General features: G+C 41.2%; 50 protein-coding genes, 4 tRNA genes and 1 rRNA gene (1 of these 55 running past the window's edge). 41 read left to right on the forward strand and 14 right to left on the reverse strand.

Going from position 1 to position 57,671, the window contains the following annotated elements:
• The 9 genes from N0M92_RS11135 to dnaA form a co-directional block, all read right to left on the reverse strand.
• Positions 1–99, reverse strand: a 16S ribosomal RNA gene (locus N0M92_RS11135); the annotation flags it as partial.
• Between the two features lie 326 nt (positions 100–425).
• On the reverse strand, positions 426–1,493 hold the full coding sequence (locus tag N0M92_RS11140) for an HD-GYP domain-containing protein (protein ID WP_260285889.1): 1,068 nt from the start codon (positions 1,491–1,493) through the stop codon (positions 426–428).
• A gap of 230 nt (positions 1,494–1,723) precedes the next feature.
• Complete coding sequence (gyrA, locus tag N0M92_RS11145) at positions 1,724–4,270, reverse strand: DNA gyrase subunit A (RefSeq protein ID WP_260285765.1); 2,547 nt, start codon at positions 4,268–4,270, stop codon at positions 1,724–1,726.
• Between the two features lie 97 nt (positions 4,271–4,367).
• Complete coding sequence (gene gyrB / locus N0M92_RS11150; RefSeq protein ID WP_260285890.1) at positions 4,368–6,293, reverse strand: DNA topoisomerase (ATP-hydrolyzing) subunit B; 1,926 nt, start codon at positions 6,291–6,293, stop codon at positions 4,368–4,370.
• A 75-nt stretch (positions 6,294–6,368) separates the two neighbouring features.
• Positions 6,369–6,632: an extracellular matrix regulator RemB gene (remB, locus tag N0M92_RS11155; protein ID WP_260285766.1), complete on the reverse strand. Its 264-nt coding sequence runs from the start codon at positions 6,630–6,632 to the stop codon at positions 6,369–6,371.
• Between the two features lie 12 nt (positions 6,633–6,644).
• On the reverse strand, positions 6,645–7,763 hold the full coding sequence (gene recF / locus N0M92_RS11160) for a DNA replication/repair protein RecF (protein ID WP_260285767.1): 1,119 nt from the start codon (positions 7,761–7,763) through the stop codon (positions 6,645–6,647).
• Between the two features lie 21 nt (positions 7,764–7,784).
• Entirely contained in the window at positions 7,785–7,997 is a 213-nt protein-coding gene (yaaA, locus tag N0M92_RS11165; protein ID WP_034316192.1) for a S4 domain-containing protein YaaA, read from the reverse strand.
• 220 nt (positions 7,998–8,217) lie between these two features.
• On the reverse strand, positions 8,218–9,354 hold the full coding sequence (gene dnaN, locus N0M92_RS11170; RefSeq protein WP_192207379.1) for a DNA polymerase III subunit beta: 1,137 nt from the start codon (positions 9,352–9,354) through the stop codon (positions 8,218–8,220).
• Positions 9,355–9,548: 194 nt separating this feature from the next.
• Positions 9,549–10,898 carry a chromosomal replication initiator protein DnaA gene (gene dnaA / locus N0M92_RS11175; protein WP_260285768.1) on the reverse strand — a complete coding sequence of 450 codons (1,350 nt, stop codon included), beginning with the start codon at positions 10,896–10,898 and terminating at the stop codon, positions 9,549–9,551.
• Between the two features lie 931 nt (positions 10,899–11,829).
• On the opposite strand from dnaA, the gene rpmH reads away from it, so the two are divergent.
• The 11 genes from rpmH (at position 11,830) to N0M92_RS11230 (ending at position 22,199) form a co-directional block, all read left to right on the forward strand.
• Positions 11,830–11,964: a 50S ribosomal protein L34 gene (gene rpmH / locus N0M92_RS11180; protein ID WP_034316183.1), complete on the forward strand. Its 135-nt coding sequence runs from the start codon at positions 11,830–11,832 to the stop codon at positions 11,962–11,964.
• An 80-nt stretch (positions 11,965–12,044) separates the two neighbouring features.
• The gene (rnpA, locus tag N0M92_RS11185) at positions 12,045–12,401 is read left to right on the forward strand and encodes a ribonuclease P protein component (RefSeq protein ID WP_076368512.1); all 357 of its coding nucleotides are present in this window, start codon (positions 12,045–12,047) and stop codon (positions 12,399–12,401) included.
• Positions 12,402–12,577: 176 nt separating this feature from the next.
• Entirely contained in the window at positions 12,578–13,366 is a 789-nt protein-coding gene (gene spoIIIJ, locus N0M92_RS11190) for a YidC family membrane integrase SpoIIIJ (RefSeq protein WP_076368511.1), read from the forward strand.
• Positions 13,363–13,983, forward strand: coding sequence for an RNA-binding cell elongation regulator Jag/EloR (gene jag, locus N0M92_RS11195; protein WP_260285769.1), 621 nt, complete (start codon positions 13,363–13,365; stop codon positions 13,981–13,983). The genes spoIIIJ and jag overlap by 4 nt, the downstream gene beginning before the upstream one ends.
• 346 nt (positions 13,984–14,329) lie before the next feature.
• Entirely contained in the window at positions 14,330–15,715 is a 1,386-nt protein-coding gene (gene mnmE, locus N0M92_RS11200) for a tRNA uridine-5-carboxymethylaminomethyl(34) synthesis GTPase MnmE (protein WP_260285770.1), read from the forward strand.
• Between the two features lie 21 nt (positions 15,716–15,736).
• Complete coding sequence (gene mnmG, locus N0M92_RS11205; protein ID WP_260285771.1) at positions 15,737–17,623, forward strand: tRNA uridine-5-carboxymethylaminomethyl(34) synthesis enzyme MnmG; 1,887 nt, start codon at positions 15,737–15,739, stop codon at positions 17,621–17,623.
• Between the two features lie 29 nt (positions 17,624–17,652).
• The gene (gene rsmG, locus N0M92_RS11210) at positions 17,653–18,369 is read left to right on the forward strand and encodes a 16S rRNA (guanine(527)-N(7))-methyltransferase RsmG (RefSeq protein WP_141992407.1); all 717 of its coding nucleotides are present in this window, start codon (positions 17,653–17,655) and stop codon (positions 18,367–18,369) included.
• A 340-nt stretch (positions 18,370–18,709) separates the two neighbouring features.
• Positions 18,710–19,570, forward strand: a complete 861-nt coding sequence (gene noc / locus N0M92_RS11215) for a nucleoid occlusion protein (RefSeq protein ID WP_260285772.1) — start codon at positions 18,710–18,712, stop codon at positions 19,568–19,570.
• A gap of 259 nt (positions 19,571–19,829) precedes the next feature.
• Positions 19,830–20,591, forward strand: coding sequence for a ParA family protein (locus N0M92_RS11220; RefSeq protein ID WP_230300205.1), 762 nt, complete (start codon positions 19,830–19,832; stop codon positions 20,589–20,591).
• On the forward strand, positions 20,584–21,444 hold the full coding sequence (locus N0M92_RS11225; RefSeq protein ID WP_192207371.1) for a ParB/RepB/Spo0J family partition protein: 861 nt from the start codon (positions 20,584–20,586) through the stop codon (positions 21,442–21,444). Before N0M92_RS11220 ends, N0M92_RS11225 begins: the two co-directional genes overlap by 8 nt.
• A 53-nt stretch (positions 21,445–21,497) precedes the next feature.
• The gene (locus N0M92_RS11230; protein ID WP_260285774.1) at positions 21,498–22,199 is read left to right on the forward strand and encodes a DUF554 domain-containing protein; all 702 of its coding nucleotides are present in this window, start codon (positions 21,498–21,500) and stop codon (positions 22,197–22,199) included.
• Between the two features lie 56 nt (positions 22,200–22,255).
• Here N0M92_RS11230 and yyaC read toward each other — a convergent pair whose 3' ends face one another.
• Entirely contained in the window at positions 22,256–22,891 is a 636-nt protein-coding gene (gene yyaC, locus N0M92_RS11235) for a spore protease YyaC (protein WP_260285775.1), read from the reverse strand.
• A 389-nt stretch (positions 22,892–23,280) separates the two neighbouring features.
• Here yyaC and N0M92_RS11240 point away from each other — a divergent pair, with 389 nt between their 5' ends.
• The 25 genes from N0M92_RS11240 to rlmN all read left to right on the forward strand — a co-directional run bounded on the left by N0M92_RS11240 (position 23,281) and on the right by rlmN (position 45,754).
• Positions 23,281–24,117, forward strand: a complete 837-nt coding sequence (locus N0M92_RS11240) for a mechanosensitive ion channel family protein (protein ID WP_192207368.1) — start codon at positions 23,281–23,283, stop codon at positions 24,115–24,117.
• 20 nt (positions 24,118–24,137) lie between these two features.
• Entirely contained in the window at positions 24,138–24,335 is a 198-nt protein-coding gene (locus N0M92_RS11245; RefSeq protein ID WP_034316158.1) for a DUF951 domain-containing protein, read from the forward strand.
• 167 nt (positions 24,336–24,502) lie between these two features.
• A complete protein-coding gene (ychF, locus tag N0M92_RS11250) occupies positions 24,503–25,603 on the forward strand; it encodes a redox-regulated ATPase YchF (RefSeq protein WP_076368500.1) in 1,101 nt (366 codons plus the stop codon).
• A 268-nt stretch (positions 25,604–25,871) separates the two neighbouring features.
• Positions 25,872–26,156 (forward strand): 30S ribosomal protein S6, encoded by a 285-nt coding sequence (gene rpsF, locus N0M92_RS11255; RefSeq protein WP_053348321.1) that lies wholly within the window; start codon positions 25,872–25,874, stop codon positions 26,154–26,156.
• Positions 26,157–26,224: 68 nt separating this feature from the next.
• Positions 26,225–26,752, forward strand: a complete 528-nt coding sequence (gene ssb, locus N0M92_RS11260) for a single-stranded DNA-binding protein (protein ID WP_034316149.1) — start codon at positions 26,225–26,227, stop codon at positions 26,750–26,752.
• A 47-nt stretch (positions 26,753–26,799) separates the two neighbouring features.
• Positions 26,800–27,039, forward strand: coding sequence for a 30S ribosomal protein S18 (gene rpsR / locus N0M92_RS11265; RefSeq protein ID WP_034316147.1), 240 nt, complete (start codon positions 26,800–26,802; stop codon positions 27,037–27,039).
• Positions 27,040–27,275: 236 nt separating this feature from the next.
• Entirely contained in the window at positions 27,276–28,223 is a 948-nt protein-coding gene (locus N0M92_RS11270; RefSeq protein ID WP_260285776.1) for a YybS family protein, read from the forward strand.
• A gap of 41 nt (positions 28,224–28,264) precedes the next feature.
• On the forward strand, positions 28,265–30,235 hold the full coding sequence (locus N0M92_RS11275) for a DHH family phosphoesterase (protein WP_260285778.1): 1,971 nt from the start codon (positions 28,265–28,267) through the stop codon (positions 30,233–30,235).
• Complete coding sequence (rplI, locus tag N0M92_RS11280; RefSeq protein WP_192207364.1) at positions 30,232–30,681, forward strand: 50S ribosomal protein L9; 450 nt, start codon at positions 30,232–30,234, stop codon at positions 30,679–30,681. Before N0M92_RS11275 ends, rplI begins: the two co-directional genes overlap by 4 nt.
• 140 nt (positions 30,682–30,821) lie before the next feature.
• On the forward strand, positions 30,822–32,186 hold the full coding sequence (dnaB, locus tag N0M92_RS11285; protein WP_063234298.1) for a replicative DNA helicase: 1,365 nt from the start codon (positions 30,822–30,824) through the stop codon (positions 32,184–32,186).
• Between the two features lie 289 nt (positions 32,187–32,475).
• Positions 32,476–33,768: an adenylosuccinate synthase gene (locus N0M92_RS11290; RefSeq protein WP_192207363.1), complete on the forward strand. Its 1,293-nt coding sequence runs from the start codon at positions 32,476–32,478 to the stop codon at positions 33,766–33,768.
• A gap of 246 nt (positions 33,769–34,014) precedes the next feature.
• Positions 34,015–34,090: transfer RNA gene (locus tag N0M92_RS11295), tRNA-Lys, on the forward strand.
• Positions 34,091–34,098: 8 nt separating this feature from the next.
• Positions 34,099–34,170 (forward strand) — tRNA-Glu (locus N0M92_RS11300).
• Between the two features lie 23 nt (positions 34,171–34,193).
• A tRNA-Asp gene (locus N0M92_RS11305) sits at positions 34,194–34,269 on the forward strand.
• Between the two features lie 27 nt (positions 34,270–34,296).
• Positions 34,297–34,369: transfer RNA gene (locus N0M92_RS11310), tRNA-Phe, on the forward strand.
• Between the two features lie 410 nt (positions 34,370–34,779).
• Positions 34,780–36,201, forward strand: coding sequence for a peptidoglycan DD-metalloendopeptidase family protein (locus N0M92_RS11315; protein WP_260285779.1), 1,422 nt, complete (start codon positions 34,780–34,782; stop codon positions 36,199–36,201).
• Positions 36,202–36,482: 281 nt separating this feature from the next.
• Entirely contained in the window at positions 36,483–37,190 is a 708-nt protein-coding gene (yycF, locus tag N0M92_RS11320; RefSeq protein WP_034316131.1) for a response regulator YycF, read from the forward strand.
• A 5-nt stretch (positions 37,191–37,195) separates the two neighbouring features.
• Positions 37,196–39,028 (forward strand): cell wall metabolism sensor histidine kinase WalK, encoded by a 1,833-nt coding sequence (gene walK / locus N0M92_RS11325; protein WP_260285780.1) that lies wholly within the window; start codon positions 37,196–37,198, stop codon positions 39,026–39,028.
• On the forward strand, positions 39,025–40,353 hold the full coding sequence (locus tag N0M92_RS11330; protein WP_260285781.1) for a YycH family regulatory protein: 1,329 nt from the start codon (positions 39,025–39,027) through the stop codon (positions 40,351–40,353). The genes walK and N0M92_RS11330 overlap by 4 nt, the downstream gene beginning before the upstream one ends.
• A complete protein-coding gene (locus tag N0M92_RS11335) occupies positions 40,340–41,137 on the forward strand; it encodes a two-component system regulatory protein YycI (protein WP_192207359.1) in 798 nt (265 codons plus the stop codon). Before N0M92_RS11330 ends, N0M92_RS11335 begins: the two co-directional genes overlap by 14 nt.
• A 6-nt stretch (positions 41,138–41,143) precedes the next feature.
• Positions 41,144–41,938 (forward strand): MBL fold metallo-hydrolase, encoded by a 795-nt coding sequence (locus N0M92_RS11340; RefSeq protein ID WP_192207358.1) that lies wholly within the window; start codon positions 41,144–41,146, stop codon positions 41,936–41,938.
• Positions 41,939–42,190: 252 nt separating this feature from the next.
• Positions 42,191–43,402: a S1C family serine protease gene (locus N0M92_RS11345; protein WP_260285782.1), complete on the forward strand. Its 1,212-nt coding sequence runs from the start codon at positions 42,191–42,193 to the stop codon at positions 43,400–43,402.
• A 174-nt stretch (positions 43,403–43,576) separates the two neighbouring features.
• Complete coding sequence (locus tag N0M92_RS11350) at positions 43,577–43,738, forward strand: CxxH/CxxC protein (RefSeq protein ID WP_065310847.1); 162 nt, start codon at positions 43,577–43,579, stop codon at positions 43,736–43,738.
• A 387-nt stretch (positions 43,739–44,125) separates the two neighbouring features.
• Positions 44,126–44,605, forward strand: a complete 480-nt coding sequence (rlmH, locus tag N0M92_RS11355) for a 23S rRNA (pseudouridine(1915)-N(3))-methyltransferase RlmH (RefSeq protein WP_098370309.1) — start codon at positions 44,126–44,128, stop codon at positions 44,603–44,605.
• Positions 44,606–44,686: 81 nt separating this feature from the next.
• Entirely contained in the window at positions 44,687–45,754 is a 1,068-nt protein-coding gene (gene rlmN, locus N0M92_RS11360; protein ID WP_260285783.1) for a 23S rRNA (adenine(2503)-C(2))-methyltransferase RlmN, read from the forward strand.
• A gap of 61 nt (positions 45,755–45,815) precedes the next feature.
• Here rlmN and N0M92_RS11365 read toward each other — a convergent pair whose 3' ends face one another.
• Positions 45,816–46,148 (reverse strand): heme oxygenase, encoded by a 333-nt coding sequence (locus N0M92_RS11365; RefSeq protein WP_063234288.1) that lies wholly within the window; start codon positions 46,146–46,148, stop codon positions 45,816–45,818.
• A 296-nt stretch (positions 46,149–46,444) separates the two neighbouring features.
• Here N0M92_RS11365 and N0M92_RS11370 point away from each other — a divergent pair, with 296 nt between their 5' ends.
• Positions 46,445–47,893, forward strand: a complete 1,449-nt coding sequence (locus N0M92_RS11370) for a DEAD/DEAH box helicase (protein WP_260285784.1) — start codon at positions 46,445–46,447, stop codon at positions 47,891–47,893.
• 278 nt (positions 47,894–48,171) lie between these two features.
• Positions 48,172–50,241: a catalase gene (locus N0M92_RS11375; RefSeq protein ID WP_260285785.1), complete on the forward strand. Its 2,070-nt coding sequence runs from the start codon at positions 48,172–48,174 to the stop codon at positions 50,239–50,241.
• Between the two features lie 63 nt (positions 50,242–50,304).
• Here N0M92_RS11375 and pepT read toward each other — a convergent pair whose 3' ends face one another.
• From pepT to N0M92_RS11390, 3 genes are all read right to left on the reverse strand, one after another.
• Positions 50,305–51,540, reverse strand: coding sequence for a peptidase T (gene pepT, locus N0M92_RS11380; RefSeq protein ID WP_260285786.1), 1,236 nt, complete (start codon positions 51,538–51,540; stop codon positions 50,305–50,307).
• A gap of 165 nt (positions 51,541–51,705) precedes the next feature.
• A complete protein-coding gene (locus tag N0M92_RS11385) occupies positions 51,706–53,169 on the reverse strand; it encodes an alpha-amylase (protein ID WP_260285787.1) in 1,464 nt (487 codons plus the stop codon).
• Positions 53,170–53,369: 200 nt separating this feature from the next.
• Positions 53,370–53,816: a VTC domain-containing protein gene (locus tag N0M92_RS11390; protein WP_260285788.1), complete on the reverse strand. Its 447-nt coding sequence runs from the start codon at positions 53,814–53,816 to the stop codon at positions 53,370–53,372.
• 258 nt (positions 53,817–54,074) lie between these two features.
• Here N0M92_RS11390 and N0M92_RS11395 point away from each other — a divergent pair, with 258 nt between their 5' ends.
• The 3 genes in view from N0M92_RS11395 to N0M92_RS11405 are tightly spaced (at most 7 nt apart) and all read left to right on the forward strand, a layout consistent with a single transcriptional unit that may run on beyond the window.
• Positions 54,075–55,427, forward strand: coding sequence for an aspartate aminotransferase family protein (locus N0M92_RS11395; RefSeq protein WP_260285789.1), 1,353 nt, complete (start codon positions 54,075–54,077; stop codon positions 55,425–55,427).
• 7 nt (positions 55,428–55,434) lie between these two features.
• Positions 55,435–56,943 (forward strand): pyridoxal phosphate-dependent decarboxylase family protein, encoded by a 1,509-nt coding sequence (locus N0M92_RS11400; RefSeq protein ID WP_260285790.1) that lies wholly within the window; start codon positions 55,435–55,437, stop codon positions 56,941–56,943.
• 2 nt (positions 56,944–56,945) lie between these two features.
• Positions 56,946–57,671, forward strand: the 5' end (the start) of a protein-coding gene (locus tag N0M92_RS11405) for an IucA/IucC family protein (protein WP_260285791.1). The gene runs 1,077 nt beyond the window's last position; the window shows 726 of its 1,803 coding nt (coding positions 1–726); its start codon is at positions 56,946–56,948; its stop codon lies off the right edge, out of view.

Consider the following 57,671-nt stretch of genomic DNA (forward strand, 5'->3'; position numbering starts at 1 on the left):
GCTAATCTCAGGGAGCAAGCTCCCGTCGATTCGCTCGACTTGCATGTATTAGGCACGCCGCCAGCGTTCGTCCTGAGCCAGGATCAAACTCTCCGAAGAAATGTTTGACTTGCTCATTTGCTTTTTTGATAGTGTGTGCTCACTTAAAATTTAACGTTGGCGCTTTGTTTTGTTCAGTTTTCAAAGAGCGATTTATGTCGTTCGTTTGGAAACGACTTTAATAATATATCAACTATATTATATTTTGTCAACAACTTTATTCTCTCGCTGTCGACTTAGTTATTATATCTAGTATCAGGAATAAAAGCAATAGTTATTTTAAAATAAATAATATACATGAATTCATAGATTTCAAATACTATGGCTGCACTCCTGATTAAGCTGAAAAAGCTTACTTTTATAAGAGTAAACTTTTTCTTTAAACATTATAATATTTCTTCTATATGCAATTCCCGATTAATCCCTAAATTGATAATTTGCTCACTATCCATCACCTTTATGACCGGTCTTGTTTCCGAGCCTGCATCAATAAAGATGATTTCAGCAATGAATCCATTGTTCAGTTTGACCCTGCTTCCTATGAAAAAATTAGCGAAGCCTGATAACAAGGTTTTAACTACCCCAATATCAAATTTACCAAAGTCATCATGTAAGATCATTTCTAATACCTTAAACGGTGACTGCTTCTTTCTATAAGTCCTCTCGGAAGTCATGGCGTGAAATACATCTGCAACCGCAATGATTTTTGAGAATAAGTTCATGGGTTTTGTTTTCAACCTCTTGGGATAACCCGTTCCATCTAATCTTCCATGATGCTCAAGAACGGCTATCTTCACACTATCCTTAATGATGGAACTATCTTTTATCATCTTGTAGCTGAAAATAGGATGAGAATGTATCTCCTCATAATCAGATGCTGTCAGGCTTGCCGTTTTATTTAATAACCTTGGTGGCAGCTTTGCCATCCCGCAATCTGCCAGACACCCGCCAATTGCAGCTTGGTAGACATCAGCCCTATTGCATTTCATTTTATATGCGATATATCCTCCTATTAATCCAATGGAAATAGCATGATGATATACATAGTCTTCTTTATTGCAATAGTGGTGCAGCTTCAAAATGTTTCCTGGTTCCTCTAAAGCCTTGTCCATAAGGGGAATCATGATTAAACGAATCATGGCCACCTCGACTTTACTGCCCGCTTGCCAATTTTTAAATAATCGTTTATATGTTTGTACTGACTTAAGATAAAAATCCGTAAAACCCGATGACTCTTCCGTTTCATCCCATTCTGGATCCATTACTTCTTTCGGCAGAAATCTCTTTCCATCAATCAAAGTCTTTTCAACGCTTACCTCTGTTATTAGAAAGGCTTGCAAAGCTTCGATTAATTGCCGGGTCAATATTGTTTTTTCATACATTATGGGTCTATTCGAAAGACCTCTAATCTCTTTTGACAGGATGCAGCCTTCGATTAAATAGCGAGTTTTCACTAGCAAAACGTTTCACCTCGGTAATATTGGTGAGTATCATTCTACTTGAAAAACATGGTAGAAACTATCTTTTTTATGATTAAATACCTAAATAAATTCAATTTATTAGCATTTTCATTTTGAATTTCCGTCTTTTTACTCAAATCCGAACACTCATAAAATCAGGTTGAAGTTCATCTAGCACAAAAAAAAGACCCAGCTTAATTGCCTGGATCTTTTTTGTGAAAAGATTATTCTTCCGTATCTTTTTCAGTTTTTTCATTTTCTTCACTTACAGCAGGTTCAGAATCAGAATCTGGAGTCGTGACCGTTTCTATTTCCATGTCTTTTTCTTCTTCTTCTTCTCTTCCTACGATGGCTACCGTCGAAACATATTCATTATCAGCGGATTCGAGTCGGATGAGCTTAACACCCTGAGTATTACGGCCCGTTTTAGAAATGCCTTCGACTTCCATTCGGATCAATACACCAGCTGCTGTAATAAGCATCAAATCTTCATCTACACCCGTAACTGTTTTCACGGCTATAAGTTCACCATTCTTCTCAGTGACATTACATGTTTTTATTCCTTTTCCTCCACGGCTTTGAATACGGTATTCTTCCGCTGAGGTCCGTTTTCCATAACCGTTTTTCGTAACGATCAGGACTTCTTCATCATCTTCAAGAATTTCCATTCCGACAACTTCATCATTCGTCCCTAAGGAAATCCCTTTCACTCCCGCTGCAGTACGCCCCATTGTCCGTACATCCGTCTCAGGGAAACGAATCATCATCCCGGACTTCGTTCCAATTATGATCTGTTTCTCTCCATTCGTAAGACGGACAGAAATCAATTCATCATCTTCACGTAACCCTAGGGCAATTAAACCATTATTACGGATATTTGCAAAAGAAGACAAAGGTGTACGCTTAGATACCCCATGTCTGGTCGTAAAGAATAAATACCAATCGTCAGCAAATTCCTTCACAGGTATGATTGCGTTGACCCACTCGCCCTTATCGACTTCCAACAAGTTGATAAGCGGCAATCCTTTTGCTGTCCTACCAAATTCAGGTATTTCATATCCTTTGGAACGATAGACTTTACCTTTGTTGGTGAAGAATAATAGAGTGTCATGAGTCGATGTGGTTAACAAGTGACCGACAAAGTCATCTGTATTCGTTCCCATACCCTGTATTCCGCGCCCTCCGCGTTTTTGACTGCGGTATGTGGTTGCAGGCAAGCGTTTAATATAACCATTATGCGTAAGTGTCACGATTATATTTTCCTCTGGGATTAAATCTTCATCTTCCAGGCTTTCAAAGCCGGCCAGTGTGATTTCAGTTCTCCGTTTATCATCAAAGCGCTCTTTAATTTCAAGAAGCTCTTCACGGATAATTTCAAGAACCTTTTCCTCATCAGCAAGAATTGCTTTATATTCTGCAATTATAGCCATTAATGCCTGATATTCATCTTCAATTTTTTCACGTTCCAGACCTGTCAAGCGTTGTAAACGCATATCCAGGATAGCTTGCGCCTGTTTTTCGGAAAGTGAGAATTGTGTCATTAAGCCTTCACGGGCAATGTCCGTCGTTTGGGAACTGCGGATCAACGTAATGACTGCGTCCAAATTATCAAGTGCAATGCGCAAACCTTCTAAAATATGGGCGCGCGCTTCCGCTTTCCGTAAATCAAATTCAGTCCTGCGCCGTATGACTACCTGCTGATGCTCCAAGTAGTAGCGCAGGCATTGTTTTAAATTCAGCACTTTAGGCTGACCGTCCACCAAAGCGAGCAGATTGATTCCGAAGGTGGTCTGCATCGCGGTATGCTTATACAGGTTGTTTAAAAGGACATTTGCATTAACATCCTTTCGAAGCTCCATGACAATCCGCATGCCATTGCGATCCGATTCATCCCGTAAGTCGGTAATGCCTTCGATTTTCTTATCTCGAGCAAGTTCGGCAATTTTTTCAATCAATCTTGCTTTATTCACTTGATAAGGGATTTCCTTAACAAGGATTACTTGTTTACCATTGGGTTTCTCTTCAATCTCGACTTTCGCACGTTGAATGATTGACCCTTTTCCAGTTTCATAGGCCTTTCTGATTCCACTTCTCCCTAAAATCAAACCGGCTGTCGGAAAGTCCGGACCAGGGATATATTCCATCAACTCAGGAATTGTAATTTCGGGATTCTTGCTTAAAGCCAGTACGCCGTCAATTACTTCACCTAATTGATGTGGTGGAATATTGGTTGCCATCCCTACCGCTATTCCTGATGAACCATTCACTAACAAGTTCGGGAAACGGGCGGGCATAACCGCTGGTTCTCTTTCCGAACCATCGTAGTTATCCTGGAAATTGACCGTATCTTTATTTAAATCCCGGAGTAGCTCCATCGAGATTTTTGACATTCTCGCTTCTGTGTACCTCATTGCGGCAGCTTGGTCACCATCGACTGAACCGAAATTCCCATGACCATCTACAAGCATATAGCGATAGTTAAAAGGTTGAGCCATCCGTACCATCGTTTCATATACAGCCGAATCACCATGCGGGTGATACTTACCGATTACTTCCCCGACAATACGGGCTGATTTCTTAAATGGTTTATCCGAAGTCATTCCAAGATCGTTCATTGCATAAAGGATTCTTCGGTGTACCGGTTTCAAACCGTCCCTTACATCAGGCAAAGCCCGCGACACGATAACGCTCATCGCATAATCCAAAAACGATGTCCGCATCTCGGTACTTATATTTATTTCTTTAACACCTGATCTTTCATTTTCTGACATGGAGCCAACCTCCTATTAAAAGCTTATACTCTCATCTAAAATTTAACTGTTCGTGCACTATTTAAAGAACAGGATGTAAAAAGCATCCTGTCAAAAATCAGATATCAAGATTTTTTACATAAATTGCATTTTCTTCAATGAAGTTACGTCGCGGTTCCACCTTGTCGCCCATCAACATCTCGAAAGTTTCATCTGCCTCGGCAGCATCTTTCAAACTGACTTGAAGCAGCGTTCTCGTTTCAGGGTTCATGGTCGTTTCCCACAATTGCTCTGGGTTCATTTCCCCCAGCCCTTTATAACGCTGCAGGTTAGGCTTAGGAGTACTTGGCAAACTCGCCATGATTTCATCAAGCTCGCGGTCATTATAAGCATAATCCACTTTTTTCCCTTGCTGGATCTTGAAAAGTGGCGGCTGAGCAATATATATATATCCATACTCGATAATTTTTCGCATATACCGGTAGAAGAAGGTCAACATCAGTGTCCTGATATGGGCACCATCCACATCGGCATCGGTCATGATGACAATTTTATGGTATCTAGCTTTTTCAATATTGAATTCATCACCAATTCCTGTTCCGAGTGCTGTGATGATCGTCCCTATTTCTTCATTATGCAGGATTCTGTCCAATCGCGCCTTTTCAACATTCAGGATTTTACCCCTTAGCGGTAAAATGGCTTGGAAATGGCGGTCCCGTCCTTGTTTCGCCGAGCCTCCCGCCGAGTTTCCTTCAACGATGTACAATTCACTGATACCCGGGTCCTTAGAAGAACAATCTGCCAATTTACCCGGTAGATTGGATACTTCCAAAGCACTTTTCCTCCGGGTCAACTCACGAGCTTTCTTCGCTGCCAAACGGGCTCTCGCTGCCATTTGCCCTTTATCTACAATTTTCCGGGCAACTGCAGGATTTTCATATAAGAAGGCATCAAGCCTTTCCGAAAGAATGGAATCAGTAACCGTTCTTACTTCAGAGTTTCCGAGTTTGGTTTTCGTCTGACCTTCAAATTGTGGATCAGGATGCTTAATCGAAATGATTGCCGTTAAACCTTCCCGCACATCCTCACCAGAAAAATTGGAATCCGCTTCTTTTAAGAGACCATTTTTCCGTGCATAATCATTGATGACACGGGTCAAGGCAGTCTTGAATCCTGACTCATGCGTACCACCTTCATAGGTGTGGATATTATTTGCAAAGGAGAAGACATTACTGATATAGCTGTCATTATATTGCAATGCCAATTCAACGGAAATTCCATCTTTCTCGCCTTCCATGAAAATGGGTTCCTCATGCAATACCTCTTTAGAACGGTTCAAATGCTCAACATAAGATTTAATACCGCCCTCATAGTGGAAATTCCTGATTTTCTCTTCTTCCCCACGTTTATCTTCAATGATCAGTTTCAAGCCTTTATTCAGGAATGCAAGCTCACGGATTCGTGTGGCTAATGTATCGAAATCATATTCCAAGGTTTCAGTGAAAATTTCACCATCAGGAATGAAGTGCGTAGTCGTTCCAGTATGATCAGTTTCCCCGATGATTTTCAAATCTTCTTTAGGGATACCGCGGTTAAATTGCTGATAATGGATTTTTCCTTCACGATGAACATAAACTTCCAATACTGTGGATAGGGCGTTAACTACTGAAGCCCCAACACCATGCAGACCACCGGAAACCTTGTAGCCCCCGCCGCCAAATTTACCGCCCGCATGAAGGACCGTCATGATCACTTCAACTGCTGGCCGTCCCATTTTTTCATGGATACCAACTGGAATTCCCCGACCATTATCGACTACCGTTATGCTATTGTCTTCTTCGATCGTCACTTTGATTTCCGTACAGAAACCAGCTAGCGCTTCATCAATACTATTATCGACAATTTCCCAAACAAGATGGTGAAGTCCTTTTGCAGAGGTAGAGCCGATATACATCCCCGGACGTTTACGAACTGCTTCTAAGCCTTCTAAAACCTGTATCTGATTCTCATCGTATGCCTGAGCTTGTACTTCTTTTTGTTCCATTGTCATTCGAATCACCTACACTTTTCTTTTGGCATTTATCAATTTTCAGGAGAATTTATAACGTTTAGCTACAATTCAAAGAATATCTATATCATCGATTAAGAGCGATGACTGCAGTGAACGCTTTTTCAAAGTGGACGACGCAAGCGGTGAATAATATACCTGTTTGTCCGTCACTACAATCGATTTAACCGAGTTTTTTGCTAAATGGTAAGTTACATCAGACTTTTTCTCCAAAAATTCACTCATGATTGGAGAGTCCTGAAGAAGCTTCTTATCTAAAATGGCTATGACATCATCCGTTTTCACAAGAATGTCTTCACCAATATGGAGATACATACATTCACCTCATCATTTAACCTTTTTTATACTTCCTTGACTCACATAAAAGGTGGACGCTTCTCTTAGGGTTTGATGGTCGATTCCATCAACGGAGGGTGTCGTCACAAATGTCTGCACTTTCCCTTGTATCGTATTCAGTAAATGGGATTGACGGAAATCGTCAAGTTCCGATAACACATCATCCAATAATAAAATGGGATACTCGCCGATTTCTTCATGGATCAGCTCAATTTCGGCAAGTTTCAAAGACAGGGCAGTCGTACGCTGTTGTCCTTGTGAACCATAGGTCTGGACATCGCGGTCATTCACAAAAAAAACCAGGTCGTCACGATGAGGACCTACCAATGTTACACCCCGTTCAATCTCCCTTGTTTTTATTTTATCAAATTTTTCTGTGTATACTTCTATCATTTTCGTCAAATCCATAGATTCTGATACATCAAGCGACGGTTTATATTGGATTTTCAATACTTCTAGATTTCTGGAGATCCCCGAATGAATCGGCTCTGCCCATTGCTGGAGCTTTAAAAGAAACTCGTATCTTCTTTCGACAATTTTCGCTGCATACTGAATAAATTGATCAGTGAGCACGTCAAGCATCGTCGTATCCGTTTTTTTCCGGGTCTGCAGAAGCTTTAAGTAATGATTTCTTTGTTGAAGTATTTTATGATATTGGCTCATATCATGAAGGTATACGGGAGAAACCTGGCCAATTTCCATATCTATAAAACGGCGTCTGACTAGAGGACTTCCCTTTACAAGGTTAAGATCCTCAGGCGCAAACATGACCACATTCATATTTCCGACATATTGACTCAACTTTCTTTGTTCAATATGGTTGCACTTCGCCTTTTTCCCTTTTTTTGAAATGGTCAGCTCAAGTGGTATTGAGGTATTTCTCTTTCTAACTCTTCCTTCTATTTTAGCATACTCTTCATCCCAGCGAATAAGTTCTTTATCATTTGAGGTCCGATGGGATTTTGCCATGGCTAAAACAAAAATGGATTCCATGACATTCGTTTTTCCTTGAGCATTTTCGCCGAGGATTACATTGACTTTATTCTCAAAAGTCAGATTCAATTCGGTATAGTTGCGGTAATTTTTCAAACTTATATTTTCAATATACATATTCCGCTCTTCCCTTATGTTTTAGCTTGTAATTGTGTAGGTGCCAAATCCAGGAATCTCTATTTTATCACCTGATCTTAATTTTCTGCCCCTTCTCACGTCTAATTCGCCATTAATGTAAACCTCATATTCACTTAAGAACCATTTCGCCATTCCGCCGCTTTGAATCAAATCGGCCAGTTTCAGGAATTGTCCAAGCGTAATATATTCGGTATTGATTTTTATGGAGTCCATTTCATGCCTCACTCATTTCTAAGTAGTCTTTAATATTTCATTTTACTAAATTAATCACATTAAGACAAAGTATAGCTTTTTCAGTTCTTATTTTTAGCGATTCAGCGTTCCGTACAGCATTGAAAAAACGCTAAAAACCCTTTGGAAACCTATATTTAAATATAAAAAAATTAAAGACCTGCTATACAAGCCTTTAATTTTTTTGAAATATTATTTTAGCTTAATAAGTCCTTACCGGAAGAATTAATTGCAGCATGGAATCATCATGTAGCGGGCGAATGACAAAAGGACGCATTGCACCTGTGAAATTAATTTTTATATCGGAACCTTCCAATGCTTTTAGAGCATCCATTACAAATTTGGCACTGAATGAGATTTTCAGGTCTTCACCTTCAATGGCTTCTGCCTGAACCTCTTCAATTACTTTACCAATTTCAGGAGTGTTGGAAGAGACTTCGATTATACGGCCTTCCAGGGTTGTCAATTTGACGACATTATTTCTTCCTTCTCTCGCCAATAAAGAAGCCCTGTCTATCGCTTGAAGAAAATCTTTAGTGTGAACAGTCACGTCCGTTTTGCTATCAGATGGAATCAAGCGTGATGTATCGGGATAATTCCCTTCAAGCAGTCTTGAGAAGAATAATAAATTTTCAGCTTTGAAAAGTACTTGGTTTTCGGTAATGACGATTTCGATGAGTTCGTTCGTATCATCAAGGATTTTACTTAGCTCATTCAGACTTTTACCTGGGATTACAACGCTATAGGTCCCGTTAATTTTATTTTCTATTTTGGCTGTTCTCATTGCAAGCCTATGACTATCTGTTGCAATACAGGTCAATTCGTCATCTTGAACCTTCAAGTTTACACCTGTTAAGATGGGCCGTGTTTCTGACGTGGACACTGCAAAGCCAGTTTGGCGGATAAGGGTCTTCAAAAGGTCCGTTGGAAGTTTGAAAATATTTTCTTCTTCAATGATCGGAAGATGCGGATATTCTTCAGGATCCAGTCCATTTAGATTAAATTCAGCTTTACCTGAGCGAATAATCGTTTGAAAGTTATTCTCCACTTCAATTTCTACAGTATCCATCGGCAGCTTTTTGACAATTTCACTGAAAAAACGAGCATTAAGGACAATACCGCCGCTAGTTTTAACTTCAACAATCTCATCTCCGTCAACCTCAGCAGGGATGAATGATTGGATGGAGATATCTGAATCACTTCCTGTCAGAGTGACACCCTCACTAGTGACGCTTATTTTTATCCCCGTTAGAATCGGAATCGTCGTCCTTGATGTGACTGCTTTCATTACTTCTTGGACACTATGAACTAATCGATCTCTTTGGATTATAAATCTCATGTTTCATCCTCCAATTTTTTTATTGCCGAATAGGCATATATATTAATAATTTTTATTAAAAAAAGATAGTAGTAATAGTAGTAGGGCCTGTTGATATGTGGATAAGTCCACTCAACCTAAGGAAAAACAGTCTATCCACATGTGGACAGACTGTGTGTAAGTAGTCGTCAGTTATTCACATTATCCAGAATCTATTATACCCTCAGCTGGTCCTGGATTTCTTTAACCTGACGTTGAAGCTGGGTATCCGTTTGCATGAGTTTGGAGATTTTTTCATGCGCATGGATAACGGTCGTATGATCGCGACCTCCAAATTCATCACCAATCTTGGGCAGGGATGAGTCCGTTAACTCCCTGGAAAGATACATGGCAATCTGTCTTGGAAAGGCTACGGATTTAGTCCGCTTTTTCGCCTTGAAATCCTCAAGTTTGACACTATAATGTTCACCGACCGTCTTCTGGATTTCCAAAATGGTGATTATTTTAGGTTTGGAGCTAGGGATGATGTCTTTTAATGCTTCAGCTGCCAAATCGGCATTTATATCTTTATTGATCAACGAAGAATAGGCGACGACACGAATAAGTGCACCCTCCAGCTCACGAATATTGGAATCGATTTGGTTGGCAATATAGAGCATGACTTCATTCGGGATATCAAGGCCCTCAGCTTTTGCCTTTTTACGCAATATGGCAATCCGCGTTTCCAGATCAGGAGGTGTGATATCCGTGATCAAGCCCCACTCAAACCTTGAACGGAGGCGATCCTCGAGTGTAGGTATCTCTTTTGGCGGGCGGTCACTCGAGATGACAATCTGTTTGCTTTCTTCATGCAACGCATTGAATGTATGGAAAAACTCTTCTTGGGTTTGTTCTTTTCCCACAAGGAATTGAATATCATCAATTAATAAAACATCCACGCTTCGATATCTATCACGGAATTCCCCAGCTTTATTGTCCCGGATCGAGTTGATGAATTCATTCGTGAACTTTTCAGACGATAAATAAACGACCTTTGCATTAGGATTATGCTCAAGAACATAATGCCCGATTGCATGCATTAAATGAGTTTTTCCAAGACCTACGCCCCCGTATATGAATAAGGGATTATAGGCTTTGGCAGGAGCTTCTGCGACAGCGAGAGACGCGGCATGGGCAAAACGATTGCCGGAGCCGATGACAAATGTATCGAAGGTATTTTTCGCATTCAGCATATGCTGTGGAAATGCAGCATGCTCTTTGTCCTGTTTTTTTATCTTTTTAGGCTGAACAGGAACGGTGAAATCATCATCTTCTTGATTAGGGGGAATGATGAATTTTGCTTCCAATTCCTCACCGGTAAGTTCAAACAATACATCGGAAATAAGATGGGAATAGCGTTCTTCAAGCCAATCCCTGGCAAATTCATTGGGGGCGGTGACTGTTAAGGTATCACCTTGCAGTAAATAAGCCTTGGTTGATTTAAGCCAAGTTTCAAAGCTTGGTTTACTGATTTTTTTTTCGATTTTTCCGAGCGCCTGGTTCCAGAGGCTATCGATGTTATCCAAACTTATCCCTCCTTTGCAAAAAATTTTATAATTGTATCTAAATGTATAGGCACAAATAAACTCATCGATTGCCGTCTTGATATTAATTTTGACAGCAAAGGTTCGGTGAGCTGTATAAGGGATTTTGTGTTGTGTTACGTGAAGTGCCTAAAAAACTATATCTTGCGATGTACAACTTTTGTACAGACTACATCTGGTAAGCCAGTGCAGATTTGAATGTTTATTCATCAACAGGCATTTTAAGAATTATATAATAAAGAAGAAAAAAGGGTTTTCGACAATATCCACCATCTGTGGACAGATTAATATACACAGGTCGAATAAACTATCCACAAGTTATACACAGTCTGTGGATAAACGTTCCCTGTTGATAAAGTTATTCAGAGTGAAAACACAAATATAATATCAGAAAATCAGGCGTCTTGCAATGGGTTAGAAAACTTTATCCACAACTTACCGAGCTTGTGGGAAAAACTTTTCCACAGGCCATTGTTATGTGCAAAAGTCTATAAAATGGTTTGTGGATAGAAAAAAACATGTCGAATTTTATCCACAGACCGTGATTACAGGCTCGAATTAATTAACTTGAACCAAGTTGTTCAAGCCGGAAGACCTGCATGGGACAGATTGAAAGTGATTCAGGTTCATACTTAATTATTTGTCGAATGTTGTGTCGATCGAGGAATGATTCAATGCGAATTTCATATTTGTGCTCATCGATAAAATGATGGAAATTTTCCTTTCCCCAAAAATTTCTATATCAGTTCGGAGCAAAATCATTTACAATAGGCTAGGTAATAAAAAAAGGCCTACTGGACATTGAGCATTAAAAATGAAATATTTTTATGGATGAGGTTGACAAGTAGAAACCTCCATCTATATAATTGTAAAGACTGTCTTTAACTGTTATTCCTCAGGGAGGTGTCATATAATGAAAAGAACTTATCAACCGAATAACCGCAAACATAGTAAAGTTCACGGTTTCCGTGCACGTATGAGCACGAAAAACGGACGTAGAGTAATCGCTGCACGTCGCCGTAAGGGCAGAAAAGTATTATCTGCATAGACCACTGAAAAGTCTCAGTGGTCTTTTTTCGCAAAATAAGGGATTTACTGAGACTCAATTCATGTAATGAAGGTGTAAAAATGAAAAAAAAGTTAAGGATTAAGAAAGAGGACGAATTTCAGCTTGTGTTTAAAAAAGGTGAATCTTCTGCTAATCGGCAATTCGTTGTCTATGTCCTTGAAAAGCCGGGTCAGGATTATTTTCGGATCGGCCTTTCAGTCAGTAAAAAAATCGGGAACGCCGTGGTTAGGAACCAAATCAAAAGATACATACGGCAAGCGTTTTTGGAATTGAAAGAAGATATAGAAGAGGGTAAGGATTATATTGTGATTGCTCGAAAGCCAGCGGCGGAGATGGACTTTTTCCAGGTGAAAAGCAGCTTGATCCATGTCCTGAAACGTTCTAAATCATTAAACTTTAAAAAGAAAAAACAATAAAGTCCCCTTATATCGAATAAGCACTCCCCGGATCATGTGGTTACTTGAGAAAGATGACATAGAAAATTCCGATTGTAAGCTGTGGAAAAAAGTGGATTGCTTTTCCTTGAAATCTTCAAATAAACAGTTCACAATTGTTTCAAAAAAGATTGATTGCAGTTAGGAGGAAATTACGGTTGAAAAAACGAATATTACTCATTATTGGACTAGCCTCGATAATGATGTTGTTAGCAGGGTGTACGGAAATTAAAGAACCTATTACTGCTGAGAGTGAAGGTTTTTGGAATTCATACATTGTCTATCCATTATCAGCCCTGATCATTTGGCTTTCTGAAGCATTTGGCGAGAACTATGGTTTGGGAATCATCGGTGTTACACTTATCATTCGCCTAGCATTACTCCCATTAATGATCAAACAGGTGAAAAGCTCGAAAGCAATGCAGGCCATTCAGCCTGAGATGAAAGAACTTCAAGCAAAATACAGCTCAAAAGATGCTGCCACACAACAAAAACTACAGCAAGAAACAATGGCTCTATTTTCAAAATATAATGTGAATCCATTGGCGGGATGTTTGCCGATATTGGTGCAAATGCCGATTTTGATCGGATTTTACCATGCAATCAGCCGTACGGAAGAAATTGCTTTACATAGTTTTCTTTGGTTTGATTTAGGTTCCCCGGATCCTTATTATATTTTACCGGTCGTTGCAGGTATCACGACTTTTATTCAGCAAAAGATGTCCATGGCTGGAATGAACTCCAATCCACAAATGGCGGCACAAATGACCATGATGCTTTACATCATGCCAATCATGATTGTTGTTTTTGCTATTAATTTCCCCGCTGCTCTTTCTCTTTACTGGGTAGTTGGTAACCTTTTTGGTATCGTTCAAACATATTTCATCAAAGGTCCGGATCTTAGAAAAGCAGCTGCGGAAAACGCGGGAGGGGCAAAGAAAAAGTGAAAAAGGTAACTGCTACAGGACAATCTGTCGAAGAAGCAGTAAATTTAGCTTTAGCTCAACTGAACAGCACTAAAGATCGCGTGGAGATTGAAATAGAAGATGAGGGCAAAAAAGGATTTTTTGGTTTATTTGGTGCAAGGAAGGCCATTGTCCATGTGACATTGCCTGCAGATCCCATTGAAGAGACACTTGGATTTTTGAAGAAAGTCAGCGTGGAGATGGGAGTCGATGCACAAATTGATGTCACCCGTAAAGGGAAGAACGTAACTTTCCATTTATCAGGTGATAAAATTGCATTATTGATTGGAAAAAGGGGTCAAACACTAAATTCACTTCAGTATTTAGCGCAGCTTGTTGCAAATCGGTATTCGAAGCAGTATTTGAATATTACTGTAGATGCAGAAGATTATCGAAATCGCCGCAATGACACCTTAATCCAATTGGCTGAAAGAATGGCAAATAAAGCCATGAAAACAGGTAAGGCTGTTTCACTTGAGCCGATGCCATCTTATGAACGTAAGGTCATCCATAATGCCCTCTTGGATTATCCAAAAATAAAAACAACTTCAAGTGGGACTGAGCCATATCGCCACTTGGTCATTACTCCACTTAAATGAACCTTCTGCTTTTTAAGCAGGGGTTCTTTTTTTAGGGCATGAAATCGTTGTGTCGAAGATCTTTTTTCAAAGCAGCAATTCTACAATAACTGACAAATTTCTTTTTACCTTCTCTTGATTCGTAAAAGGAATGGAAGAAAAGGAAGCGGGCGATGTTTGTTATTCACATGTGGATAAGTTAGAATGGATGTTACAGAATATGGATTAATTGCATGTGGATAACTCTTGGTGGGGAGGAGTATCTACTTTTTTTCATGAATATACTGTGGTATTGTAGTAATTTAGGGATTCGACGATTTTATTAACAGAAAAAAAATAGAACCATCAATATATAAGAGGTGAAAGCATGGAATTCGATACAATCACCGCTATCTCTACTCCCTTAGGGGAAGGGGCAATCGCCATCGTTAGAATCAGCGGTGATGAGGCCATAGAAATAGCCGATAGGATCTTTAAAGGACCAGGTGGAAAAGGATTGCTTGAAGTGAAATCACATACGATTCATTATGGCCACCTTATCCAGCCCAAAACAGGTGAAATCATAGAGGAAGTCATGGTTTCTGTCATGATGGGTCCAAAGACATTTACAAGAGAAGATGTAGTTGAAATAAATTGTCACGGTGGAATCGTTTCGGTCAATCGGGTATTGCAGCTTATTCTCTCACAAGGTGCTCGTTTAGCGGAACCTGGTGAATTTACGAAACGGGCTTTTTTGAATGGCAGGATCGACCTCTCTCAAGCTGAGGCCGTTATGGATTTAATCCGGGCTAAAACGGATAAAGCCATGAATGTTGCATTAGGTCAAATGGAAGGCAGGCTTTCGAAATTAATCCAAAACCTGCGTCAAGAAATTTTACAAACCCTCGCTCAAGTCGAGGTAAATATAGATTATCCGGAATATGATGATGTCGAAGAAATGACGCATCGTTTATTTTTGGAAAAGGGCAGTTATGTGAAGAAGGAAATTGAGAAACTGCTTCACACGGCCCAACAGGGGAAAATACTTCGGGATGGGCTTGCGACCGTTATCATAGGGCGCCCTAATGTCGGGAAATCTTCTCTGCTTAACAGCTTAGTTCATGAAAATAAAGCGATCGTCACTGATATTCCAGGTACAACACGTGACGTAATCGAAGAGTATGTCAATGTTCGCGGTGTACCGCTTAAACTTGTCGATACGGCAGGAATTCGCGAAACGGAAGATATCGTCGAACGAATTGGAGTTGAACGGTCCCGTGCAGTATTAAAAGAGGCTGATTTAATATTGCTTGTATTGAATTATTCCGATGATTTCACTACTGAGGATGAGAAACTATTTCAAGCGGTTGAGGGTATGGATGTCATCGTTATCATCAATAAAACCGACCTTCCACAAAAAATCGATTTGGCCAAGGTTAAGGAAAAGGCGGCATCCCATAAAGTTGTTACGACTTCATTACTGGAGGATCGAGGGGTCGATGAATTGGAAGAAGCCATCGCTTCTTTATTTTTCGAGGGTTCTTTAGAAACGGGAGACCTGACCTATGTTTCCAATGCCAGACATATAGCTTTGCTGGGGCAGGCATTACAGTCTATCGAAGATGCAATCGATGCTATTGAAATGGGGACACCGGTTGATTTGGTTCAAATCGATTTCACGAAAGCATGGGAGCTACTCGGAGAAATCATTGGCGAAAGCGTTCAGGATAATTTGATCAACCAATTGTTCTCTCAATTTTGTTTAGGAAAATAAGCGTAAAAGGAGGAAAAGGATATGCAGTACGAAGCAGGTAGCTATGATGTCATTGTTATTGGTGCCGGTCATGCTGGCAGTGAGGCAGGCCTTGCAGCGGCAAGAGTTGGAGCTAAAACGTTGATGATCACCATTAACTTGGATATGGTCGCCTTCATGCCATGCAATCCCTCCGTTGGTGGGCCGGCAAAAGGGATAGTCGTTAGGGAAATTGACGCTTTAGGTGGAGAAATGGGGAAAAATATCGACAAGACCCATATTCAAATGAGGATGCTCAATACAGCTAAAGGTCCAGCTGTTCGTGCATTGAGGGCGCAGGCAGATAAATTTCTCTATCAACAAGAAATGAAAAAGACGATAGAAGACCAAGAAAATTTAACATTGATTCAAGGAATGGTAGAGGAATTAATTGTTGAAAACAACGTATGCACGGGTGTCATCACTAAAACAGGCGCGGTGTACCGTGCGAAAACTGTCGTAATCACGACTGGAACATATTTACGCGGTGAAATCATTTTAGGGGAACTGAAATATTCAAGCGGCCCTAATAATCAGCAGCCTTCCATCAGGCTTTCTGAACATTTAGAGCAGTTAGGATTTGATTTGGTCCGTTTTAAAACAGGAACGCCGCCACGCGTGAATAGCTCTTCCATAGATTACAGCAAGACGGAAATTCAGCCTGGCGATGAAGTGCCGCGTGCATTTTCTTATGAAACGACAAAGTTCATAACGGATCAATTGCCATGCTGGTTAACGTACACGAATGAGGGGACACACCAGCTCATTGATGAGAATCTACATCGTTCACCAATGTATTCGGGAATGATTAAAGGAACCGGGCCGCGTTATTGTCCATCGATTGAAGATAAAGTCGTACGTTTTAATGATAAACCAAGGCATCAAATATTCCTGGAACCTGAAGGCCGCAATACAAAGGAAGTTTATGTGCAAGGTTTATCTACAAGTTTGCCTGAGGATGTGCAAGTGAAAATCCTGCAAACAATTCCAGGACTTGAAAAGGCGGAAATGATGCGCGCTGGATATGCAATTGAATATGATGCTATCGTTCCTACACAGCTATGGCCTACACTTGAAACGAAGAAAATCAAAAATCTTTATACTGCTGGCCAAATTAACGGGACATCCGGCTACGAGGAAGCGGCAGGACAAGGATTGATGGCCGGTATTAATGCAGGATTGAATGCAATGGGTAAAGAAGAACTGATATTAAGCCGTTCGGATGCCTATATTGGTGTTCTCATTGATGACCTTGTAACGAAAGGCACGAATGAACCATACCGATTGTTGACTTCACGTGCAGAATATCGTTTATTATTGCGTCATGATAATGCCGATTTGCGCTTAACGGAAATTGGATTCAATATCGGAATGATCAAGGAAGAACGCTACAATCGATTCCTTATGAAAAAAGAAGCGGTTGAAATGGAAAAGGAACGACTGAAATCAAACTTCATCAAACCGACCAAAGAAGTACAAGAAGTCATTACTGCAAGTGGCGGCAGTGAGTTAAAGGATGGAATCCGGGCCTCCGATTTATTGAAACGGCCTGAAATGGATTATTCCCATATTCAGAAGTTGGCGCCAAGTGATGACGAACTAAGCGATGATGTGACGGAACAGGTCGAAATCCAGATCAAGTATGAAGGATATATCGAAAAATCCTTGCAGCAAGTCGATCGCCTGAAAAAAATGGAGAATAAAAAGATTCCAGAGAATATCGATTATGATGCAATTTCTGGACTTGCAACGGAAGCACGTCAAAAATTAAAGCAGGTCCACCCGCTATCAGTAGCTCAGGCTTCAAGAATTTCCGGTGTGAATCCCGCTGATGTTTCCATTTTGCTTGTTTATTTGGAACAAGGAAAGATTGCCAGAGTATCTCAGTAATGGAAATACCCGAAAAGGATTGAAAAGACATGAATATTGAACAGTTCCAACAAGCACTGCTGGAGAAAGGGATCGAGCTTTCTCCTCAACAGCTTGATCAGTTTGACACTTATTATCGATTATTGGTGGAATGGAACGAAAAGATGAACTTAACAGCCATCACTGATAAAGAAGAAGTCTATCTTAAGCATTTTTATGATTCAATCAGTGCAGCCTTCTATTTTGACTTTAACAAATCATATCGAATTTGCGATGTTGGGGCTGGGGCTGGATTTCCGAGTATTCCATTGAAGATTTGTTTCCCTGATATCCACGTCTCGATTGTGGATTCTTTGAATAAGCGAATTTCTTTTTTGAATCACCTTGCGGATTCCTTGCAATTAAAGGGAGTTTCCTTCTATCATGACCGGGCGGAAACCTTCGCCCAAAAACAGGAGCATCGCGAATCCTATGATATTGTCATGGCAAGGGCAGTAGCCAGGATGTCCGTTTTAAGTGAACTATGTTTGCCTCTCGTTAAACTGGATGGGACATTCATTGCCATGAAAGCGGCTAGTGCACAAGATGAAATGGACACAGGGAAGAAGGCCATTTTCACGTTAGGCGGAAAAATTGAAGAAATTCATCCTTTCACATTGCCAGAGGAAAATAGTGAAAGAAACATCATTACTGTAAAAAAAGTGAAGAAGACTCCTAAAAAGTACCCGAGAAAACCAGGGACACCGAATAAGCAGCCTATTGAATAACCTCCGTAGGATGAGTAAGTTTTCATAGTAAGCGTAGATGATTCAGATATATATGGCTGGTACTTGCCCTTATTTTCTTTTACTATAAATGTATGACCTTATTATTTTCACTCTAAATTTGTGCCCTATGCTGGCTGATTCAGGGAAATAATTTTGGGCAAGCCGGCCGATATTTTTCATAACTGGCCGTCCATTCCTAAATTATTGCCTTGATGGCGCCAGTCGACATGTTTTTTACAGTGTAGGGCCATATGTATAACCATGTCGGGAAATGTATGCAGGACTTGTCCTTTAAATAGAGAATATGTTATTTGGGAGTTTTAAAAGGTGGTGTAGGAAGATGAAGCATCCTTTTTCGCGGTTCTTTGGGTTTGGCGAAAAAGAAGAAGAGCAACTAGAGATGGAGACACCTAGCAATAATAATGAAGAGATAAGAAAAATTTCCATTTCTGATATTGTGCCTAATCGATTTCAACCAAGGACCGTTTTTAATGACGATAAAATTGCCGAATTGGCCCAAACGATCCATACACATGGGATCATTCAACCAATTGTAGTAAGGACTTATGGTCAGGGAAAGTATGAAATCATTGCAGGTGAGCGTCGTTTTCGGGCCATGCAAAAGCTTGGCTGGGAATTGGCACCCGCAATAATCAAAGATTTCAGCGATACAGAAACGGCTTCCGTTGCGCTGATAGAAAACCTTCAGCGTGAAGAACTGACACCGATTGAAGAAGCTTTGGCTTATGGAAAGCTATTGGAGCTGCATAGTTTAACACAAGAAGCTTTGGCACAAAGACTGGGAATAGGACAATCTACCGTGGCGAATAAGCTACGACTGCTTAAGCTGCCCCAGGAGGTTCAGGATGCACTTCTTCAAAAGCAAATTACGGAACGCCATGCCCGCTCGTTGATACCGTTGAAGAGTCCTGAAAAGCAGCTTAAACTGCTTTTGGAAATCATCGAAAAAGGGTTAAACGTCAAACAGACCGAAGAGCAGGTCGTCAAGCTCTTGACGGGTACTGTGCAGAAGCCGAAACCTAAGCGAAAAGCGTTTAGTAAAGACATGAGGATTGCCGTGAATACCATACGCCAATCACTCAATATGGTTACAGACAATGGAATAAATTTGGATGCAGAGGAAGAAGAATTCGAGGAGTATTATCAGTTCACGATTAAAATACCCAAGAAAAAAACTTGATTCCCTATCCTTACGCGCTTGGTAGTCTCCGATTACCAAGCTTTTTTTATTTTCGGTCAAAACTGGTATTTCCACTTTAAAAAACATTCAACTTTTCCCGGATTTTTAATGCTTTTAGATATATTTCAAATTTTAAGAGGAATTTCAGAAAACGATTTCTTCCAGTAACATTCATGATAAAATAGAAAGAAATAAATGGATTTACGGTAAAAATCAATAGATAAAAGCGTGATGAAGATAGTTGAAAGCGGGTGAATTCGTGGGTAAGATTCTCGCCATTGCCAATCAAAAGGGCGGTGTTGGAAAAACGACAACTTCTGTCAGCCTAAGTGCTTGTCTTGCTTACATAGGACAGAAAGTCTTAATGGTCGATATTGACCCGCAGGGAAATGCGACAAGCGGTGCAGGTATTGACAAAGCAGATGTGGAACAATGTATTTATGATGTATTGGTTGATGATATCGAGGCCAGTACCGTCATCATGGAAACAAAGGTAGAAAACCTATATGCCATACCTGCGACAATTCAACTGGCAGGTGCAGAAATTGAACTTGTTCCAACCATCTCTAGGGAAGTCCGGTTAAAAAGGGCATTAGAAGAGGTGCAGGGCCAATATGATTACATTGTGATTGACTGCCCTCCATCATTGGGTTTGCTTACGCTTAATGCCTTAACGGCCGCCGATGCAGTTTTGATTCCGGTACAATGTGAATACTATGCATTGGAAGGTTTGAGTCAACTATTGAACACGGTCCGCCTCGTCCAAAAGCATTTGAACCATGATTTGAAAATCGAGGGTGTGCTATTGACGATGTTGGATGCAAGAACGAATCTAGGTCTCCAGGTCATAGAAGAGGTCAAAAAATACTTTCAGGATAAAGTCTATCAAACCATCATTCCCCGCAATGTTCGTTTGAGTGAAGCACCGAGCCATGGAGAACCGATAATTATATATGATCCAAAGTCACGAGGGGCGGAGGTCTATTTAGAACTGGCAAAGGAAGTGGTATCAAATGGCTAAAGGACTTGGCAAAGGACTTAACGCACTTTTCAATAGTGGGGAAATCAGTAAAGATGAAATCGTGCGAGAAATCAAATTAAGGGAATTAAGGCCAAATCCTTATCAGCCCCGAAAGAGCTTTCGGCTTGAAGCTATAGAGGAATTAAAGCAATCCATCATGGAACATGGGATATTACAGCCGATTATTGCCCGGGAAAGCATTAAGGGATATGAAATCGTGGCTGGGGAAAGGCGTTATCGTGCTGCCGAGGAAGCTGGTTTAAAGACAGTTCCGGTCGTTGTGAGGAAATTGAGCGAACAGCAGATGATGGAACTGGCGATTTTGGAAAACCTGCAAAGGGAAGATTTGAATCCGATCGAGGAGGCTGTCGCCTATCAAACGCTTCTGGAAAAATTGGAATTCACCCAGGAGCAGTTGGCCAATCGGCTGGGTAAAAGCCGTCCCCATATCGCAAACCATGTTAGATTGCTATCTTTGCCTGAAGGGATTAGGAGATATATCTCCGACGGGGAAATTTCCATGGGGCATGGCAGGGCATTGCTAGGCTTAAAGAAAAAAGAGATGCTTAAGCCGGTAGCGGATAAAATCCTTAAAGAAGGAATGAATGTCAGACAGCTAGAGCAATATATACATCAATTGAATGATACCGTTTCACGTGAAACTAAACCTAAGAAACAAGAAAAAAAAGATATCTTCATAAAGCAACGGGAGACAAGTCTGCGTGAAAGACTAGGAACGAGCGTAACGATAAAACAAAGCAAGAAAAAAGGAAAAATAGAAATAGAATTCTTTTCAAAGGAAGATTTAGAGAGAATTTTGAACTTGATCGATCAAGAGAACCTATCCTCTTAGATCCCCTTTATGAAAAGATCGTGACGACATATGCAGAAAATTAGGTGGATGAGATGGTATTATTAGGGGCTTTGGTGAATGGTGCCTGTATTTTAATCGGTTCGATTTTAGGAAGGTTTTTACAACATATACCTGAAAAGATAAAAGAAACGGTCATGAGCGGTATCGGTTTGGCCGTCATGGTCTTAGGTTTGCAGATGGGCTTAAAAAGCGATAATTTCCTTGTTGTCATTTTAAGTATTGTCGGAGGGGCTGTCCTCGGTGAATGGATGAATCTTGAGGCTAGGCTAAATTCTTTAGGCAATTGGCTTGAACGCAGGATGAAAGCGAAGGAAGGAATTTCGATATCTCAGGGATTTGTAACGGCCACGCTCATATTTGGCATTGGGGCGATGGCCATCATCGGTGCCCTGGATAGCGGTATCCGGAATGATCATGACGTTTTGATAACAAAAGCGATCATCGATGGCTTTACAGCATTGGTCCTTGCCAGTACGCTTGGCATAGGTGTACTTTTTTCAGCATTTCCGGTTATTCTTTATGAGGGATTCATAGCGATTTTCTCAAGGCAGATCAATACGATGATCCCAACTGCTTTAATGGATTCCTTTATACTGGAAATGACGGCAACTGGGGGAGTCATGATTTTGGCAATTGGTTTGAATATTATCGGTCTGACCAAAATAAGGGTGGCAAATCTGCTTCCGGGCATAATAATCACCGCGATTCTGGTTACTCTCATGTATTATGTATAAAAAAGAAGGAAGGGGATGGCTGGCCCTTTCCTTCTTTTTTGATAAGAAAAAACCCATCATAGGGTTTTTTCTTGCTTGAATGACCATGTGAAAGGAGTGATGGAAGGTTTTACTGGATAATGATTTTGTGCTTCATAAATCCCCTCGGCAATGGTTTTGGCCATTTTTAGCACAAGATTAAGACGTGTGTTCTGCAAGACCATGAACTCCATGAATCCACTTACATTCACGATTCCTGTAATATGTGCATTCCCGACGGAAGGAAGGTCTTTATTGACCCCTGCCCCTGGCTTCACTGGTCCCTGGCCGATTTGAACGATTCCGACGCTTTTCATTTTCCCTAAGCAAGCATCGATTCCGACGATAAAGGGATTGACGTGCATCTTTTTGATTTCATTTAATTTTTCATGTAAATTCATCGCATGTATAGGGTCATCCAGAGTACCATGAACATGGAATGAAGAAGAACCGTTTTCAGCTTTTTCACTAAGCAGAGTGCCGACAAGTGGTCCGAGTGAATCGCCTGTGGAACGGTCCGTGCCTATGCAGACGATGACGATTGGTTGGAGCTTTCCGGTTGGTAGGAGGTTGATTAATTCCTGGGAAATTTGTTTGGATGCATCCGTATCTTCATGCAGGATGCGACTCAATCTATTTTTATTATTATTAAATAGACTAGAATTCAGATTCATCGGCTCAACTCCTTTACTTTATTTGGTATTACAGTATACGGATAAAAAGGGGAAAATATACGGTATTTAACATCTTGGATGAGGGAATTTTTTGTAGAACATGCAAACAGGTGAAGGGGATATAAATCGGCGTTATCCTCTACCAATTGCTTTCATTTATACTTTCTAGTAAATAATTACTTTAATATTTGGGAAAAAACTTCTAATTCTTTTACCTATATACCCAATTTTTTTTTGTACAGAAACCATTATTTATTGATAAAATAGAGAAAATCCTCTACTTCATGGTTATATCAGTGCATGAAGGGTAGAGGAATCCGTCTATATGGGAAAAATCATATAGACGATATAAAAGTTTTGCAGTTAATTGCATTAGGCAGGAGGAAAATATGGATCGCATTTATGATAACGTTACAAAAGAGATATTGGATGAAAAGATATGGCTGCTGATGGGCGAGGGGATTATTAAAATCTTCCTTGTTCTGTTGTTATCGCGTATTATTATTAGAATAGGTAAGACTATTCTGAATAAATTTTTCAAAGCGCGTTTAAGGAGTCCCATTCGGGTATCGGAGCGCAGGGAAGCGACACTCATTAAATTGCTCGAAAATATCATTACCTATGTCATCAATTTCATTGCCTTGATAATGATTCTGGAAATTTTCGGGATTGAAGTAATGCCATTACTCGCTGGTGCCGGTGTTCTCGGTTTGGCAGTTGGTTTTGGTGCTCAAAGTTTGGTCAAGGATATAATTACAGGATTTTTCGTTATTTTTGAAGATCATTTCTCGGTTGGGGATTATATTAAAATCAATAATTTTGAAGGGGAAGTCATTGAAATTGGGCTTCGTACAACAAAAATTAAAAGCGGTGCAGGTGAATTGCACTTCATACCCAACGGAAGCATCGTTCAGGTCACGAATTATTCCATTTTAAATAGTATGGCTGTCGTTGATGTGACCATACCTAACGATGGATCGATCGAGCGTGCTGAAAAGGTGCTGATTGATCTTTTAAACAGTATGGAGGGCAAATACGATGCATTGATCAAAACACCTGAATTTTTGGGAATTGAAAAAATTAGTCCTGAAGAAATCGTCTTTCGGATTAAGGCGGAAACAAAGCCGATGCATCACATTGAAATCAGTAGGATATTAAGAATTGAAATAAGTGCTGCGCTTGATTCAAGTGGGATTAAATCTACGTACAATGGCAGCGAGTCATAGGAATTAGGGGGCTCATGGTTATGGAAGAAAAGGAATTTGCACTTAAGGATATTGTGGAAATGAAGAAACCGCATCCCTGTGGAGTGAATAAGTGGAGAATTATACGGCTCGGTATGGATATCCGGATAAAATGTGAAGGGTGCGGCCATAGCGTGATGCTGCCCCGACGTGAATTCGCGAAGAAAATGAAAAAAGTTCTGCAAAAGCATGAGGAGTGATCATGCTTTTTTTTTGGAGTGAAAGTAGTCCGGCGTTTCTCATGATTTACTTGTCTTTTTAGGAAGCGAAATCTATAATTGGGAAAGGTTTAGGTAATTGGAGGGTCTTTAAAGAAGATCAGTTCTTTTCCCATATGTACGAATCATCTTGAAGGAGTGAAATATAAATGGCTTTAACAGCTGGTATAGTCGGTTTGCCTAACGTAGGTAAATCCACTTTATTTAATGCAATTACTCAGGCGGGTGCGGAATCTGCTAACTATCCTTTCTGTACGATCGACCCAAATGTCGGGATCGTGGAAGTACCAGATCACCGTCTGCAAAAACTGACTGAATTGGTAAAACCGAAAAAAACCGTTCCGACAGCATTTGAGTTCACCGATATCGCCGGGATTGTAAAAGGAGCAAGTAAAGGAGAAGGATTGGGTAATAAATTCCTTTCCCATATCCGTCAAGTGGATGCAATTTGTCAAGTCGTCCGTTGTTTTGCAGACGATAACATTACCCATGTCTCCGGAAAAGTGAATCCAATCGATGATATCGAAGTCATCAACCTTGAATTGATCCTTGCCGATTTGGAATCTGTTGTCAAACGCATCGACCGTGTCGGAAAAATGGCCAAGCAAAAAGATAAAGCCGCTGTAGCAGAACATGAAATCCTTGTAGCTTTAAAAGAAGCATTGGAAGATGAAAAGCCTGCACGTACCGTCGAGTTCACTGAAGAACAGCAAAAAATCGTGAAGGGCATGCATTTACTTACAGCGAAGCCGACGCTTTATGTGGCGAACGTGAGCGAAGATGAAGTGGCGAATGCTGACGATAATGAATATGTACAGCAAGTTCGTGAATATGCTGCTAAGGAAAATGCCGAAGTGATCGTGATTTGTGCCAAAATCGAAGAAGAAATTGCAGAGCTTGAAGGTGAAGAAAAGGAAATGTTCCTATCTGAACTTGGCATCGAGGAGTCAGGTCTTGATCAGTTGATCCGTGCTTCTTATAACCTGCTTGGATTGGCAACATACTTTACAGCTGGTGTACAGGAAGTGCGTGCTTGGACATTCCGCAAAGGAATGAAAGCCCCTCAATGTGCAGGCGTCATTCACACGGACTTCGAACGTGGTTTCATCCGTGCCGAAACGGTTTCTTATACTGATCTACTTGAAGCGGGCAGTCATGGTGCTGCAAAAGAAGCAGGTAAAGTTCGTTTGGAAGGAAAAGAATACATCGTTAACGATGGCGATGTTATCCATTTCCGTTTTAACGTTTAAGAATCAAGACCCTACCGTTCATATAGTAGGGTCTTTCAGTTTGTCGACAAAAGGAGTTGATTGGAACGGAAGGGAGGCTCCGGGACCGCCCGCGGAAAGCGAGTGTTTGAAGTGGAAATCAACGGTCATTAGATTACAATTAATTGTAATAAGTCGAACCGTTCGTTGCAAAGCCTCTTTAACTATGCTATAATTTTATCTTGTGAGTAATTATAAATAATTGCTCCTTGCCCAATTGGGCCGCTTAGACCAAAAGGAGGTGACAGTGATGAGAAAATACGAAATTATGTATATCATCCGTCCAAACATTGAGGAAGAAGCTAAAAAAGCTTTAGTTGAACGTTTCAACACAATCCTTTCTGATAATGGTGCGGAAGTAGAAGCAAAAGAATGGGGTAAACGCCGTCTTGCATATGAAATCAATGATTTCCGCGATGGTTACTACATGCTTCTTAAAGTTAACGCTGAAAGTGCTGCGATTCAAGAATTCGATCGTCTTGCTAAAATCAGTGAAGACATTATTCGCCACATGGCTACTAGAGAAGAAGAATAATCCGATATTTAATATAAATTCTAATCTTGTTTCTATGAAACAAGATTGAAACCTAGGGGTTGATTCTGATGATGAATCGCGTAGTTTTGGTAGGACGCTTAACTAAAGATCCTGAATTACGATATACACCTAATGGAGTTCCCGTAGCTACCTTTACTTTAGCTGTGAACCGTAGTTTTACGAATCAGCAGGGTGAACGTGAAGCGGATTTCATTAACTGTGTAGTTTGGCGTAAACCGGCAGAAAATGTAGCTAACTTCTTGAAAAAGGGCAGTTTAGCTGGCGTGGATGGACGTGTCCAAACACGTAATTATGAAGGACAAGACGGCAAACGCGTATATGTGACGGAGATTCTGGCTGAGAGCGTTCAATTCCTTGAACCACGAAGCAGTTCAGCGGGTGAAAGAAATGAAGGCGGTTCTTACGGTGGAGGTCAAAGAAGTTATGGCAATAATAACGGAAATGACAACAATTCGTATGGACAAAATCCTAATCAGAATCAACGGAGCAATAACAACTACACTCGTGTAGATGACGATCCGTTTGCAAATGACGGTAAGACAATCGACATTTCAGATGACGATCTTCCGTTTTAAACAGCCGTTTAAAATGAAAATTCAAAAAGCAGGGAGGGAAATTTATCATGGCAATGGGTGGACGTAAAGGACGCGGTAAGCGTAAAAAGGTTTGTTATTTCACATCTAACGGAATCACTAAAATTGATTACAAAGATGTAGATCTTCTTAAGAAATTCGTCTCAGAACGCGGTAAAATTTTACCACGTCGTGTAACTGGTACAAGCGCTAAATATCAACGTAAATTAACGATTGCTATTAAACGCTCACGTACTATGGCATTACTACCATATGTATCTGGTGAATAATAAAAGGGCACATTGAGGAGTTATCCTTAATGTGCCTTTTTTTATAAGTTGTCACTCATGCATGAAAACCGCTGAATTGCGGTTTTTTTATTTCATTAGGAAGTTATCCGGACGTTTTTCTCAGAAAAAATAATCATATCCTAAAAAAGAATGTGATGTTTGAAATATCCTGGCCGTAACGGATACAATATAAAGATGGAGATAAGACATCAATAATAACAGGGGGTGAAATAAAGATGAATAGCGGAAGACGGATTGCCGAGGGCGGAGCCCTTCTGGCACTATATTGCATTTTATTGTTCATCACCATTCAAATCCCACTATTGGGTATTTTCACTACTTTCTTTTTACCCATTCCATTCATACTTGTCACAATCAAACAAAAGTTATCGTGGAGCCTTGGTTACTTATTCGTAGCCTCGTTATTGTCGATCCTCATCGGGACGATATTGTCTGTTCCGCTGACCTTGCTCATGGGGGCAACGGGAATCGCGATCGGCTATTTTTTGAAAAAGGACAAACCGATGGCACCTATGTTCATAAGCGCAGTCCTAGTCTTCCTGGGAGGCATTTTATTAATATATGCGGCTTCAGTATTGATAACGGATGTTAATTACATAGAAGAATCGATGGACATGGTTGAGGGGTCCATCGAAAATACTATCGGTATAATGGATTCTTTTGGACAGGCACCGACGGAACAAGTCAAAAAGCGGATGTATGAATCAATCGATATGATGAACACGCTGATGCCAAGTTTGTTCGTCTTGATGTCCGTCATCATGGTTTTATTGATTTTCTTTGCAGCGCATCCCATTGTGAAGAGATTCAGTGATAAGGCGTTAAAATGGCCCCATTTTCGAGATCTGCGACTCCCGAAAAGCCTTTTATGGTATTATTTAATTACGATGCTTCTGGCTCTTTTTGTGAATACGGACAAGAACAGTTTTGTATATATGGCCATAACGAACCTATTTTTCATACTGCAGTTCTTCATTTTATTACAAGGTTATTCCCTGATATTCTATATCGCTCATGTTAAGTCATGGGTTAGGGCCATACCTGTTTTAATCGTGGTTTTTTCTTTGCTGCTGCCGATTCCGATTATTACGACGGCCGTTCGATTTTTAGGTATAATAGATTTAGGCTTTCCTTTTAGGGAGACAATCAAGAAAAAGGAATAGAAGACTTTTTTGTAAAACAGATGCTTTTAGGAGCTGAAACTATGCCATCTTATTTGAAAGAATACTCGATTAAGTCCCCGTTGTATGGGGTGCTGGCCGCAGTCGTTTTACTTTTGGGCGTACTGGCTTATTATAATTGGGTTATTGCACTTGTTGGACTATTGATTCTTGCTGGTTTATTTTATTTAACATTAAGAATGGTAGAAAAAAAGCAACAAAAGACAGAAGAGTATATAACGACTTTATCCTATCGTTTAAAGAAGGTGGGCGAGGAAGCGTTATTGGAAATGCCGATTGGGATTATGCTCTTTAATGAGGATTATTACATTGAATGGACCAATCCATTCCTGGCTTCTTGTTTTAGCGAAGACTCTTTGGCAGGAAGATCGCTATACGATGTTGCGGACTCGATAGTGCCGTTGATCAAGCAAGAGATCGAGACTGAGACGCTTACGCTCCACGATCGGAAATTCAAGGTGGTCCATAAGCGTGATGAAAGGCTTCTTTACTTTTTTGATGTGACGGAGCAGGTGGAAATTGAGAAATTATATGAAGATGAGCGGACGGCAATTGCGATCATTCTTCTTGATAATTATGATGATTTGACACAGGGTATGGATGATCAGCGTAAAAGCAGCATCAATAGCTTGGTTACCTCACTTCTTGATAAATGGGCAAGGGATAATGGCGTTTTCTTTAAACGGGTTTCCTCGGAACGATTTATTGCTGTCTTCAATGAGCATATCCTTCATCAGCTTGAGAAGGGCAAATTCTCGATTTTGGATGAAATCAGGGAAACGACGGCCAAGCAAAATGTACCATTGACCCTGAGCATTGGGGTCGGCTCTGCCGTGTCATCCTTACCGGAACTAGGTACGCTTGCACAGTCCAGCTTGGATCTCGCTCTTGGACGGGGCGGTGACCAAGTAGCGATCAAGCAAGCGAATGGAAAAGTGAAATTCTATGGCGGCAAAACCAATCCGATGGAAAAACGCACGAGAGTCCGTGCACGTGTCATTTCCCATGCATTGAAGGATATAGTCCTCGATAGCGATAAAGTCATTGTCATGGGCCATAAAAACCCGGATATGGACGCAATCGGTTCAGCAATCGGCATCTTGAAGGTTGCCCAGATGAATGAACGTGAAGGCTATATTGTCATCGATACCCAGCAGCTCGATAACAGTGTCCTTCGTTTAATGGAAGAGATCAAAAATAAAGAAGAGCTGTATTCCCGGTTCATAACACCTGATGATGCATTTGAAATGATTACGGATGAGACCTTGCTGGTTGTGGTCGATACACATAAACCTTCCATGGTGATTGAAGAGCGGTTATTGAATAGGATCGATAAGGTTGTAGTCATCGATCATCATCGCCGCGGTGAGGAGTTCATCAAGAATTCATTGCTCGTCTATATGGAGCCATATGCATCTTCAACAGCAGAACTTGTAACCGAACTGCTTGAATATCAACCGAAACGCTCAAAGATTGATATGCTGGAGTCGACGGCGCTTCTTGCAGGTATCATCGTCGACACGAAAAGCTTCACCTTAAGAACAGGTTCGCGTACTTTCGATGCAGCCTCTTATCTAAGGGCGCATGGAGCTGATACGGTACTTGTCCAGAAATTCTTAAAAGAAGACGTGGACACCTATATCAAACGTTCGAAGCTCATTGAGGAAGTCACCTTTTATAAAAAGGGAATTGCCATTGCCTCAGCAAAAACCGATCAGGTTCATAATCAGGTGCTCATCGCCCAAGCTGCGGACACCCTATTGACCATGGATGGCGTAGCGGCTTCTTTCGTAATGGCTAAGCGATCTGATGATACAGTTGGCATAAGTGCACGTTCTCTAGGTGATATCAATGTTCAGGTAATCATGGAAATGCTGAATGGAGGCGGACATTTAACAAATGCCGCCACTCAACAGGTTTGCTCCATTGGTGAAGCCGAAAGTCGATTGAAAGCAGCTATTGATGAATATTTAGAAGGGGGACAAAAAGAATGAAAGTAATATTTCTGAAAGACGTAAAAGGTAAAGGGAAAAAAGGGGAAGTTAAAAATGTTGCAGATGGTTATGCACATAATTTCCTGCTAAAACAAGGATTGGCCGTTGAAGCAAATAATTCAAATGTGAAAACTTTGGAAGCCCAGAAAAATAAAGAGGAATCACTTGCAGCAGAAGAGCTGCAGCATGCGGAAGAATTGAAAGTTCAGCTGGAGAAATTAACGGTTGAACTATCTGCCAAAGCCGGTGAGGGCGGGCGTTTATTCGGTTCCATCACGACTAAACAAATTGCATCGGAGCTTCAGAAAAAACACGGTATCAAGGTTGATAAACGTAAAATGGAGCTTGCTGAAGGCATCCGCACTTTAGGGCATACAAAGCTTCCAGTCAAGCTTCATCCTGAAGTCACTGCGACACTGACTGTGCATGTGAAAGAAATTAACTAATTTTAGCTGTTTCATATCTGTGAAAAATTGATAAAATAGAGATAGACGAAAAATGTGATTGGGCACGTTGTCCTTTCACTTTTTTCATTTTTACTAGAAACATATAAAAGGTATCCTCTTAGAATGGGAGGTTTTAAGATATGATAGAACAATTTCAGGATAGGATTCCCCCTCAAAATATAGAAGCCGAACAGGCTGTGCTAGGAGCCATTTTTCTTGAGCCCTCTTCATTGACCGTTACATCGGAAGTTTTGATTCCGGAGGATTTTTACAGAAGCTCTCATCAAAAAATCTTTAATGTGATGCTTAAATTGAATGACGAAGGAAAAGCTGTCGATTTGATTACGGTGACAGAGGAATTGGCTGCGACAAAAAACCTTGAAGAAGTTGGCGGAGTTTCTTATTTAAGTGAATTGGCCGGATCGGTGCCTACCGCGGCCAATATTGAATATTATGCCCGCATCGTCGAGGAGAAGTCATTGCTGCGTCGTTTGATCAGGACAGCGACCAACATCGCTCAGGAAGGCTACAGTCGCGAGGACGAGGTCGAGGAGCTGCTCGGGGAAGCAGAAAAAACGATCATGGAAGTGGCCCAGCGTAAGAATTCCGGGTCTTTCCAAAATATTAAGGATGTATTGGTTGCGACGTACGATAACATAGAAGTTTTGACTACCCGTAAAGGGGATGTCACGGGAATACCGACAGGGTTTGCTGAACTGGATCGAATGACAGCAGGGTTCCAACGTAATGACCTCATCATAGTGGGGGCCCGTCCTTCGGTTGGTAAAACCGCTTTTGCATTGAATATCGCTCAAAACGTTGCGACCAAAACGGAGGAGAATGTAGCGATTTTCAGTCTTGAAATGGGTGCAGAGCAGCTCGTTATGCGTATGCTCTGTGCTGAAGGGAATATCAACGCCCAGAATTTACGGACAGGTTCCTTAACTGATGAGGATTGGCGTAAACTGACGATGGCGATGGGAAGCTTGTCTAATGCCGGCATTTATATCGATGATACGCCAGGTGTGAGGATTGGTGAAATCCGTTCGAAGTGCCGTCGTTTGAAGCAGGAACATGGCCTTGGCATGATATTGATTGATTATCTGCAGTTAATTCAAGGCGATGGTCGTTCAGGCGACAACCGTCAGCAAGAGGTATCCGAGATTTCACGTTCACTCAAAGCCCTCGCTCGTGAACTTAAAGTGCCCGTCATCGCCCTTTCCCAGCTATCGCGGGGAGTGGAGCAGCGTCAGGATAAGCGTCCGATGATGTCTGATATCAGGGAATCCGGAAGTATCGAGCAAGATGCCGATATCGTCGCATTCTTATACCGTGATGATTATTATGATAAAGAATCCGAGAATAAAAATATCATTGAAATCATTATAGCGAAACAGCGTAATGGTCCAGTAGGCACGGTTTCGCTTGCATTCGTAAAAGAATATAATAAATTCGTCAACCTTGAACGCCGCTTCGATGATGATTCGATGTCTCCCGGGGCATAGGGAAAGGCCTGCCATTTTGCAATGGCGGGCTTTCTCTGTTTTTGGAAAAAGAAAAGGCCTTATGATAATAGAAAAATAAATCAACGGGTACAATAATGATTGACAATCCAAAACCCAATGTAAAACCGAAAGAATTTTCTCATATTTACGAACAAAGTATTTACTAAAATGTGTATTGTTCGGATTTTGTATTGACTTCCAGTTTGGATTATTGATAAAATAGGTTTGTTTGATAAGAACCGGTTAAAATGATCGGTATTACGTGAACCTTTGGAGGTGCTTTATTCAGATGTCATCAGTTGTAGTAGTCGGTACACAATGGGGAGACGAAGGTAAAGGTAAAATAACAGATTTTCTATCCCAGAATGCGGAAGCCATCGCTCGTTATCAAGGTGGGAATAATGCAGGGCATACAATAAAATTTAACGGCGTTACCTATAAACTGCATTTAATTCCGTCAGGGATTTTTTATAGTGATAAGATTTGTGTCATTGGAAATGGTATGGTAGTTGATCCAAAAGCTCTTGTAGAGGAACTTGCTTATTTACATAGCCACGGGGTGAGTACGGATAATCTTCGTATTTCGAACCGTGCACATGTCATTCTTCCTTACCATATCAAATTGGATGAAGTCGAAGAAGACCGTAAAGGCGCCAACAAAATTGGAACGACTAAAAAGGGAATCGGCCCTGCATATATGGACAAAGCTGCTCGTAACGGAATCCGCATGGCAGACCTATTGGACCGTGAAATTTTCGAGGAAAAATTGTCTCAAAATCTTGTCGAAAAAAATCGTATGTTTGAACGTTTCTATGAAACGGAAGGTTTCAAGATCGAAGATATCTTGGAAGAATACTATGAGTACGGACAACAAGTGCAGAAATATGTTTGTGATACATCCGTTGTATTGAATGACGCACTTGATGAAGGAAAACGGGTATTATTCGAAGGGGCACAAGGTGTCATGCTTGATATCGATCAAGGAACATACCCATTCGTCACTTCATCTAACCCGGTTGCAGGTGGAGTTACGATCGGTTCTGGTGTAGGTCCTACGAAAATCAACCATGTGGTTGGAGTATGTAAAGCATACACAAGCCGTGTGGGCGATGGTCCTTTCCCAACAGAATTGCATGATGAAGTCGGCAACCAAATCCGGGAGGTTGGCCGTGAATATGGTACAACTACAGGCAGACCGCGCCGTGTAGGCTGGTTCGACGCTGTTGTCGTTCGCCATGCTCGCCGTGTCAGCGGGATTACCGATTTATCATTGAACTCGATTGACGTATTATCAGGTCTTGATACGGTCAAAATTTGTGTGGCTTATGAATACAAAGGCGAGATCATTCATGAAGTTCCAGCGACTTTGAAAGCGATTGGCGAATGTAAACCAGTCTATGAAGAACTACCAGGCTGGTCAGAAGACATTACAGGTTGCAAATCATTGGATGAGCTTCCAGAGAACGCTCGCCATTATGTAGAGCGCGTATCTCAATTGGTTGGCATTCCTTTGACCACTTTCTCTGTCGGTCCTGACCGTAACCAAACAAATGTCGTGAGAAGCCCTTGGCGTCTAGCGTAATTCTTGAAAAGGAGCTGGCTTTTTTGCCGGCTCTTCTTTCGGTATTAACATCCATCCATTATATGTCACGTTTTGGGGGGTCCTGGATACCGAATGAATGGATTAAACTGTTGGAAAATGAAAAAAAATAAGAAAAAAATAATTTTATTTCAAAAAAGTATTGCCTAAACTATATGAACCATGATATTATCAAAAGCGTCGTCACAATAGAAGTTAACATCTTGAAAAGAAACATTTCATTAGTACGAGCCATTAGCTCAGTTGGTAGAGCATCTGACTTTTAATCAGAGGGTCGAAGGTTCGAATCCTTCATGGCTCACCATTTTTTCCGGCCCATTGGTCAAGCGGTTAAGACACCGCCCTTTCACGGCGGTAACACGGGTTCGAATCCCGTATGGGTCACTTCTTTATATAAAAGCTTTACTGGTCCCGTGGTGTAGCGGTTAACATGCCTGCCTGTCACGCAGGAGATCGCGGGTTCGATTCCCGTCGGGACCGCCATTTTATTTTTCCTAAAATAGAATATTTGGCTCAGTAGCTCAGTCGGTAGAGCAAAGGACTGAAAATCCTTGTGTCGGCGGTTCGATTCCGTCCTGAGCCATCCTTTTATAAACGCCTTTCTTTTAGGGCGTTTTTTGTTTTGCTTCCAGATGTATTTTGAATGAAATCTTGTTAATAGATTGTTAACAATTTGTAATATACCAATTTTGGCCAGTTCGGCATATAACTCGCTTTTAACCTTACTGGGCCTAGGCCCACTCCTTTTTCTGCAGTTTATTGAACTTACCCCATTCCTATATTTATTGGTACATGTTGTCACCATTTATACAGTTCCATTACATTATGAAGTCTGTTTCTTGTTTTTTTTCTTAATATGGTAGAGTTATGAGTGATAAAAATCATTATAGAAATCAGTCATATGCATGTGGATATTTAAATTGGACTAATAATTCTCGAAATAAAATTGATTAGTTTCTTAATTGGTGACTGAGCCGTTAAGGAGGACAATATATGTTTAGCTCAAAAGGCAAGGGTATCATCCTGTTGACGGTTTCCGTCATTTTATTGCTTGCAGGAAACCGGGCAACTGCTGCTGGGATATCGGAAACTACAACCACCATTCAGCATGTTTATCTTAACGATGAGTTTGTTGGAAGTGTTACGGATGAAACGGAAATCGAAAAGATCGTAGCCGATAAGGTAGAGGCGGCACAGGAAGATTATCCGGAATTTACATTCGATAAAGAGACACAGCTGATGTTTGTACCTGAAGAGGTATTCGATGAAGAGGTAAAAGGGGATCAGACTGTTAAGGGAATTCAAGATCAGTTGAATGTGAAGGCAGAGGCGTACGAAATCGACATAGATAATCAGGCGGTCGCTTATGTTGCGTCAAAGGAAGATGCCGAGGACGTTATGGAGAAAATCACTCTATTATATGTGAATGAAGAGGAATACGCTGAATATGAATCAGGTAAAAAGGAAAGTGAAAAAGATGCAGATCCGTTAAAAGAGCCGGGAAGTAGAATTCTGGACATCGAATTTTCACTACCCGTCACGTTTAAAGAGACAATGGTATATCCAGACGAAATCAAGAGCGTCGATGAAACCCTTTCCATGATAGAAGAAGGAAAGGAAGGGACGATGATCTATGAGGCTAAGGCAGATGAGGATCTTGAAGCCATTGCCACTAGGCATGATATGGACCTGGATCAACTGCTGGAGCTAAATCCGGGACAGGATGAGAACAAAGGTGTTAAAAAGGGCGAGCGGCTCTATGTGACCCAACGTATCCCCTATGTGAACGTAAGGGTAGAAAGAGAAATATATAAGGAAGAGAGGATTCCTTTTGAAAAGAAAGTGAAGGAGGATGACGAACTTCCAAAGGGCGAGCTCATTACTGAACAAATAGGGAATGAGGGGATTCTAGCGTTCACCTATAATGTATCCGAAACAAATGGAAAGAAAATCAGTGAAACGATTGCAAAAAAAGAAGTCACGGAAAAAGCCAAAACAGAAATCACCAGAAAAGGAACCAAGGTCATTCCTTCACAGGGCAGCGGTACATATTCCTGGCCTGCAGATGGGGGCTATATTTCCAGTAAGCAGGGTCAGCGCTGGGGGAAACTGCATAAAGGTATAGATATTGCCCGGCCAACCACCAGGACGATAACGGCAGCAGATCATGGGATAATCGAGACTGCCGGAAACTCCGGAGGATATGGAAATAAGATAACGATCAATCATAATAACGGGTATAAGACAGTGTATGCCCATTTGGACTCAATAGATGTACAAGCAGGACAAAAGATTGAAAAAGGCATGAAAATTGGCATGATGGGTTCAACGGGGAACTCGACCGGTGTCCACCTCCATTTTGAAATATATAAAAACGGGTCTCTCGTTAATCCGCTAAACTATATAAGCCAGTAATTGATGGAAGTCTTCGAAAATTATTCGAAGACTTCTTTGCTTCATACATAGATGAGAATAATAGGAAAAAGGTGATTTAATGCCTATAAAATGATAAAGTAGAATAGAGACAATTTGCTTTCATTCCGGTGTTCAGCCCCCTTTTATTGGGTATATATATGTAACTTTGCTTAAAATTAGGTTGCCGGCGTTGTGCAAGCAGAAGGAAAAGTGAATAAGGTCCCGGATAAGGACACGGTTTTTAATAGATTCAGTTCATTTATTATAAAGGAGATAAGTACATGGATAAAAAGATTCTGGTAGTGGATGACGAAAAGCCAATTGCTGATATATTACAATTCAATCTGAAAAAAGAAGGCTATGAAGTTTTTTGTGCTTATGATGGCAATGAAGCCCTCAAAATGGTAGAAGAACGGCAACCCGATTTGATTTTACTTGATATCATGCTGCCGCAGCGCGATGGCATGGAAGTTTGCCGGGAAGTAAGGAAGAAGTATGAAACGCCGATCATCATGTTAACGGCAAAAGATTCAGAGATTGATAAGGTCTTAGGGTTGGAGCTTGGTGCAGACGACTATGTGACAAAGCCATTTAGTACCCGGGAAATAATTGCCCGCGTTAAGGCGAACCTAAGACGTCAGCAAGCTGTTCCGGTTCCTGATCAAGAAAATGAACCGAAGGAAATTACGATAGGAACGCTCACTATCCATCCGGATGCCTATGTAGTATCCAAGCGGGGCGATACGATTGAATTAACGCATCGCGAATTTGAGTTGCTTCATTACTTAGCGAAGCACATCGGTCAGGTCATGACAAGGGAGCACTTATTACAAACCGTGTGGGGCTATGATTATTTTGGTGATGTGCGGACGGTCGATGTAACGGTCAGACGTCTTCGTGAGAAGATTGAAGACAATCCAAGCCATCCTGGCTGGATTGTAACTAGAAGAGGGGTCGGTTATTACCTGCGTAACCCTGAACAGGAGTAGTTTCTATGAAAAAGGTTGGTTTTTTTCGCTCAATTCATTTTAAATTTGTTCTGATTTATGTATTGCTCATTTTCGTAGCTATGCAAATAATCGGGGTATATTTTGTTGGGGAATTGGAAGAAAATCTTGTCGGGAACTTTACGAAATCAATAAAAGGTCACGTTAACCTGCTTACCTACAGTATTGGTGAAGAAATGGAAAAAGAGAGGGGAGAGGAAGATCCGACCCTCGAAGAAGCGATTGATACGATATTGAAAGACCGGGATAATTCATCGAATGATATTTCGGAAGTACGTGTCATCGACACCCGCAGCAGACGCGTGATCGGGACTTCAGCTCCAAGTAACCAGGATATTGTAGGGAAGAAGACAACGGAGGTCCTTATTAAGAATACGCTCATTTATGGAAAAGAAGATAGTGATATATTTCGGGACAAGAAAACAGGCAGGCGGCTCTGGGTCCTTTCGACACCCATTGAAGCAAATGGGGAGGTCATTGGCGCCGTCTATGTAATAGCAGAGATGGAAAATGTCTTTGAGCAGATGGATGAAATCAATAGCATCTTCATGACGGGTACGGCCATCGCCCTAGCCATTACGGCAATCTTGGGGATCCTGCTCGCACGAACGATCACAAGGCCGATGTCCGATATGAGAAAACAGGCCCTGGTGATGGCGAAAGGGAATTTCTCCAGAAAAGTTAGGGTATACGGCGATGATGAAATTGGCCAGCTTGCCGTCACTTTCAATAATTTGACCAAAAAGCTTCAAGAGTCGCAATCAAGCACAGAAGGAGAGCGGCGCAAGCTTTCTTCTGTACTTTCCAATATGACCGATGGCGTAATTTCAACGGACAGGCGCGGTCGGGTGAACTTGATTAATGAACCGGCGGCACAATTATTGGATGTCTCGAGTGAAACCGTCATGAACCAACCGATCATTGAGGTTTTGGGTCTTGAAGAAGAATATAAATTTGAGGATTTACTGGAAGAGCGAGATTCCGTAATCCTTGATTACAGCAAAAAAAATCGGCCTTTCATTTTGAGGGGGAACTTTTCGGTCATTCAAAAGGAAACGGGATTCGTCAATGGATTGATTACTGTTTTGCATGATATAACAGAGCAGGAAAAAATCGAGGGCGAACGCAGGGAGTTTGTTGCCAATGTATCACATGAACTGCGAACTCCGTTAACGACGATGAGAAGTTACCTGGAAGCATTGGCTGAAGGTGCATGGAAGGACGAGGAAATCGCTCCATCCTTTTTAAGTGTGACCCAAAATGAAACGGAGCGAATGATCAGGCTTGTTAATGATCTGTTACAGCTTTCGAAAATGGACAGTAAAGATTACAGGCTTAAAACGGGCTGGGTCAATTTCAATAAATTCTATGACCACATCATCGATCGTTTTGAAATGACGAAAAATGATGACATCACGTTTAAACGTGATTTGCCGAAGGAAGCCTATTTTGTGGATATTGATGAAGATAAAATCACCCAGGTTCTCTATAATGTAATCTCCAACTCCTTAAAGTACTCACCTGAAGGGGGTCAAGTGACTTTCCGCGTCAGGGCATCCGATGGCTTTATCATTGTGAGCATTACAGATCAAGGAGTGGGTATCCCGAAAAACGTCATTGATAAAATATTCGACCGTTTCTACCGTGTGGATAAAGCAAGGGCCCGTAACTTAGGCGGGACAGGGCTTGGTTTAGCCATTGCAAAAGAGATGGTCGTGGCGCATGGCGGGAAAATATGGGCGGAAAGTGTGGATGGAAAAGGAACTACCGTGTTCTTTACACTTCCTTACGAACAGGAAGAAGAGGATGATTGGTCATGAATTTTGAACGTGCAAAAAGTATCATACTGATTATTTTGGTCGGGACAAGCATTTTTTTGACATGGAGCATTTGGACGTACGAGCCTGAATATGATCAATTTGATCAATCGAATTATATAAAGATTAAAAGTGATGTCCAGATTGTCAGTGATGTCATTAAACCAGTCAGTATCCTTTTCCATGGCAATGGGCAGCATTTCCAGACTTCCAATCCGGCAGAAATGAATGAAATGGAAAAAGAATTTTCGCAATGGCGTTTCAGAGGCTTGAAAGAGGTATCCGTAAAAAGGCTGCAAAGGAAATTTGACGATTTTGTCCATGAAGATGGGTCGATTGAAATCGAATTTTCCGATGATATACCCATCGCTCTTTATAAAACGGTATTGAATATAACGGATAAGGAAGTGCCTGAATTTTCATTTGATCGAATGATCATTAAACAAAAGGATATCAGCGGTAAGGAATCTCCCGTTTATTTTGTTTCCTATGATCATGAGAAGATTTATCAAGGTATGGTCGACTCTAAAAGACTAAGGAATTTCATGGATTCATTTTATAAGGGTTCATACGATAAGCACCCTGAATATATGGCCGAAACGATAAACAGCAAAAGGACGCTGTTCGTCCCGGAAAACCCAGTGGAGATCAACAGACTTGAATATTATATTGACGATTTGGATATTGGAAACTTGAAAAATGCGTTATTTAATTATCCGAAGTTCGTACGCCAGGAATCCGTTTCGGTCGGTGAGGAATACACGGATGGAACGAGACTTATGACGGTCAATAAAGAGAATTACTTAATTTCTTATATCAATCCAGCACAAAAGAGCAAGCCATTTCGCCGTTCCAGTGACCTTTTGCAAAAAAGCATCGATTTCATCAATGATCATGCCGGCTGGGAAGATAACAATTACCGCTTTGCCTATATGTCGGAGAATGAACAACGAGTGGTATTCCGCTTATTCATAAACGGTTATCCGGCCTTCAATGAATCGGGAATGACAGAAATCGAGCAAATTTGGGGGAAAGAAGAAATTTATAGTTATGACCGCCCATACTTTTCACTTGACTCAGTCCTCCCGTCAGAAGGAGCGGCAGTGATCTTACCAAGCGGAAAAGAAGTATTGAATAAGCTGAAATCGAAAGATAATATCGATTTCAAAAGCGTGGAGGACATCTCGATTGGTTACAGATTGAATAAATCCCTCGATTCCAAACTTGTAACACTAGTTACACTCGATCCCACTTGGTATTATCGTGTAGGCGATAAATGGTTTATTGTGCCTTTTGAAGAAGGAGGCGATCAAAGTGGATTGGAATAATACAAAGTCGATTTTCATCATGGTATTCTTCGTTTTGAATATTTTTCTTCTTTATCAATTCCTTGAAAAGATTAATGACTCCCAATTAGAAAGCTTTACGGAGCCCCTTACGGATGAACTTTTGAAAGAAGACGAGATTTCAATAGAAATACCACTTCCAAAACAAAAGTTGAAGGATCAATTCCTGATTGCCCAAAGCAAGAATTTCGAGAAGAAGGATATACAGCACCTGAAAAACCAAAAAGCAAAAATCATCGATGATAAGAAGCTTGTGGGTACATTTAAGATACCAGTTAGCATGAAATCGGAAATTAATGCTGCGGACCTTGATATATTCCTGAAGGAGTATATTTTAAATGGTAGTGAGTATCATTTTTGGAGCTATGATGAAATCAGCCAGACCATCATCTGCTATCAAGTGGCAGATAAAAAGATGTTTTATAATAATAGTAAGGGGAAGGTCACTTTATATCTGAATAAGAAGGGTGAAATCGTTTCCTATGAACAGATGTATTTGGAGGGAATTGAAAAATTCAATAAACCTAAAGAATTGGTATCTGCTTTAAATGCTATTGGAGAATTGTATCAGAATGGCGATATTGATCCAAAAAGCAAAGTCACGAATGTGCAACTGGGTTTTTATAATTCGCTGCAGACGACATCTGTGTCACATTTACTTGTGCCAACATGGTGGGTGGTCATTGATGACGAAACGGATCTCTTCGTGAATGCCTTTGATGGAGAGGTCATTGAATTGAATACAGAAGAAAAAATACTGGAGTGAGTAAAGATGACAATGCATTTTAGTGTTCTCGCAAGCGGGAGTACAGGAAATGCCCTTTTCGTGGAAACGGGGGATCAATCATTCCTTGTCGATGCTGGCTTAAGCGGTAAAGCCCTGGAAGCCTTGTTTCAGGATATAGGCCGTGATATGTCGAAGCTATCCGGTATCCTCGTTACCCATGAACACAGCGACCATATTAAAGGTCTTGGCGTGGTTGCCAGAAAACATAAACTCCCGATATATGCGAATGCAAAAACATGGAATGCCATGGATCGATCAATCGGTGAAATTGCAACAGAACAAAAATTCACATTTGAAATGGAACAGGTCAAAACGTTCGGCAGTCTTGATATAGAATCTTTTGGCGTTTCACATGATGCGGCAGAGCCGATGTTTTATGTCTTTCATCATGAGGATAAGAAACTTGTGGTCATCACCGATACAGGGTACGTAAGTGATCGGATGAAAGGAATCATCTCGAATGCCGATGCTTATGTATTTGAAAGTAACCATGATGTGTCCATGCTGAGGATGGGAAAATATCCATGGAGCATCAAGCGCCGGATTTTAAGTGATGTCGGACATGTTTGTAATGAAGACGCTGCCCTTGCAATGAGTGAAGTGGCCGGTGATAAGACCAAGCGGATTTACTTGGCCCACTTAAGCCTTGATAATAATATGAAGGATCTAGCAAGAATGTCGGTGGAACAGACGTTAAAAACAAAGGGGATCATCGTTGGCGAACAATTTTCCTTATATGATACTGATCCGAAAAGACCAACGGAACTTGTTACGTTATAAATAAAAGGAATGGACGAGGGGTACCTTGTTCATTCCTTTTTTGTTTTAAAAAAATTCGATTCGCAAGTTACGAATCGGATTAAAAGAGGTATCGTTTGGTTAGAACTGTATAAGTAAAAGGAAAATGGCTGTATACCCTAAAAAAAGCATACATTTTTTTAGAAAAAATTCGGTAATTGAGTATAATTGAGGGAGGATGCCAAACAATAGAATTGCTATAATTCATTCCTAAAATGAGAGGATGGGGCGGTCTTGGGTTATTATGATCAGAATGATGAGAACCAAAATAAACGGAAAAAAGGCCAAATGGGCTATTTTCTAGCAGGCTTGGGGGGCGTTATCATCGGGGCCTTACTTATTTTACTGGGAAGTGGGCTGTTAAATAACGATGATAACGAAATTACAACGGAGAAATCAACGGAGAATGGGCATGCGGAGCAGTCACAGCAAAACCTTACCCTTGATGTAACAAGTGCTGTCACCAATGCTGTTGATAAGGCCAGTGACGCAGTGGTCGGGATAACTAACATTCAGGAAACGAACTTCTGGGGTCAAGGGAGCAAAGCCGGGGACAGTTCGGCAGAAGCCGGCACTGGTTCTGGAGTCGTCTACAAAAAAGATGGGGGCAAAGCTTATATTGTCACGAATAATCACGTCATTGAAGGCGCTAATGAACTGGAAGTGACATTAAGTGATGGAACTAAGTTGCCAGCTGAACTACAAGGTAGTGACCCATGGACAGATTTAGCTGTCATTGTCGTGAATGGTGATAAAATCAAAACCATTGCTGAATTCGGAAAATCCGGCAAATTGAAACCTGGTGAGCCTGTAATTGCCATTGGCAATCCATTAGGCCTCCAATTCTCTGGATCGATCACACAAGGAATCATCTCAGGTTTGGAGCGTACGATAGAGGTGGATATCAATGAGGACGGGCAAGTCGATTGGAATGCGGAGGTCATCCAGACCGATGCGGCGATTAACCCAGGTAACAGCGGGGGGGCACTCGTTAATATGTCAGGGCAGGTCATTGGAATAAATTCGATGAAGATTGCGGAAAATGCAGTGGAAGGAATCGGTCTTTCCATTCCGATCGATTCAGTTATACCAATTATTAACGATATAGAGGAATTTGGTGAAGTGAAACGTGCCTTCTTGGGTGTGAACTTGGCATCTGTAGAAGAGATTTCCCAATACCATCAACAAAATACATTAAAGTTACCAAGGAAAGTTACATCTGGAGTTGCAATAACAGGCGTTCAAAGCAATTCTCCAGCATCCAAAGCAGGATTGAAGGAATTTGACGTCATTGTTGGAATGGATAATGAAAAAATTCATGACGTCGTGGAATTACGAAAATACCTTTACAACGAAAAGAAAATCGGAGATAAAGTTAAAATCATTTATTACCGTGACGGAAAGAAAGAAACTACGGAAGTCAAACTTTCAAGCAGCGAAATTTAAAAGCAAAAAGGACAGGGGGAAAAATGACCCCTGTCCTTTCTATTTCCTTGCGATTTTCTTATTTTTTGTTACGATTACCTGTGGATATTTACTTAAATTAAAGATCTCAAGCAACTTGTGGATAATTGGGAATAGAAGCACTGGGAATAATGAGTGGGAAAGGAGATATGAAGGATGAAATTATATTGCTGTCAGGAACACGTGGACATGGCGCTGGATGAAGTGGTATACGAATGTGAAACTTATCCTGTTTTAACGCTGGTTCCAGAAGAAAATCAGTTATCAACAACCTGTGAATATTGTCGAAACGTGGCAATATATCTAGTAGGGAACTAATATTCCCATACAAGATGTGGATAGATTTTGTGGATATGTGGATAACTTTTGTGGATAACATGTTCGTAACCTGTTCTTAACATGTTCTTAACATTTTCCGAAGAATGAAGCGGCAGGTGGGATGGTTTAGATTCAAGCTTTTGGTTGTATGAAAATCAACATAATTCTTCATCGGATCTGAACTAAGTCCGCTCAATTTCTTCAATACACATTAAAAAATAATGAAAGTTACCGTTGCCGCTTTCAGGGGCAGCGGTTTTTATTATAAAAGCATTAAAAATTGGAAAGGATATGCTTGTTTTGCTTATAGGTCACTGTAAGGTATGATAATAGGTAGGCAAATCCAACAATTGATAGTAAAAACATAATGAAAGCTAGAGGATATATATGAAAATAACGATTATTACTGTTGGCAAGCTAAAGGAAAAATACTTAAAGCAAGGAATTGCTGAATATACAAAAAGGTTAAGCGCCTATGCTAATATAGAACTTGTCGAAGTACCGGATGAAAAAGCTCCGGAGAACCTGAGTGCAGCGGACATGGACATTGTTAAGCAAAAGGAGGGTGAACGAATCCTGGCGAAAGTCAGCCCGGACACCTATGTAATTACGCTTGAGATCAATGGAAAACAGCTTACTTCAGAGCAGCTGGCCACTCATTTGGATCAGCTGGCCACCTATGGAAAGAGCAAAATTGCGTTTATTATTGGCGGGTCGCTTGGGCTTGGCACCGAGGTGTTATCAAGAAGTGATTATGCCCTTTCCTTCTCGAAAATGACCTTTCCGCACCAATTAATGAAACTGGTTCTAGTGGAGCAGATATATCGGGCTTTTCGGATAAATAGAAATGAACCATATCATAAATGATGGAACTAATTCCGGGGAAACTCCCCGTAAGGTTAATGGGTTAACATATTAAATCTTAATGTAATGAAAAGAGGGTAACGAATGAATAAAGAGTCCATTTATGGTTTAACATTCGAACAATTGACATCATGGCTTTCGGATCATGGCCATAAAAAATTCAGAGCTTCCCAAGTCTGGGAGTGGCTTTATAGAACACGTGTGACGAATTTCTCTGAAATGACGGATGTTAATAAAGAGTGTATAAAATTACTTGAAGAGAACTTTGTCATCCAGACTTTGACTGAGCACGTCAAGCAAGAATCAGCGGATGGCACGATCAAGTTCTTGTTTAAATTACAGGATGGAAACCTCATCGAAACGGTCATGATGAGACATAAATACGGAATATCGGTTTGTGTCACCACCCAAGTGGGCTGCAATATTGGCTGCAGTTTCTGTGCCAGTGGATTATTGGCCAAAAGCCGTGATTTATCCAGCGGGGAAATAGTGGAACAAATCATGAACGTTCAACTTCATCTGGATAAATTGGAACATGATGATGTTGTAAGCCATGTTGTTGTAATGGGTATTGGCGAACCGTTCGATAACTTTGAAAATATGTTAGACTTTTTGAAGGTGCTCATGGACCATAAGGGCCTTGCTATAGCGGGCAGGCGCATTACTGTTTCGACGAGCGGTCTTGCCAATAAGATTTATGAATTCACCGATACCCAATTACAGGTGAATCTGGCCATCTCCTTGCATGCGCCGAATAATGAGCTCAGGACACAGATCATGAAAATAAACCGAGGTATCCCGATAGAAAAATTGATGAAATCTCTTGATTATTATTTAGAGAAAACGAATAGGAGAATTACGATTGAATATATCCTATTGAAAGATGTCAATGACCATCAAGAAGAAGCCGAGCAACTCGCCACTCTTCTTGAGGACAAAAAACATCGGCTCTATGTCAACCTGATTCCCTATAATCCTGTAGATGAGCATAGTCAATACCAAAGAAGTGAAAAAGAGTCCGTTCTCGCATTTTATGATACGCTGAAAAAGAGAGGCGTAAATTGTAAAATCCGCCAAGAACATGGAACGGATATTGATGCAGCTTGCGGCCAGCTTAGAAGCAAGCAAATCAAGAAAGCTGAGGCCCAGTAATTCACTAAGAGAAAACAACAAAAAGAGGCCGCAAAATATGCGGCCTCTTTTTGTTGTTTTATTATTTAGCTATTTCCTTTACCGAGGCTACTTCATACGTTGTAAGCTCGCTGCCTAGAATTGGAGATTCTTTTTTTGCTTCACCGGAACCTGGCTCAGGCCGTTTATGTGCAGCTTTGAATGCATCGCTATTTCTCCAAGCGGTAAAGTTATCAAGGTTTTCCCAGTACATATTAACGCTCAGTTCATCGTGGTCCGACAAATTCTGCGTTAATAATACTTCAACTTTTACGAAGCCTTCCGTAGTATCAAGTGGACCTGGTGCAGTAAATCCTGGGGCCATGACTGCACCCATCCCTTTTTTGACTCTGATTCTATTCGTTACGATTATCATAAATCAGCACTCCTTTTGGACATCAGTTTAGAAACTACACCCTATTTCGGCTTTTATATCATACATATTTTAGCATATTGAAAGAAGCAGGGTCCATTTTGAATATCTCAGATCATGATATCATGATGACCATTGTTTTAATGAAGACGAACGTTTCATTATATTGAAATAAGGCAATTGAATTGGGTTATTACAAGGTTTATCGTTGCATATCGCGTATAATAGAACCTTGTATAAGGAAATTACGATTATGGAAACAATAAAGCAACATACTAAACAACAAAAGAGGCTGTCATATGAATGAATTGAGTTTTACTGATTATACATTAAGCGATGAAATTGTAAGGGCATTAGAAAGCTTGGGATATCAACGTCCAACAGAAGTACAGCGTGAGGTGATACCAGTGGCGCTGGAGAAGAAGGATCTTGTCGTTAAATCCCAAACGGGAAGTGGCAAGACCGCTTCATTCGGCATACCGATCTGCGAAATGGTCGATTGGGAGGAGAATAAGCCTCAGGCGCTTATTTTAACACCGACACGTGAGTTGGCTGTACAAGTAAAAGAGGATATTACGAATATAGGCAGATTTAAAAGGATAAAGGCAACTGCGGTTTATGGAAAGCATCCTTTCGCACTGCAAAAAGCGGAATTGAAACAAAAGAGCCATGTAGTCGTCGGAACCCCGGGGCGTGTCCTGGATCATATCGAGAAAGGGACTTTTGCCTTGGAACGCTTAACTCATTTGGTCATTGATGAAGCTGATGAAATGCTGAATATGGGCTTCATCGAACAAGTGGAGGCCATTATTAAAGAGCTTCCGAAAGATAGAGTAACCATGCTGTTCTCTGCTACGTTACCTGAGAGTATAAAAAAGCTATGCAAGCAATATATGAAAGATCCCTTGGATATTGAAATCAAAGCAAAGGGTGTAACGACGGAGAAAATTGAACATGCTCTTATTGAAGTGAAGGAAGACGATAAGTTTTCCCTGCTTAGAGACGTCACCATCACGGAAAACCCTGATAGCTGCATCATTTTCTGTCGGACGAAGGATAGGGTAGACCAAGTATGTGAACAGCTGCTGGAACTGGAATATCCGTGTGATATGATTCACGGCGGTATGCTTCAGGAAGATCGCCTTGCAGTGATGAATGAATTCAGAAGAGGTGAATTCCGCTATTTGGTTGCGACAGATGTTGCTGCCCGTGGAATTGACATCGACAATATAACCCATGTGATTAACTATGACCTGCCAATGGAAAAAGAAAGTTACGTACATCGAACTGGAAGAACGGGCCGTGCCGGTAAAAAAGGAAAAGCCATTACTTTTGTGACGCCGTACGAAGATAAATTCCTTGCTGAGATTCAAGAATATATCGGTTTTGAAATCCCTAAGATGACTGTTCCTTCAAAAGAGGAAGTCTCCAATAAAAAAGTGGAATTCGAAGCGAAACTGGAAGCTCGTCCAAAAATCAAAAAAGATAAAAGTGAACAGTTGAATAAACAAATCATGAAACTGTATTTTAATGGCGGCAAGAAAAAGAAACTCAGGGCAGTGGATTTTGTCGGAACCATCGCAAAGATTGATGGAGTGAATGCAGAGGATATCGGGATCATTACGATCCAGGACAATGTGTCTTATGTGGAAATATTGAATGAAAAGGGACCGCTTGTCTTGAAAGTGATGAAAAATACGAAAGTAAAAGGGAAACTTTTGAAGGTTTCAGAGGCTTTTAAAAAGTAAGGTGTTGAATGGAAACAAGCGGGAAGGCCGAAATATCGGTCTTCCCGCTTCTTTTTTATATGTTTTTCTTTCCGTCCCCAGTGTTTCAAAACTGGGGACGGGAAGAATTCGACCTACCCCAAAATAATTTTACCTACCGTGAAGTTTCTTTTTCTGAATTCTGTTTATCCGTCAAAATAGAGTGGTATATGAGGAAGGATGACGCAATTATTTCGAATCAAATAATACATACAACACGATTTAATCTGAATTCTTAGACATGGAGGGGAATGAGTGGGATGACAAAAGCAAATGAAAACGGAAGAATCGATGAGCAAAGTAAGCAGAGACAGCTGGATCAATATCGAGTGGACGATAATGGGAAAAAGATGACGACTAACCAAGGTTTGCGCATTTCTGAGGATGAGCATTCTTTAAAGGCGGGCACACGTGGACCAACGTTGATGGAGGACTTTCATTTCCGGGAAAAAATGACTCATTTTGACCATGAGCGTATTCCTGAGCGAATTGTCCATGCCCGTGGATCTGGTGCTCATGGATATTTTCAAGTATATGAACCGATGGCCGAATATACAAAGGCCAAGTTTCTTCAAGACCCTTCAGTCAAGACACCGGTATTCGTTCGTTACTCCACGGTGGCAGGTTCCCGTGGATCGGCAGACTCGGTCCGTGATGTAAGGGGATTTTCGACAAAGTTTTATACGGAGGAAGGGAACTATGATTTGGTCGGAAATAATATTCCGGTATTTTTTATCCAGGATGCCATTAAGTTCCCTGATTTAATTCATGCGGTTAAACCGGAGCCTCATAACGAAATACCTCAGGCTGCGTCTGCCCACGATACTTTTTGGGACTTCGTCGCCAACAATGAAGAAACGGCTCATATGGTCATGTGGCATCTTTCTGATAGGGCCATACCAAGAAGTTTCCGGATGATGGAAGGGTTTGGTGTCCACACATTCCGTTTTGTAAATGAACAAGGCGTGGCCCATTTCGTTAAATTCCATTGGAAGCCTGTACTGGGAGTTAAATCCCTTGTCTGGGATGAGGCACAAAAAATTGCAGGGAAGAATCCTGACTTTCACCGCCAAGATCTATGGGAAGCGATAGATACCGGAAATTATCCTGAATTTGAATTTGGTGTGCAAATGATTAAAGAGGAAGATGAATTCAAATTCGACTTTGATATCCTTGATCCGACTAAACTATGGCCGGAAGAACAAATCCCGGTGAAAACAATCGGAAAAATGGTTTTGAATCAAAATACGGATAACTTTTTTGCAGAGACGGAACAGATAGCATTCCATCCGGGGCATGTCGTACCGGGTATTGATTTTTCAAATGATCCGCTGCTCCAGGGACGTTTATTCTCATACACCGATACCCAGCTATCCCGATTGGGAGGACCTAATTTCCATGAGCTTCCGATTAATAGGACGGTTGCCCCCGTTCATAATAATCAACGCGATGGCATGCACCGAATGTCTATTAATCCAGGGCAGGTCAGCTACCACAAAAATTCCCTTGCAGACAACTATCCCGAACCTGCTTCAGAAGAAGAAGGCGGCTATGCACATTATCAGGAAAAAGTCGATGGCAGGAAGGTCCGACAACGCAGTGAAAGCTTCAAGGATCATTACAGCCAGGCTAAATTATTTTGGAATAGCATGACGGAAGTGGAGAAGGAGCATATTATTCAGGCTTTCCACTTTGAAGTAGGAAAAGTGAAAAGTAAGGACGTTCAGCAGCAAATCGTCGAGATGTTCAGCAATGTAGATGTCGAGCTGGCTAAAACGATCGCTATTGGAGTGGGCGTGAATCCTCCAGCCAACAAAAGTGAGGTCAAAATGGATTTGGCTTCTCCGGCTTTAAGCCAGGAGCAAATGAAAGTGAATACGGCCGCAACAAGGAAAGTGGCAATCTTGGCCGCAGATGGTTTCAACGGGTCAGAGGTTAATCAAGTCTTGGAATCATTTAAATCAGCAGGGATAATGGCTGAAATCATCAGTCATAATCGTGGATTGATTACAAGTTCTGAAGGACAGCAGGCCGAGGTGAATCAGACATTCCTGACAGCCGATTCGGTACTTTTCGATGCTGTATATGTGGCAGGAGGCCAGGAGAGTGTCGATGCTCTAAAGGCATCCAAGGAACCAATTTACTTTATCGATGAAGCCTACAATCATTTCAAAGCGATTGGTGCAGGAAAAGAAGGTGCCGAGATCTTATCGAAGGCAGGCATCGTTTCCAATGATCCAGCTTCAGGCATTGTAGCCGTTACGGATAATAATAGTGGTACTGCCTTTATCGAGGCAATTGCCAAGCACCGTCACTGGAATCGCGCTTAATATTGGATGAAAAACCCCCAGACTTGGAGTCGGGGGTTTTTCAATAAAGGCATTTCTATCGAGCTACTTTGCTTTTTCTTCAAAAAGCGATGCAATGCCGACGATCACCTTGGTGGCCAGGATCATATTATCGACGGAAATAAATTCGTATTTACCATGAAAGTTCTCCCCGCCCGTGAAGATGTTGGGGGTTGGCAGGCCCATATACGATAATTGAGAACCGTCCGTACCACCGCGTATTGGCGAAATTTTCGGTTTTATATCGAGTTTCTCCATTGCTTCGTGGGCAATATCCACGATTTCCTTCACGGGCTCGATTTTCTCCTTCATGTTGAAGTATTGGTCGTGTAATTCAAGCTGAATACGGTTTTGCCCATATTTTTCTTTTAAATCTTCGATTACTTTTGTTATATATTCCTTGCGTTCAATGAATTTTTGGCGGTCGAAATCCCTGATGATATAAGAAAGCTTGGTCTCTTCCACATCACCGTGAAAAGAAATCAGATGATAAAATCCTTCATAACCTTCCGTATATTCCGGTGCTTCTGCCACTGGGAGTTCATTATGGAATTCCATGGCGATTTTGGCGGAGTTGATCATTTTTCCTTTAGCCGTACCAGGGTGAATATTCGTCCCTTTGATCAGGATTTTGGCAGATGCTGCATTGAAGCTCTCATATTCAAGTTCTCCAAGTGGTCCACCGTCCACGGTGTAGGCAAATTGGGCATCAAAAGCATCTACGTCAAACTTATGGGGTCCCCTGCCGATTTCCTCATCGGGAGTAAAAGCAACCCGGATTTTTCCATGCTTGATTTCCGGATGCCGGATCAAATAATCCATGGCAGTCATGATTTCGGCAATTCCAGCCTTATTATCTGCTCCCAACAGGGTTGTCCCATCCGTTGTAATCAAGGTATGCCCTATATAGTTCTTAAGCGAAGGAAAATCATCAGGTGAAAGAATGACATCCAATTTTTCATGTAAAGTAAGATTGTTGCCATCATAGTTGTCAACGACTTGCGGTTTTACATCTTTTCCAGTGAAATCCGTTGCTGTATCGACATGTGCCAAGAAACCGATTGTCGGGACATCCTTACTTGAATTGGCTGGCAAGGTTGCCATGACATATCCGTTCTGATCAATTGTCACTTCCTTCATCCCAATGGATTGAAGTTCCTTGACCAATGCATTTGCCAAGGTCAACTGTCCGGGTGTAGAGGGGCATGATGGATTTTCTTCATTCGATTGGGTATCCACTTTCACATAAGAGGTGAATCTTTCAATGATTTCATTTTTCACTTTTCCTTCAACTCCCTTTTCCCTTATCTTACCATGGTTGAACGAAATGGAAAAATTATCTTTACCTATGTGAGACATACAGATTTATTTTCCAATTCTTCAACGGTGGTGTCCTCAGCAAAGAACAGCATATCCGAAATGACATGCCGTTCTTTGCTTTCCTTTTTAAAGTGGATTATTCAAGGCCCATACCGATACACTTTTCCCATGAACGGGGAAGGTCGCGAAACCATCTTCTTCAATGGTGATGTGGTCATCTCTATGACAAGTTAAATCACTCCAGATTTCACCAGCACGATGTTCACCGACGAACATCCTTTTTTCACTGTTGTGATCTCCATTCGAGATTATGACGGCGCACCCCGAGCCATTCAGCTCTTCAACTCCGTGCCGGACCCAGCCTATCGTATTTGGGTCATCAAAGTAGTCCGTCTGTTCTCCGTAGGCTTTTTCATATCTAGCATATAATAGGCGATCTAGAATGTCCTTTTTTCCAGGCACCGGAGAAGGCCCGCCGATTCCATAATAGTCCCCGTAAAAGACACATGGATAACCGCAAAGTCTAAGCAAGGTAAGTGCATATGCCGATGGTTTGAACCAGTCCTTTACCCAAGATTCCAGTGATTCATGAGGCTGGGAGTCATGGTTGTCGACAAAAGTGACGGCCTGTGCCGGATTGGTTTGGACGAGGGTATCATCAAAGATGGTTGAGAGGTCGAAGTCAGTTCCTGCGTTTGAGGCCTCATGAAATTTATAATGCAGGGAAACATCGAACAAGTTGAGGTCATGATTAGTTTGCTCTAAGTATGTTTGACAGGCTTTAACATCCGCCTTCCAAAATTCGCCGACCATGAAGAAATGTTCCTTTGTATAAGGGATGAGCTCTTGGAGAAATTCATTGATGAATTCATAATCGATATGTTTAACGGCGTCCAAACGAAAACCATCACACTTTAATGTATCAACCATCCATTTTCCCCAGCTAATCATTTCCTGACGAACTTCCGGCAGACTGTAATCGATGTTGGCAAACATTAAATAATCATAGTTTCCAAATTCATCGATGACATGCTGATTCCAGTGCTTGTTTTCGCCTGTGATTCGATATACACCCATTTTGTCGTTTTCGGCATCATAGTCTGTACCATTAAAATGAGTATGGTTCCACTTAAAATCAGAGTATTTATTTTTACGGCCTGGAAAATCAAATTTTGTCCAGCCTTCCATTTCAAATGGTTCTGAGATATCTTCCATACGGTTTTCTGGATTGACTTCAATCACTTCAAATTTTTCGGTTCCATCGGCTCCTGCTTTATGGTTCATGACTAAATCGATATAAACGCAAAGCCCGTAGTTATGACAGGTGGCTATTGCTTGCAGCAATTCATCTTTGGTCCCGTATTTGGTACGAACTGTACCTTTTTGGTCAAATTCCCCCAAATCGTATCCGTCGTATATTCCATATCCATTATCCCCAACGGATTGCCCTTTCGTAACTGGCGGAAGCCAAACGCAGTCAATTCCTATATCTTTCAACTTGGAGGCTGCAAATTTCAATTTCTCCCAATGAGAACCATCTGCTTCAAGATGCCACTCAAAAAATTGCATCATGGTATGATTTCTTTTCATCCGTTTCCCCCCTGACACCGAACCGTTTTTAACAGAACTGAAACTGTACGATCGGATAAAGTAATAATGGAAATCTTTACCCCCTAAATTCAATTGATAAACAAGTGAATAGCCCTCTTGATTGAGGGTCATTTACCTCTCTATTTTACTATTTTATACCAAATGAGGGTATTTTATATTGGTTAGCAGCTAAAAATTAATCAAATGTGGAGGAATAACCCGGAAGAAGCCATACGCCAATTCAATAAAAAGGGTATCCCGAATATTTTGGGATACCTCAGACTATAGATAATTCGAAGAAAAGCAGTTTGCCTACCGTTTTCTTTAAAGGCTGTTTCGCATACTTTGTTGCTATTTACCAAGTAAAGCGGTGTGGTTGATTTCCCCTCCAGATGCTCGCTTTCCGCCAGGCGGGTGAGCCTCCTCGGCGTAAACGCCCTGAACTTATCCCTGTGATAGAATCCCTCTGTTTTTTGCCTCAGGAGTTTATTGTCAAATTTATCAAAATAAACACTACGAATTAAATATTTCCCATCTAGCCCATGGGGATCAAGCCTCATGAAGTTTTGCAGATTTTTTCTTAATGAATGACAATCCGCTTTGGTGATTGCATGTTTGAGTTCCCGCCTTCCCTTTAAACCGTTCATTGTCGTTCCTCCTTTTCCAATGATTTTTTACTGCGTTCAGCTTATAAACGGAATCTTAATAAACCCTTAAGAACATTTTTTATATTCAATAGATAAATAGAGAATAGGCCCCAGTTTTAACCTTTTCTTAATTTTATTGGAATTTAATAGCAGAAAAATGAGTGAATTTACTCATTGAGAATAATTATCATTATCAGTAAAATGAATTTCATGATAATGATAATTATTCTCAATTAATTCAATACATGGAGGTTCACTATGGTAACGAACACGCTTACGAAAAATGATCAACTATTGGAGCAACAAAATACAAGGGAATCAAATGCCCGATCATATCCTAGAAGATTACCCATGGCGATTGATCAAGCGGAGGGAATTTACTTAACAGACATGGATGGAAAACGATATATTGATTTTCTTGCGGGGGCTGGAACATTAGCGCTTGGACACAATCATCCGGCAGTGCTGGAGGCAATGGAAAAAATTCTTAAGGACAAGCGTCCTTTGCATACATTGGACTTTACGACGCCGATCAAAGAGCAGTTCGTCGATGAAATTTTTGAATGCCTGCCTGAGGAATTCAGGAAAAATGCAAAAATTCAATTCTGTGGTCCTACTGGCGGAGACGCCATTGAGGCAGCACTTAAACTGGTAAAAACAGCGACAGGCAATAGAAGCATTTTATCCTTCCAAGGTGCTTACCACGGGGCAACGCATGCAACCATGTCAATCAGCGGCAATACAAAACCAAAGGAAAAAATACAAGGGTTAATCCCAGACGTACAATTCCTGCCGTATCCTTATCAATATCGCTGTCCCTTTGGAATAGGCGGAGAAGAAAGCCATAAAATCAGCAGCCAGTATATCGAAAATCTATTGAACGATCCTGAGTCCGGATTATTGCCGCCTGCAGGAATGATTTTAGAGGCAGTACAAGGCGAGGGAGGCTCCATTCCAGCTCCAATTCCATGGCTTAAGGAAATCAGGAGAATAACAAAAGAGAAGGGCATTCCGCTAATTATCGACGAAGTTCAATCAGGTATCGGCCGTACAGGGAAAATGTTTGCCTTTGAACATGCAGGAATCATTCCGGATGTTCTTGTACTATCCAAAGCAATAGGCGGAAGTCTTCCATTATCGGTGGTGATTTATAACAAAGAGCTTGACCTATGGTCACCAGGTGCACATATCGGTACGTTCCGCGGAAATCAAATGGCAATGGCAGCAGGAACAGCTACTTTAAAATACATGAAAGAGACGAATCTTGTGGAGCATGCCGCTAAAATGGGAGAAATCTTAAAGGATATTCTTAAAGATTTGCAAAAAGATATTAAGCAGATCGGTGATGTCAGGGGCCGGGGATTAATGGTCGGTGTGGAAATGATCAATCCTGAAGAACCGCAAAATGCGAATGGAAGCCATCCTGCTGATTCGCAACTTGCCAGTGCCATTCAACAGGAATGTTTTCAAAGAGGGTTGATACTGGAAGTTGGCGGCAGACATGGAAGTGTAGTGAGGTTCTTGCCTCCGTTGATCGTAACGGAATCCCAGCTTCGCGAAGCCACTGCAATTTTTGAACAAGCTGTTCGTGCAGCTGTTGCAAGAGGGTGAATGCTCAATGATCGAAATGATAAATAAAACGGATTTTGCTTATTCTCGATTGTTCTTGAATAACGAAGAAGGTTTCAATAACTATAGCCAGTCATTAAAAATCATTGAAAAAAAGCTGACGGACTTTTTAAAAGGGAACGATTTACCATACTCCGGGAAAAAACCGCATGAAATCGAAGCAGGATTAAATGAGCTGTCCCTTGCTTCTCTAAAAGGGAAGACAATGGAAGCGGTAGCGGATGAGCTGGCAGAGTTTGTAATTAACGACAGCATCAATGTACACAGCCCCACTTGTATCGGACATTTGCATTGCCCGACATTAATACCTGCCGTGGCTGCCGAAATGATTATAGGTACGTTGAATCAATCCATGGATTCATGGGACCAAAGCTCGGCGGCCACCTTCGTTGAAGAGCGTTTAATAGATTGGCTGTGCAGCCAGGTGGGGTTGCCTGAACAAGCGGATGGGATTTTCACTAGCGGTGGAACCCAGTCTAATTATATGGGACTGCTATTGGCGAGGGACGCTTATTGTCAGCGTTTCTGGGGTGTGGATGTTCAGCAGCAAGGTTTGCCAGTCGAGGCAAAAAAATTGCGGATCTTATGCTCCGAGGCTGCCCACTTTACGGTCCGGAAATCAGCGGCACAGCTGGGGCTTGGTGAACAGGCTGTAGTCACGATTAAAACGGATTCAAATCACCGTCTGTCCATAGATGAATTAAATCATCAAATGTCGATTTTAGAGGAACAGGGTTTACTGCCATTTGCCATCGTTGCAACTTGTGGAACAACGGATTTCGGTTCAATCGATCCATTACATGAATTGTCCGAAGCGGCAAGGAAGAATGGGATATGGCTGCATGTGGACGCCGCATATGGAGGCGCGATGATTTTAAGTAAGGATTACAAAGAGTTAATCAGCGGAATGGAACGGGCCGACTCTATTACGGTTGATTTTCACAAATTATTCTATCAACCCATCAGCTGTGGTGCTTTTCTTGTCTCTGACAGCAGCTCATTTCAATATATCCAGCATCACGCCGATTACTTGAATCCTCAGGAAGATGAAGCCGAGGGCATGGTTCACTTAGTCAATAAATCGGTTCAAACGACGAGAAGGTTCGACGCATTGAAACTCTGGATGTCATTGAAGGTCGTTGGACTGGATACCTTTGCCGAAATGATCGACTATACTTGCCATCTGGCACGTGAAGTGGCAGCGAAGATCGATAAGCAGGAAGGGTTCACAGTATTAAATAAAGAACCTGAATTGAATGCGGTTGTATTCCGTTATAATCCCGAGGGAGAAAGTGATCAGTTAGTAAATCTATTAAATAAACAGATTCAGCAAGAATTATTAAAAAGCGGACGGGCATTTTTAGCAAAAACGCGTTTTGACGGACAGGTATATTTAAAAATGACACTATTGAATCCAATGACAAGCCTTGAACACATAGAGGGAATTTTAGACGAAATCCGAGTATTAGGTGAGATGTTCAAGATAATGGAGGAATGAAGATGAATGGTAAGCAAATAGCTGAAAGGGCGACAATGCAAAGCTTTCTGAATTGTTATTTCCGGGAAACCGGAAATTACAGTTTAGAAGAAACGAAAAACTGGCCGAATTTAGAAGGGGCCATTCCGGATTCATTAGTAGTCAGTAAGCTCATGTCCCAAGATATTGCATTGCTTGTTCCGCTTAAATATTGGTCGGAAACGGGGCGTCATATTTTCAACTTCCCGATCTACTATCAGACGGCATCCAAGCAAGTACATGAATTAGATTACGTGACAATGGTCTCGATCGTTTCTAAAGAATTATTGAATGAGCAGGGCCGGACCGATAGTGAAGATGAATTGATGCTGCGTGTCATCCTAAGCAGCCAAAATATTCAACGGTATGTTGAAGCAAGGACGGAAGACATTGGTGCACTTCAAAGCCCTGATTTCACCTACATCGAAGCAGAGCAGTCACTTTTATTCGGGCACCTGTTCCACCCGACGCCGAAAAGCAAGCAGGGCATTTCAGAAAAGGAAGAATGGATCTATTCACCCGAATTAAAAGGGGAGTTTCAGCTGCACTACTTCCTGGCAGAACCTTCGATTGTCATCCAGGATTCAAGTGAAGTCCGATCGGCAAGTGAGATCATTAAACAGGAATTAGCCGGTGACTTGGAGATTTCCAGTGAATTCAGAGGCACGTATTGCCAAAAGGAAAGCAAATTTATCATCATCCCGGCACAT

This window comes from Peribacillus aracenensis, assembly GCF_025175645.1.
Classification (GTDB): domain Bacteria; phylum Bacillota; class Bacilli; order Bacillales; family DSM-1321; genus Peribacillus; species Peribacillus aracenensis.

Coding starts and splice junctions, on each gene's coding strand:
- rsmG (WP_141992407.1), top strand. CDS start 17,653: ATGAATATTGAACAGTTCCAACAAGCACTGCTGGAGAAAGGGATCGAG.
- N0M92_RS11400 (WP_260285790.1), top strand. CDS start 55,435: ATGATCGAAATGATAAATAAAACGGATTTTGCTTATTCTCGATTGTTC.
- N0M92_RS11390 (WP_260285788.1), bottom strand. CDS start 53,816: ATGAACGGTTTAAAGGGAAGGCGGGAACTCAAACATGCAATCACCAAA.
- N0M92_RS11230 (WP_260285774.1), top strand. CDS start 21,498: ATGGTATTATTAGGGGCTTTGGTGAATGGTGCCTGTATTTTAATCGGT.
- noc (WP_260285772.1), top strand. CDS start 18,710: ATGAAGCATCCTTTTTCGCGGTTCTTTGGGTTTGGCGAAAAAGAAGAA.
- rnpA (WP_076368512.1), top strand. CDS start 12,045: ATGAAAAAAAAGTTAAGGATTAAGAAAGAGGACGAATTTCAGCTTGTG.
- yyaC (WP_260285775.1), bottom strand. CDS start 22,891: ATGAATCTGAATTCTAGTCTATTTAATAATAATAAAAATAGATTGAGT.
- N0M92_RS11385 (WP_260285787.1), bottom strand. CDS start 53,169: ATGAAAAGAAATCATACCATGATGCAATTTTTTGAGTGGCATCTTGAA.
- N0M92_RS11340 (WP_192207358.1), top strand. CDS start 41,144: ATGACAATGCATTTTAGTGTTCTCGCAAGCGGGAGTACAGGAAATGCC.
- recF (WP_260285767.1), bottom strand. CDS start 7,763: ATGTATATTGAAAATATAAGTTTGAAAAATTACCGCAACTATACCGAA.
- N0M92_RS11315 (WP_260285779.1), top strand. CDS start 34,780: ATGTTTAGCTCAAAAGGCAAGGGTATCATCCTGTTGACGGTTTCCGTC.
- mnmE (WP_260285770.1), top strand. CDS start 14,330: ATGGAATTCGATACAATCACCGCTATCTCTACTCCCTTAGGGGAAGGG.
- gyrA (WP_260285765.1), bottom strand. CDS start 4,270: ATGTCAGAAAATGAAAGATCAGGTGTTAAAGAAATAAATATAAGTACC.
- yaaA (WP_034316192.1), bottom strand. CDS start 7,997: ATGGACTCCATAAAAATCAATACCGAATATATTACGCTTGGACAATTC.
- ssb (WP_034316149.1), top strand. CDS start 26,225: ATGATGAATCGCGTAGTTTTGGTAGGACGCTTAACTAAAGATCCTGAA.
- N0M92_RS11290 (WP_192207363.1), top strand. CDS start 32,476: ATGTCATCAGTTGTAGTAGTCGGTACACAATGGGGAGACGAAGGTAAA.
- N0M92_RS11395 (WP_260285789.1), top strand. CDS start 54,075: ATGGTAACGAACACGCTTACGAAAAATGATCAACTATTGGAGCAACAA.
- ychF (WP_076368500.1), top strand. CDS start 24,503: ATGGCTTTAACAGCTGGTATAGTCGGTTTGCCTAACGTAGGTAAATCC.
- yycF (WP_034316131.1), top strand. CDS start 36,483: ATGGATAAAAAGATTCTGGTAGTGGATGACGAAAAGCCAATTGCTGAT.
- rlmH (WP_098370309.1), top strand. CDS start 44,126: ATGAAAATAACGATTATTACTGTTGGCAAGCTAAAGGAAAAATACTTA.
- rplI (WP_192207364.1), top strand. CDS start 30,232: ATGAAAGTAATATTTCTGAAAGACGTAAAAGGTAAAGGGAAAAAAGGG.
- N0M92_RS11370 (WP_260285784.1), top strand. CDS start 46,445: ATGAATGAATTGAGTTTTACTGATTATACATTAAGCGATGAAATTGTA.
- rpsR (WP_034316147.1), top strand. CDS start 26,800: ATGGCAATGGGTGGACGTAAAGGACGCGGTAAGCGTAAAAAGGTTTGT.
- dnaN (WP_192207379.1), bottom strand. CDS start 9,354: ATGAGATTTATAATCCAAAGAGATCGATTAGTTCATAGTGTCCAAGAA.
- rpsF (WP_053348321.1), top strand. CDS start 25,872: ATGAGAAAATACGAAATTATGTATATCATCCGTCCAAACATTGAGGAA.
- N0M92_RS11240 (WP_192207368.1), top strand. CDS start 23,281: ATGGATCGCATTTATGATAACGTTACAAAAGAGATATTGGATGAAAAG.
- rpmH (WP_034316183.1), top strand. CDS start 11,830: ATGAAAAGAACTTATCAACCGAATAACCGCAAACATAGTAAAGTTCAC.
- N0M92_RS11245 (WP_034316158.1), top strand. CDS start 24,138: ATGGAAGAAAAGGAATTTGCACTTAAGGATATTGTGGAAATGAAGAAA.
- N0M92_RS11225 (WP_192207371.1), top strand. CDS start 20,584: ATGGCTAAAGGACTTGGCAAAGGACTTAACGCACTTTTCAATAGTGGG.
- N0M92_RS11270 (WP_260285776.1), top strand. CDS start 27,276: ATGAATAGCGGAAGACGGATTGCCGAGGGCGGAGCCCTTCTGGCACTA.
- mnmG (WP_260285771.1), top strand. CDS start 15,737: ATGCAGTACGAAGCAGGTAGCTATGATGTCATTGTTATTGGTGCCGGT.
- remB (WP_260285766.1), bottom strand. CDS start 6,632: ATGTATCTCCATATTGGTGAAGACATTCTTGTGAAAACGGATGATGTC.
- walK (WP_260285780.1), top strand. CDS start 37,196: ATGAAAAAGGTTGGTTTTTTTCGCTCAATTCATTTTAAATTTGTTCTG.
- dnaB (WP_063234298.1), top strand. CDS start 30,822: ATGATAGAACAATTTCAGGATAGGATTCCCCCTCAAAATATAGAAGCC.
- N0M92_RS11365 (WP_063234288.1), bottom strand. CDS start 46,148: ATGATAATCGTAACGAATAGAATCAGAGTCAAAAAAGGGATGGGTGCA.
- N0M92_RS11350 (WP_065310847.1), top strand. CDS start 43,577: ATGAAATTATATTGCTGTCAGGAACACGTGGACATGGCGCTGGATGAA.
- gyrB (WP_260285890.1), bottom strand. CDS start 6,293: ATGGAACAAAAAGAAGTACAAGCTCAGGCATACGATGAGAATCAGATA.
- rlmN (WP_260285783.1), top strand. CDS start 44,687: ATGAATAAAGAGTCCATTTATGGTTTAACATTCGAACAATTGACATCA.
- N0M92_RS11275 (WP_260285778.1), top strand. CDS start 28,265: ATGCCATCTTATTTGAAAGAATACTCGATTAAGTCCCCGTTGTATGGG.
- N0M92_RS11375 (WP_260285785.1), top strand. CDS start 48,172: ATGACAAAAGCAAATGAAAACGGAAGAATCGATGAGCAAAGTAAGCAG.
- N0M92_RS11330 (WP_260285781.1), top strand. CDS start 39,025: ATGAATTTTGAACGTGCAAAAAGTATCATACTGATTATTTTGGTCGGG.